Annotated in this window: 55 protein-coding genes and 1 pseudogene (1 of these 56 only partly in view); 30 read left to right on the plus strand and 26 right to left on the minus strand. The window is 65.0% G+C overall.

Features of this window, described 5'->3' with window-relative positions; genetic code table 11:
• Together DJ73_RS11745 and DJ73_RS11750 are read right to left on the minus strand one after the other, a co-directional pair.
• The coding region (locus DJ73_RS11745; protein WP_254921641.1) for a cupin domain-containing protein at window positions 1–318 on the minus strand (318 nt) is incomplete at its 3' end.
• A gap of 47 nt (window positions 319–365) precedes the next feature.
• Window positions 366–755, minus strand: a complete 390-nt coding sequence (locus DJ73_RS11750; protein ID WP_094522110.1) for a VOC family protein — start codon at window positions 753–755, stop codon at window positions 366–368.
• A 125-nt stretch (window positions 756–880) separates the two neighbouring features.
• On the opposite strand from DJ73_RS11750, the gene DJ73_RS11755 reads away from it, so the two are divergent.
• The gene (locus DJ73_RS11755; RefSeq protein WP_094558044.1) at window positions 881–1,864 is read left to right on the plus strand and encodes an NADPH:quinone reductase; all 984 of its coding nucleotides are present in this window, start codon (window positions 881–883) and stop codon (window positions 1,862–1,864) included.
• Between the two features lie 15 nt (window positions 1,865–1,879).
• Here DJ73_RS11755 and DJ73_RS11760 read toward each other — a convergent pair whose 3' ends face one another.
• The 3 genes from DJ73_RS11760 to DJ73_RS11770 all read right to left on the minus strand — a co-directional run bounded on the left by DJ73_RS11760 (window position 1,880) and on the right by DJ73_RS11770 (window position 5,214).
• On the minus strand, window positions 1,880–3,136 hold the full coding sequence (locus tag DJ73_RS11760) for a CaiB/BaiF CoA-transferase family protein (RefSeq protein WP_094522112.1): 1,257 nt from the start codon (window positions 3,134–3,136) through the stop codon (window positions 1,880–1,882).
• Window positions 3,137–3,198: 62 nt separating this feature from the next.
• Entirely contained in the window at window positions 3,199–4,401 is a 1,203-nt protein-coding gene (locus tag DJ73_RS11765) for an MFS transporter (protein ID WP_094522113.1), read from the minus strand.
• Window positions 4,402–4,452: 51 nt separating this feature from the next.
• The gene (locus DJ73_RS11770; RefSeq protein WP_094522114.1) at window positions 4,453–5,214 is read right to left on the minus strand and encodes an IclR family transcriptional regulator; all 762 of its coding nucleotides are present in this window, start codon (window positions 5,212–5,214) and stop codon (window positions 4,453–4,455) included.
• 467 nt (window positions 5,215–5,681) lie between these two features.
• On the opposite strand from DJ73_RS11770, the gene DJ73_RS11775 reads away from it, so the two are divergent.
• From DJ73_RS11775 to rdfA, 3 genes are all read left to right on the plus strand, one after another.
• Window positions 5,682–7,031, plus strand: coding sequence for a DUF362 domain-containing protein (locus tag DJ73_RS11775; protein WP_094558045.1), 1,350 nt, complete (start codon window positions 5,682–5,684; stop codon window positions 7,029–7,031).
• 42 nt (window positions 7,032–7,073) lie between these two features.
• On the plus strand, window positions 7,074–9,041 hold the full coding sequence (locus DJ73_RS11780) for an archaea-specific SMC-related protein (RefSeq protein WP_094558046.1): 1,968 nt from the start codon (window positions 7,074–7,076) through the stop codon (window positions 9,039–9,041).
• A 99-nt stretch (window positions 9,042–9,140) separates the two neighbouring features.
• The gene (gene rdfA, locus DJ73_RS11785; RefSeq protein ID WP_094522117.1) at window positions 9,141–9,764 is read left to right on the plus strand and encodes a rod-determining factor RdfA; all 624 of its coding nucleotides are present in this window, start codon (window positions 9,141–9,143) and stop codon (window positions 9,762–9,764) included.
• Window positions 9,765–9,779: 15 nt separating this feature from the next.
• On the opposite strand, the gene DJ73_RS11790 is transcribed toward rdfA, so the two are convergent.
• Window positions 9,780–10,421, minus strand: coding sequence for a bifunctional 4-hydroxy-2-oxoglutarate aldolase/2-dehydro-3-deoxy-phosphogluconate aldolase (locus tag DJ73_RS11790; protein WP_094522118.1), 642 nt, complete (start codon window positions 10,419–10,421; stop codon window positions 9,780–9,782).
• Window positions 10,422–10,542: 121 nt separating this feature from the next.
• Here DJ73_RS11790 and dgoD point away from each other — a divergent pair, with 121 nt between their 5' ends.
• The 6 genes from dgoD (at window position 10,543) to DJ73_RS11820 (ending at window position 16,913) form a co-directional block, all read left to right on the plus strand.
• The gene (gene dgoD, locus DJ73_RS11795; RefSeq protein ID WP_094558047.1) at window positions 10,543–11,697 is read left to right on the plus strand and encodes a galactonate dehydratase; all 1,155 of its coding nucleotides are present in this window, start codon (window positions 10,543–10,545) and stop codon (window positions 11,695–11,697) included.
• Between the two features lie 69 nt (window positions 11,698–11,766).
• On the plus strand, window positions 11,767–12,588 hold the full coding sequence (locus DJ73_RS11800) for an SDR family NAD(P)-dependent oxidoreductase (protein WP_094558048.1): 822 nt from the start codon (window positions 11,767–11,769) through the stop codon (window positions 12,586–12,588).
• Window positions 12,589–13,244: 656 nt separating this feature from the next.
• A complete protein-coding gene (locus DJ73_RS11805; RefSeq protein WP_094558049.1) occupies window positions 13,245–14,408 on the plus strand; it encodes a hypothetical protein in 1,164 nt (387 codons plus the stop codon).
• 153 nt (window positions 14,409–14,561) lie between these two features.
• A complete protein-coding gene (locus DJ73_RS11810) occupies window positions 14,562–15,608 on the plus strand; it encodes a thiamine pyrophosphate-dependent dehydrogenase E1 component subunit alpha (protein WP_176451126.1) in 1,047 nt (348 codons plus the stop codon).
• Window positions 15,601–16,629 (plus strand): alpha-ketoacid dehydrogenase subunit beta, encoded by a 1,029-nt coding sequence (locus DJ73_RS11815; protein WP_094522122.1) that lies wholly within the window; start codon window positions 15,601–15,603, stop codon window positions 16,627–16,629. The genes DJ73_RS11810 and DJ73_RS11815 overlap by 8 nt, the downstream gene beginning before the upstream one ends.
• Complete coding sequence (locus DJ73_RS11820; RefSeq protein WP_094522123.1) at window positions 16,626–16,913, plus strand: lipoyl domain-containing protein; 288 nt, start codon at window positions 16,626–16,628, stop codon at window positions 16,911–16,913. The genes DJ73_RS11815 and DJ73_RS11820 overlap by 4 nt, the downstream gene beginning before the upstream one ends.
• A gap of 46 nt (window positions 16,914–16,959) precedes the next feature.
• Here the strand turns inward: DJ73_RS11820 and DJ73_RS11825 are convergent, their stop codons facing one another.
• Window positions 16,960–17,394: a hypothetical protein gene (locus DJ73_RS11825; protein ID WP_094558050.1), complete on the minus strand. Its 435-nt coding sequence runs from the start codon at window positions 17,392–17,394 to the stop codon at window positions 16,960–16,962.
• Between the two features lie 58 nt (window positions 17,395–17,452).
• The gene (locus DJ73_RS11830; protein ID WP_094558051.1) at window positions 17,453–18,661 is read right to left on the minus strand and encodes a pyridoxal-phosphate dependent enzyme; all 1,209 of its coding nucleotides are present in this window, start codon (window positions 18,659–18,661) and stop codon (window positions 17,453–17,455) included.
• Between the two features lie 246 nt (window positions 18,662–18,907).
• Here DJ73_RS11830 and DJ73_RS11835 point away from each other — a divergent pair, with 246 nt between their 5' ends.
• Window positions 18,908–19,192: a hypothetical protein gene (locus DJ73_RS11835; protein ID WP_094522126.1), complete on the plus strand. Its 285-nt coding sequence runs from the start codon at window positions 18,908–18,910 to the stop codon at window positions 19,190–19,192.
• A gap of 569 nt (window positions 19,193–19,761) precedes the next feature.
• Here DJ73_RS11835 and DJ73_RS11840 read toward each other — a convergent pair.
• On the minus strand, window positions 19,762–20,208 hold the full coding sequence (locus DJ73_RS11840; protein ID WP_249269046.1) for a peptidylprolyl isomerase: 447 nt from the start codon (window positions 20,206–20,208) through the stop codon (window positions 19,762–19,764).
• Window positions 20,209–20,401: 193 nt separating this feature from the next.
• Here DJ73_RS11840 and DJ73_RS11845 point away from each other — a divergent pair, with 193 nt between their 5' ends.
• Window positions 20,402–21,019, plus strand: coding sequence for a GNAT family N-acetyltransferase (locus DJ73_RS11845; RefSeq protein ID WP_094558052.1), 618 nt, complete (start codon window positions 20,402–20,404; stop codon window positions 21,017–21,019).
• 34 nt (window positions 21,020–21,053) lie between these two features.
• Here the strand turns inward: DJ73_RS11845 and trpB are convergent, their stop codons facing one another.
• Window positions 21,054–22,217, minus strand: coding sequence for a tryptophan synthase subunit beta (trpB, locus tag DJ73_RS11850; protein WP_094522129.1), 1,164 nt, complete (start codon window positions 22,215–22,217; stop codon window positions 21,054–21,056).
• Window positions 22,218–22,266: 49 nt separating this feature from the next.
• Here trpB and DJ73_RS20365 point away from each other — a divergent pair, with 49 nt between their 5' ends.
• The 3 genes from DJ73_RS20365 to arsM all read left to right on the plus strand — a co-directional run bounded on the left by DJ73_RS20365 (window position 22,267) and on the right by arsM (window position 23,801).
• Entirely contained in the window at window positions 22,267–22,410 is a 144-nt protein-coding gene (locus DJ73_RS20365) for a hypothetical protein (RefSeq protein WP_176451402.1), read from the plus strand.
• A gap of 169 nt (window positions 22,411–22,579) precedes the next feature.
• Window positions 22,580–22,939 (plus strand): helix-turn-helix transcriptional regulator, encoded by a 360-nt coding sequence (locus tag DJ73_RS11855; protein ID WP_094558053.1) that lies wholly within the window; start codon window positions 22,580–22,582, stop codon window positions 22,937–22,939.
• Window positions 22,932–23,801 (plus strand): arsenite methyltransferase, encoded by an 870-nt coding sequence (gene arsM / locus DJ73_RS11860; protein ID WP_094558054.1) that lies wholly within the window; start codon window positions 22,932–22,934, stop codon window positions 23,799–23,801. The genes DJ73_RS11855 and arsM overlap by 8 nt, the downstream gene beginning before the upstream one ends.
• 103 nt (window positions 23,802–23,904) lie before the next feature.
• Here the strand turns inward: arsM and DJ73_RS11865 are convergent, their stop codons facing one another.
• The gene (locus DJ73_RS11865; protein ID WP_094526355.1) at window positions 23,905–24,315 is read right to left on the minus strand and encodes a CBS domain-containing protein; all 411 of its coding nucleotides are present in this window, start codon (window positions 24,313–24,315) and stop codon (window positions 23,905–23,907) included.
• 253 nt (window positions 24,316–24,568) lie between these two features.
• Here DJ73_RS11865 and DJ73_RS11870 point away from each other — a divergent pair, with 253 nt between their 5' ends.
• On the plus strand, window positions 24,569–26,074 hold the full coding sequence (locus DJ73_RS11870) for an amidase (RefSeq protein WP_094558055.1): 1,506 nt from the start codon (window positions 24,569–24,571) through the stop codon (window positions 26,072–26,074).
• A gap of 36 nt (window positions 26,075–26,110) precedes the next feature.
• Here DJ73_RS11870 and DJ73_RS11875 read toward each other — a convergent pair whose 3' ends face one another.
• Window positions 26,111–26,983 carry a hypothetical protein gene (locus tag DJ73_RS11875; protein WP_094558056.1) on the minus strand — a complete coding sequence of 291 codons (873 nt, stop codon included), beginning with the start codon at window positions 26,981–26,983 and terminating at the stop codon, window positions 26,111–26,113.
• 190 nt (window positions 26,984–27,173) lie between these two features.
• Window positions 27,174–28,436: a right-handed parallel beta-helix repeat-containing protein gene (locus tag DJ73_RS20370; protein WP_094558057.1), complete on the minus strand. Its 1,263-nt coding sequence runs from the start codon at window positions 28,434–28,436 to the stop codon at window positions 27,174–27,176.
• Window positions 28,437–28,812: 376 nt separating this feature from the next.
• On the opposite strand from DJ73_RS20370, the gene DJ73_RS11885 reads away from it, so the two are divergent.
• The gene (locus DJ73_RS11885; protein WP_094558058.1) at window positions 28,813–29,460 is read left to right on the plus strand and encodes a ribonuclease HI family protein; all 648 of its coding nucleotides are present in this window, start codon (window positions 28,813–28,815) and stop codon (window positions 29,458–29,460) included.
• Window positions 29,461–29,477: 17 nt separating this feature from the next.
• Here DJ73_RS11885 and DJ73_RS11890 read toward each other — a convergent pair whose 3' ends face one another.
• A complete protein-coding gene (locus tag DJ73_RS11890) occupies window positions 29,478–29,819 on the minus strand; it encodes a hypothetical protein (protein ID WP_094558059.1) in 342 nt (113 codons plus the stop codon).
• A 396-nt stretch (window positions 29,820–30,215) separates the two neighbouring features.
• Between DJ73_RS11890 and DJ73_RS11895 the strand changes: the two genes are divergently transcribed.
• Window positions 30,216–31,610: a YdiU family protein gene (locus DJ73_RS11895; RefSeq protein WP_094558060.1), complete on the plus strand. Its 1,395-nt coding sequence runs from the start codon at window positions 30,216–30,218 to the stop codon at window positions 31,608–31,610.
• A 458-nt stretch (window positions 31,611–32,068) separates the two neighbouring features.
• On the opposite strand, the gene DJ73_RS11900 is transcribed toward DJ73_RS11895, so the two are convergent.
• The 3 genes from DJ73_RS11900 to DJ73_RS11910 all read right to left on the minus strand — a co-directional run bounded on the left by DJ73_RS11900 (window position 32,069) and on the right by DJ73_RS11910 (window position 33,784).
• On the minus strand, window positions 32,069–32,947 hold the full coding sequence (locus tag DJ73_RS11900) for a CPBP family intramembrane glutamic endopeptidase (protein WP_094558061.1): 879 nt from the start codon (window positions 32,945–32,947) through the stop codon (window positions 32,069–32,071).
• A 148-nt stretch (window positions 32,948–33,095) separates the two neighbouring features.
• Window positions 33,096–33,434: a hypothetical protein gene (locus tag DJ73_RS11905; protein WP_249269042.1), complete on the minus strand. Its 339-nt coding sequence runs from the start codon at window positions 33,432–33,434 to the stop codon at window positions 33,096–33,098.
• A 2-nt stretch (window positions 33,435–33,436) separates the two neighbouring features.
• Window positions 33,437–33,784 carry a helix-turn-helix domain-containing protein gene (locus tag DJ73_RS11910; RefSeq protein WP_094522140.1) on the minus strand — a complete coding sequence of 116 codons (348 nt, stop codon included), beginning with the start codon at window positions 33,782–33,784 and terminating at the stop codon, window positions 33,437–33,439.
• A gap of 106 nt (window positions 33,785–33,890) precedes the next feature.
• On the opposite strand from DJ73_RS11910, the gene DJ73_RS11915 reads away from it, so the two are divergent.
• The 5 genes from DJ73_RS11915 (at window position 33,891) to DJ73_RS11935 (ending at window position 38,025) form a co-directional block, all read left to right on the plus strand.
• Window positions 33,891–34,298 carry a hypothetical protein gene (locus tag DJ73_RS11915; protein WP_094522141.1) on the plus strand — a complete coding sequence of 136 codons (408 nt, stop codon included), beginning with the start codon at window positions 33,891–33,893 and terminating at the stop codon, window positions 34,296–34,298.
• Between the two features lie 89 nt (window positions 34,299–34,387).
• On the plus strand, window positions 34,388–35,188 hold the full coding sequence (locus DJ73_RS11920) for a CPBP family intramembrane glutamic endopeptidase (protein ID WP_170938206.1): 801 nt from the start codon (window positions 34,388–34,390) through the stop codon (window positions 35,186–35,188).
• Between the two features lie 871 nt (window positions 35,189–36,059).
• A complete protein-coding gene (locus DJ73_RS11925; protein WP_141212954.1) occupies window positions 36,060–36,806 on the plus strand; it encodes a hypothetical protein in 747 nt (248 codons plus the stop codon).
• A gap of 345 nt (window positions 36,807–37,151) precedes the next feature.
• The gene (locus DJ73_RS11930) at window positions 37,152–37,529 is read left to right on the plus strand and encodes a YccF domain-containing protein (RefSeq protein ID WP_094522920.1); all 378 of its coding nucleotides are present in this window, start codon (window positions 37,152–37,154) and stop codon (window positions 37,527–37,529) included.
• Window positions 37,530–37,809: 280 nt separating this feature from the next.
• Window positions 37,810–38,025, plus strand: a complete 216-nt coding sequence (locus DJ73_RS11935; protein WP_094522922.1) for a hypothetical protein — start codon at window positions 37,810–37,812, stop codon at window positions 38,023–38,025.
• 168 nt (window positions 38,026–38,193) lie between these two features.
• Here DJ73_RS11935 and DJ73_RS11940 read toward each other — a convergent pair whose 3' ends face one another.
• The 5 genes from DJ73_RS11940 to DJ73_RS11960 form a co-directional block, all read right to left on the minus strand.
• The gene (locus DJ73_RS11940; protein ID WP_094522924.1) at window positions 38,194–39,336 is read right to left on the minus strand and encodes an FAD-dependent monooxygenase; all 1,143 of its coding nucleotides are present in this window, start codon (window positions 39,334–39,336) and stop codon (window positions 38,194–38,196) included.
• A gap of 185 nt (window positions 39,337–39,521) precedes the next feature.
• The gene (locus DJ73_RS11945) at window positions 39,522–40,145 is read right to left on the minus strand and encodes a peptide-methionine (S)-S-oxide reductase (RefSeq protein ID WP_094522960.1); all 624 of its coding nucleotides are present in this window, start codon (window positions 40,143–40,145) and stop codon (window positions 39,522–39,524) included.
• A gap of 261 nt (window positions 40,146–40,406) precedes the next feature.
• On the minus strand, window positions 40,407–40,979 hold the full coding sequence (locus DJ73_RS11950) for a PH domain-containing protein (RefSeq protein WP_094522926.1): 573 nt from the start codon (window positions 40,977–40,979) through the stop codon (window positions 40,407–40,409).
• Window positions 40,980–40,985: 6 nt separating this feature from the next.
• The gene (locus tag DJ73_RS11955) at window positions 40,986–41,681 is read right to left on the minus strand and encodes a PH domain-containing protein (RefSeq protein WP_094522928.1); all 696 of its coding nucleotides are present in this window, start codon (window positions 41,679–41,681) and stop codon (window positions 40,986–40,988) included.
• 176 nt (window positions 41,682–41,857) lie between these two features.
• Complete coding sequence (locus DJ73_RS11960) at window positions 41,858–43,075, minus strand: FAD-binding oxidoreductase (RefSeq protein WP_254921642.1); 1,218 nt, start codon at window positions 43,073–43,075, stop codon at window positions 41,858–41,860.
• Between DJ73_RS11960 and DJ73_RS11965 the strand changes: the two genes are divergently transcribed.
• A complete protein-coding gene (locus DJ73_RS11965) occupies window positions 43,034–44,446 on the plus strand; it encodes an amidohydrolase (protein WP_254921644.1) in 1,413 nt (470 codons plus the stop codon). The two genes, DJ73_RS11960 and DJ73_RS11965, sit on opposite strands and share 42 nt — an antisense overlap.
• A gap of 174 nt (window positions 44,447–44,620) precedes the next feature.
• Here DJ73_RS11965 and DJ73_RS11970 read toward each other — a convergent pair whose 3' ends face one another.
• Window positions 44,621–45,187, minus strand: coding sequence for a sugar O-acetyltransferase (locus tag DJ73_RS11970; RefSeq protein WP_094558064.1), 567 nt, complete (start codon window positions 45,185–45,187; stop codon window positions 44,621–44,623).
• A gap of 559 nt (window positions 45,188–45,746) precedes the next feature.
• The gene (locus DJ73_RS21360; RefSeq protein ID WP_094558065.1) at window positions 45,747–46,361 is read right to left on the minus strand and encodes a deoxyribodipyrimidine photo-lyase; all 615 of its coding nucleotides are present in this window, start codon (window positions 46,359–46,361) and stop codon (window positions 45,747–45,749) included.
• 333 nt (window positions 46,362–46,694) lie between these two features.
• Here DJ73_RS21360 and DJ73_RS11980 point away from each other — a divergent pair, with 333 nt between their 5' ends.
• From DJ73_RS11980 to DJ73_RS11990, 3 genes and pseudogenes are all read left to right on the plus strand, one after another.
• Window positions 46,695–47,327: a TlpA family protein disulfide reductase gene (locus DJ73_RS11980; RefSeq protein ID WP_141212955.1), complete on the plus strand. Its 633-nt coding sequence runs from the start codon at window positions 46,695–46,697 to the stop codon at window positions 47,325–47,327.
• A gap of 1 nt (window position 47,328) precedes the next feature.
• Window positions 47,329–48,003: a hypothetical protein gene (locus tag DJ73_RS11985; protein WP_094522938.1), complete on the plus strand. Its 675-nt coding sequence runs from the start codon at window positions 47,329–47,331 to the stop codon at window positions 48,001–48,003.
• Between the two features lie 557 nt (window positions 48,004–48,560).
• Window positions 48,561–50,177: pseudogene (locus tag DJ73_RS11990) on the plus strand (alkaline phosphatase D family protein).
• 1,310 nt (window positions 50,178–51,487) lie between these two features.
• On the opposite strand, the gene DJ73_RS11995 reads toward DJ73_RS11990, so the two are convergent.
• Together DJ73_RS11995 and DJ73_RS12000 are read right to left on the minus strand one after the other, a co-directional pair.
• Entirely contained in the window at window positions 51,488–52,261 is a 774-nt protein-coding gene (locus DJ73_RS11995) for an IclR family transcriptional regulator (protein ID WP_094558066.1), read from the minus strand.
• 458 nt (window positions 52,262–52,719) lie between these two features.
• Entirely contained in the window at window positions 52,720–53,841 is a 1,122-nt protein-coding gene (locus DJ73_RS12000; RefSeq protein ID WP_094558067.1) for a 2-methylaconitate cis-trans isomerase PrpF family protein, read from the minus strand.
• Between the two features lie 298 nt (window positions 53,842–54,139).
• Here DJ73_RS12000 and tcuA point away from each other — a divergent pair, with 298 nt between their 5' ends.
• The 3 genes from tcuA to DJ73_RS12015 all read left to right on the plus strand — a co-directional run.
• A complete protein-coding gene (gene tcuA, locus DJ73_RS12005) occupies window positions 54,140–55,582 on the plus strand; it encodes an FAD-dependent tricarballylate dehydrogenase TcuA (protein ID WP_094558068.1) in 1,443 nt (480 codons plus the stop codon).
• Between the two features lie 64 nt (window positions 55,583–55,646).
• Entirely contained in the window at window positions 55,647–56,624 is a 978-nt protein-coding gene (locus DJ73_RS12010) for an aminopeptidase (RefSeq protein ID WP_094558069.1), read from the plus strand.
• 48 nt (window positions 56,625–56,672) lie between these two features.
• Window positions 56,673–56,679, plus strand: partial view of a D-isomer specific 2-hydroxyacid dehydrogenase family protein gene (locus DJ73_RS12015; protein WP_094558070.1) — the beginning only. The gene runs 956 nt beyond the window's last position; only the first 7 of its 963 coding nucleotides appear in the window; it begins with the start codon at window positions 56,673–56,675; its stop codon lies off the right edge, out of view.

Below are 56,679 nucleotides of genomic sequence, written 5' to 3' on the forward strand. Positions count from 1 at the left end.
AACCCGTTCGACGAGCCGGACCGGCTCGTCGAACGGGTTGTGGATCAGGTGCGCGCCGTCGCGGCCCGCGTCGAACCGGACGACGTCGTCCGCCGTCGCGTCGAAGCCGCCCTCGTCGACCTCGACCCGGCACGTCCCGTCGGCGACGTACACCACCTCCTGTTGGTCGTCATGGTAGTGGAAGTGATTCTCCGAGAGCCGCTCGCCGGGCTCTAAGACGGCGACGTTGAGATTGAATGCGTCGATCTCCAGTTCCGGGGAAAGCTCCCAGCGCCGTCCGGGCTTGTCCTCGCGTCGACCGATTTCCTCGGGCGTCACGTGTGTCCAACCATCGGTCATGTACCAGTTACTTTGCTCGGAGCGCATTAAGCATTCGCGTCGTACCGGGCCAACTCGACCAGGTTGCCGTCGGGGTCGCGGACGTACATCGACTCCATCGGGCCGCGAGCGCCCACTTTCTTGACGGGGCCGTGGACGACTTCGACGCCGCGGTCGCCGAGGTCACGGCGGAGCGCTTCGAGGGAGTCGTCGACGACGAGACAGAGGTCCCCGCTCCCCGGCGTCGGCCGATCCGCGTGGGGCGAGTACACGGCGTCCGCCGGGTGGAAGTTGATCTTCTGGTCGCCGAACGAGACGGCCCGCCGACCGCCGTCGAACGTCTCGGCCGTGCCGCCGAGTGTCCCCGCGTAGAAGTCGACGGCGCGGTCGACGTCGGCGACGGTCAACACCGCGTGATCGAGCCCGGTGACGTGCATGCGTTCTGTGGGAACGGCGAGCACATAAGCGCTCGGCGGGGCGGAGCGCTCGCCGCGTCGGAGCGCTCCCCGCGGGGCCCGACCGCGGGCACAACACTATACGTCGGTTCGTCGTACGGAGCCGTATGCGTGCCGTCAGATTCCACGACCACGGAGACGAGAGCGTACTGACCGTAGAGACCGTCGACCGGCCCGATCCCGGCCCGGGGGAGGCGCTCGTGCGGATCGAGGCGGCGAGCGTGAACCCGATCGACGAGTACGTGCGCGAGGGGAACGTGAGCCCACCGTCCGGCCTCCCGCACGTCGGCGGGTCCGACCTCGCCGGGGTCGTCGAGGCGGTCGGCGACGGCGTGACCGCGTTCGAGCCGGGCGATCGCGTGTTCGCGACCGGCCTCGGCCTGTTCTCGCCCGGGACGTACGCGGAGTACACCGCGGCGCCGGTCGACCAGCTCGCGCCGCTGCCCGAGTCGGTCCCGTTCCGGGAGGGGGCGGCGGCCGCGATGGCGTTCGCGACCGCCTGGCGCGCGCTCGTGACCCGCGGCGACCTCCGACTGGGCGACGTCGCGCTGGTCCACGGCGCGTCCGGCGGCGTGGGCCACGCGGCGGTGCAGGTCGCCGCGGCGGCGGGCGCGACCGTCGTCGGCACCGCCCGCGACGGCGAGCCAGCCGCGTTCGCGCGGGAACTCGGCGCCGACGCGGTCGTCGACTACCGGAGCGAGCGCCTCGCCGACGACGTCGCGGCGGCGGCCGAGGGGCGCGAGGTCGACGTGGTGTTCGAGCCGCGGGCGGACGCGCACCTCGCGGCGAACCTGGCGTGCCTGACGCGCGGCGGCCGGATCGTCGTCATCGGGGAGGACGGGCCGATCGCCGTCGACGGCGGGACGTCGATGGCGGCGAAGCAGGCGGACGCGGACCTCCGGTTCATGTCGATCGTGGCCTCCGCGGGCGATCAGGCGGCGATCCTCGAACGGGTCGGCGAGCGCCTCGCCGACGGGACGTTCACCGCGGCGGTCGACTCCGTGTTCGGGCTCGATTCGGTGCCCGAGGCGCTGGCCGAGCTGCGCTCCTCCGGGACGCTCGGAAAGGTCGTCCTCGACACGTCTCGCTGATCGCCGGCGCGCCGGTCAGGGCTCCGGGATCGCGCCCGCCTCGATCAGCTCGTCGATGCGGGCGTCGTCGTAGCCGGCCGCTTTCAGCACGCGCACCGTGTCCTCGCCGAGCAGCGGCGGCGCCTTCTCGAACCCCGAGTCGGCCCGGTCGTAGTTGAGCGGGTGTTCGATGACGGGGATCTCCCCCGCCGCGGGGTGGTCGATCGAGCCGACGGCGCCGCGGGCGCGCACCTGCTCGTTATCCAGCGCCTCGTCGACGTCGAACACCGGCCCCACGGGGAGCCCGCGCTCGTCGGCCAGCAGGTCGACCCACTCGTCGGTCGTCTTGGTTCGGAGGACCTCCGAGAGCTCCGCTTCGAGCGCGTCCATGTTGTTCACCCGCGCCGAGTTCGTGGCGAAGCGCTCGTCCGTCGAGAGGTCCTCGCGGCCGATCGCCGCGCAGAACTCCTCCCAGAGCTTCTGGTTCCCGCAGGCGACGTTGAGGTGACCGTCGGCCGTCGGGTACATCTGGTACGGCGCGAGCACCGGGTCCTTCGTCCCCATCCGCGAGGTCTCCTCGCCGACGAAGCTCTTGCCGGCCTGCTTCGTGAGCCACGGGAGCGCCGCGTCGAGCATCCCGAGCTCGACGCGCTCGCCCTCCCCGGTCCGCTCGCGGTTGTACAGCGAGGTGACGATCCCGAACGCGGACCACATCGCCGTGATGAGGTCCGTCTGCGGGAGCCCGACCTTCGCCGGCGGGGCGTCGGGGTAGCCCGTGACGCTCATCATGCCGCTCATCCCCTGCACGAGCAGGTCGTACCCCGGTCGGTCGCTCCACGGGCCCGTCTCGCCGAACGCCGAGATCGAGCAGTAGATCAGCTCGTCGTTCCGCTCCCGGAGCGTCCCGTAGTCGACGCCGAGCCGCTCGGCGGTGCCCGGTCGGAAGTTCTCGACGACGACGTCGGCCTCGGCCACGACGTCGTACAGCGCCGTCAGCCCCTCCTCGGTCTTCAGGTTCAGTTCGATGCTCTGCTTGCCGTAGTTCACCGTCCAGAAGTACGGCGACTCGCCCTCCTCGGACGCCGGCTTCCCGGGGCCCTCGTACCCCTCGACGTCGACGAACGGCGGCCCGGAGTACCGGCTGTCGTCGCCGACGCCCGGCCGCTCGACCTTGATCACTTCGGCTCCCTGGTTCGCTAACATCAATGTGGCGAAGCCGCCGGTGACGAACGTCGTCAGGTCGATCACGACGATCTCCTCTAAGAGTCGCTGTCGCTTCTCGTCTGCGCTCATACCTACCACTCCGACGACGAGGTCATAAAGGTTGGGAGATTTCGGGGGTGCCCGGCGGACGGCTACAGCCGCATCAATAACAGTACCGCGGCGCCGCCGAGCCCGGCGATCCCCGCGAGGAGCAAGAACAGCACGGAGCTCGTCGCGTGCGTGAGCACGAACCCCGCGAGCGACGCGCCGAGGGCCCCGACGCCGAACATCGCGAGATACGTGAACCCGTACGAGAGCCCCTGCACGGCTTCGCCGGCGTTCTCGGCGACGACGACCTGATAGATCGGCGCCGTGCCGTACACGAAGAAACCGATCAGGAGGCAGACCCCGACGAGCGCGACGGTCCCGAGTCCCCGGACGAACGGGAAGGCCGCGGCGAGGCCGGCGAGGACCGCGAAGAAGCCGAAGAACGCGGTGGTGCTGGAGACGCGGTCGGTCAGCCGCCCGCCCACGTACTGGCCGCCGATGCCGACGGTCAGGAGGCCGGTGTACACGTACTGGGCCGGCTGGACGGTCTGGTCGAACAGCTCGAAGGGGCGCAGCGCCGGGGACTCGGCGAGGACGTCCGGGAGGAACGTCAGCAGGCCGCGGTAGTACGTGCCGTACAGCAGCACCGCGACGAGCGCGACCGTGAAGGCGGTCGCGAACAGGGTGCGGGAGTCCCGAGCGGTCTTCCGGAGCTCCTGGGCGATCGAGCCCGTCTCGCCGGCGTCCTCGCCCCCGCCGAGTTCGAACTCGATCCGCGTGCCGGCCAGCCCGACGAGCAGGGCGACGGCCGACAGCGCGCCGGCCGCGAGCCGCCAGTCGGCGAACATGAGGAGCAGCGCCGTGAGGAGCGGGCCGAACGCCGTCCCGACGTTGCCGCCCACGCCGTGATACGCGAACACCGTGCCGCGGGCGTCCGCGGTGCGGCTGATGAGCGAGAGCCCGGCGGGGTGGTAGACGCTCGCGAAACAGCCCCACAGGAGGACGGCGACGGCGAGCGAGACCACGCCGCGCGCGAGGGCCACGATCCCGAACCCGATCCCCATCCCGACGATGGAGGCCAAGATCAGCCGCCGCGAGCTGAACCGGTCGGAGAGGACGCCGCTCACCGGCGCGCCGAGCCCGATGAACGCGTATCCGGCGCCGATGACGGTGCCGATGACGGCCGCCGAGACGTCGAATTCGGCCATCCAGAGCCCGACGAAGAGCGGTATGGAGAGTTCGTACGTGTGAAACATCCCGTGGGCGAGAGAGGTAAATCGCACGAGAGCCCGGTCGTTCGCGTTCATTGGGTTGACGAGCGCCGAGAGACGTAATAAACTCTCGGGGCCCGGCGATCCTCACACGGAGTGTTCGATGTGGAGCTCCAGCTCGTTGACCGCGCCGAGGATCCGCTCGGGGAGCGCCTCCGTGAAGCGATCGCCGGTGATCCGGTTGGCGGGTCCGGAGACGCTCAGCGCGCCGACCACCTCGCCGCCGGCGATCACCGGCGCGCCGATCGCGTGGACGCCCGCCGTCGTCTCCTGTCGGTTGAACGCGTAGCCGCGGTCGCTGATCGCGTCGAGCTCCGCGAACAGCTCCTCGCGGGTCGTGATGGCGTCGTGTCCGGCGTCCAGTCCGCGGTCGTCGAGGATCGCCTCGACGCGGTCCCGGTCGTAGGCCGCGAGGATCGCCTTCCCACCCGCGCTCGTGTGGATCGCGCCGCGCTTGCCCACGTGGGCGCCGGTCTGGACGGCGCTCTGTCCGACTTCGGTGTAGAGGTACACTCGCTCGCCGTTCTCCTCGACGATGAACTGCGCGCGTTCGCCCGTCTCGTCGGCGAGGGCGTCGACCTTCTCCTTGATCATGGGGTACGCCGTCACCCGTCGCTGGATCTGCCCGCCGATCGTGAGGAACTGGAGGCCGAGGGCGTACACGTCGCCGTCGCGGACGACGTACCCGTGTTTCTTCAGGGTGGCGAGGTGGCGGTGGACCGTGCTCGGAGCCAATCCGAGATGCTCGGATAAATCAACGATAGTCATCCCGTCGGTATCTCGCAGTACGTCGATCAGTCGTAACGACGTTTCAGTCGTTTTCGCGACCGATTTGAGCTCTTTTGCCATACACAGTACTCCGCCCCAAGCCACTTAACTTCCCGTGTACTCGGATAATAAAGAATATTTGACCGCGTGAGCCGGCCTATATCCCGGGCAGACGCGGCCGAATCGGACCGAAATCTGATTTCGCGGGACGACTCGTCCCGGATTCTGACGCTTAATATCGGCGAGTAAGGCGAAAAAGAGAGACGTGCCGACTACAGACGTTGATCCGGTATGTTCGGATCCAGATCGGATCTCGACGAAGTTCATTACATCCGTACGTTTGTAACGGCAGTCGGACCGGCGACGCGGGATCGACGCCTCGCAGGTACCGATCGCGGGGGACGGGCGCCGGGACCGGTCGCGGGAGGGACGGTCGCAGGTGCCGATCGTGGGGGGACGGTCGCGAAGGGACGGTCGCGGGGGGTCGGTTTCGGGACGAATCGCGCCGCGGCCCCCACGTTTATGTCGGTCGAGCGGGAGTCGTTCGCATGGACTCACTCGACGACCTCGTCGTGCCCGAGGCGACCGTGCTCGACGCGTGCGGCGACCGACCGCTCCCGGATCTGGGGCTCGTCGAGCGCGACTGGGACACCGATCCGATCCCGAGCGATCGCGTCGAGGCCGCGGCCGCCGAGGCGGTGGCGTCGCTGGAGTTCGCCGGTGTTCCCGAGGGCGGCGAGGTCGCCGTCGGCGCCGGCAGCCGCGGGATAGCGAACCTCCCGTCGATCGTGAGCGGCGTCGTCGGCGTGATCGAGGACGCCGGCTACGACCCCTTCGTGTTCCCGGCGATGGGGAGCCACGGCGGGGCGACCGCGGAGGGACAGCGGGAGATGCTCGAATCCCTCGGCGTTACCCCTGCGGCGATCGGCTGCGAGATCCGGTCGAGCATGGAGGTCGTCCGCGTCGGCGAGACGCCGGACCGGGGCGTTCCCGTGTACGCGGACGCGCACGCCGCCGGCGCCGACGCGATCGTCCCGGTCAACCGGGTGAAGCCCCACACCGACTACGACGGCCCCGTCGAGAGCGGCCTCTCGAAGATGCTCGTCATCGGCATGGGGAAACAGCGAGGGGCGAAGACCGCACACGAGTGGGCGATCGACTGGAGCTTCCGGAACATGATCCCGGAGATCGCGGAGAAGCTGCTGGCCGAGCTCCCGGTCGCGGGCGGCGTCGCGATCGTCGAGGACCAGTTCGACGACACCGCCGTGATCGAGGGCGTCCCCCCGTCCGGCTTCCTCGACCGCGAGGCGGAGCTGCTGGAGCTCGCGTACGACCGCCTGCCGACGATCCCGTTCGACGACGTCGACGTGTTAGTCCTCGACCGACAGGGCAAAGACGTCAGCGGACAGGGGATGGACACGAACGTGATCGGTCGCCGCCCGTTCGCGATCAACGAGCCGGAGCCGGAGCTGCCGGACGTCAAGCGGATCTTCGTGCGAGGGCTGACGGAGACGACACACGGCAACGCCATGGGGATGGGCTCCGCGGACTTCGTCGGCCGCGACCTGGCCGCCGAACTCGACAGCTCGACCACCCTCATCAACGCGATCACCGCGAGTACGACGCGGGGGGTTCGACTCCCGCCGGTCGTCGAGACGGACCGCGCCGGCCTCGTCGCCTCGCTGTCGACCGTCGGCGTCGTCGGGGCCGACGACGCCCGCGTGCTTCGGGCGACGGACACGATGCGGCTCGGCCGGCTGTACGCCTCTCCGGCGCTCGTCGAGGAGGCGCGCGAACGCGACGACCTGCGGGTCCTCGCGGAGCCGAGCCCGATCGAGTTCGACGACGGCCGGTTCGTCGCGCCGACGCCGCACGAAACCGGAGACGGCGGCGATTGAAAGATAGATTTAAGTCCGTGAGAGGATTGAGTAAGATAACCGATGGTTCAGACCTCTCAATCGGTCGTGCGCGTCGACGTTCGAAACGTTGGCGGCATCGACGAGGCGTCCGTGACCCTCCCCGAGGGGGTCTCGGTGTTGGCCGGGCGAAACGCGACGAACCGGACGTCCTTCCTGCAGGCGCTGATGGCCGGGCTCGGGAGTCGTCGGAGCTCGTTGAAGGGCGACGCAGACGAGGGCGCTGTGACCCTCGAAGTCGGGGACGAGACGTACACCCGGACGCTGACGAGACGCGGCGACTCGGTCGCGTTCGGCGGCGACCCGTACCTCGACGACCCGGAGCTCGCGGACCTGTTCGCGTTCCTGTTAGAGAACAACGAGGCGCGTCGGGCCGTCGCGCGCGGCGACGACCTCCAGGAGATCATCATGCGCCCGATCGACACCGACTCGATCGACGCCGAGATCCGGGAGTGCAAACAGGAGCGGTCCGAGATCGAATCCGAGATCGACCGACTCGACGGGCTCGAACAGGACCTCCCCGAGCTCGAGGCCGAGCTCCGGGAGAAGCGGTCGGCCCTCGACGACGCCGAGGCGGAGCTCGAAGCGGTCAGGGAGGAGCTGAACGACCTCGACGCCGGCGTCGAGGAGAGCCGCACCCGGAAGCGGGAGCTCGAGGAGGCGTTCCAGCGCGTTCGCGACGCTCGCTCGGAGCTCGACGACCTCGAGTTCGACCTCGAGACCGAGCGGTCGACGCTGACGGAGCTGAAGGCGGAGCGGGACGAGCTCCGGCAGACGATCGAGTCGGCACAGGAGCCGGAGGAGAGCCCCGATCAGCTCGCCGGACGCGTCGACGAGCTGCGCCGCCGCCAGCGGGCGCTCGACGACGCGATCAACGAGCTCGGCAGCGTCATCAACTTCAACGAGGACATGCTCGACGGGTCGGCGCCCGCCATCGACGTCGGTCGGAGCGGCGACGGCGCGGCCGACGCCGACGGGGCGTCCCGGGCCGGCGACAGTCCGACCGACGCGCTGACCGGCGACGACCGGACGACGTGTTGGACTTGCGGCTCCGAGGTCGAGACCGAACAGATCGAGACGACGCTCGACCGCCTCCGGGACCTGCGGTCGGAGCGGCTCGACGAGCGCAGCGAGCTGCGCTCGGAGATCCAGGAGCTCACCGACCGACAGTCCGCGCTGCGCGAGGCGGAACGCGAGGTCGAGCGCGCCGAGGAGCGGCTCGATACGGTCCACTCGGAGATAGAGGCGACGGAGTCTCGAATCGCCGACCTCGAATCGCGGATCGAGTCGAAGGAGTCGGATATCGAGGAGCTGGAGGCGGAGGCCGAGTCGATCGACGTGGACGGTCACAACGAGGCGCTGGAGCGCCACCGCGAGGCCAACGAGATCGAACTCCGGATCGGGCGGCTAGAGGACGAGATCGAGGAGATCGAAGCGCAGATCGACGAGCGGGAGGAGGCGATCGAGCGCCGCGAGGATCTCGAAGCCGAGCGGGAGGCGGTCGCGGACCGGCTGACGGAGCTGCGAACGCGGGTCGACCGGCTGGAGGAGAGCGCCGTCGAAGAGTTCAACGAACACATGGCGACCGTCCTCGACATCCTCGAGTACGAGAACCTCGACCGGATCTGGATCGAGCGCCGCGAGACCGACGTGCGCGAGGGGCGGCAGAAGGTCACGCAGACGCGGTTCGACCTCCACATCGTCCGCTCGTCTCCCGACGGCGCGGCGTACGAGGACACCGTCGACCACCTCTCCGAGAGCGAGCGCGAGGTGACCGGACTGGTGTTCGCCCTGGCGGGATACCTGGTTCACGACGTCCACGAGACGGTGCCGTTCATCATCCTCGACTCGCTGGAGGCGATCGACTCGGACCGCATCGCCCGCGTGGTCGACTACTTCCGCGACCACGCCGACTACCTCGTGGCCGCGCTGCTCCCCGAGGACGCCGCCGCGCTCCCCGACGAGTACGCGTACGTCGAGCAGATCGAGTGACTCCGGACCGCCACTGATCGCTTCGGAACCGGCGCCGTCCGGTGCCGGAACGCGGCGTGACACCGATACCCTTGTAACGCTACCCCTCGATCGATCGGTATGACCGGCGAGGACGGACCGAACACGAAGGTCGGCCGAGTGATCGAGGCGTACGACCTCGACGAGATGGGGCCGACGCTCGAGGCCGAGTGGACGGGCGAGACGGGCGAGCGCACGAGCCTGCGGGATCTCGCCGACGAGTTCAACGAGGCGGTGTTGACGGCGGCGGTCCGCGAGACCGCCAACCCGTCGCTCGACGTCGAGATATCGAGCACGTACGAGGCGCTGCAGGACGGGACCGGCTCGGAAGTGACTCGGGCGCGACGGCGGCTCGAACGCAAGGGCGTGGACGTCGACGAGCTGACGGGAGACTTCGTCACGCACCAGGCGATCCACACGTACCTCACCGAGGACCGCGGAGCGAGCCTCCCGACCGACGATGAGGGCCGCGTCGAACGGAAGATCCAGACGATCGAGAAGCTGCAGGGGCGGCTCTCGGCGGTCAGCGAGTCGGCGATCTCGTCGCTCGCGAACGCCGACGAGCTCGACCGAGACGACTACGATGTCCTCGTCGACGTGCGGGCCGTCTGTCCCCACTGCGGGGCTGACGCGCCTGTCAGCGAGCTCATCCGGCGCGGCGGCTGCGGCTGCGAGACCGGAGACGCCGCGGCGGACGGCGACTGACTCGCGACCGGCCGACTACCGCTCTCTGGCCGCCGCGACCGCGTCGACCGTCCGGCGCGCGTTCTCCGCGATGCGCTCGAACTCCCCGTTCGCGACGGCGTCGTCGTCGACGATCGCGCTGCCGACCCCGACGGCGACGGCGCCGGCCTCGACGTAGTCGCCGGCGTTCGCGGGACCGACCCCGCCGGTGGGCACCAGGGGGATCTGCGGGAGCGGGCCGCCCAGGGCCGCGACGTGTTCGGGTCCGCCGGTCGCGGCCGGGAACACCTTCACGAAGTCGGCGCCGGCCTCGGACGCGCGGAGGGCCTCCGTCGGCGTGAACGCGCCGGTCGCGACCGGCGTCCCGTAGCGGTTCGCGGTCTCGATCACGCCGGCGTCGACCGTCGGCGTGACGAGGAACTGGGCGCCCGCGAGCTGGACCGCCCGGGCGGTCTCCGCGTCGAGGACCGTCCCGGCGCCGACGAGGACGTCGTCGAACCGGTCGGCGAGCGCGCCGATCGTCTCCGTGACGGCCGGCGTGTCCGCGGTCACTTCGAGCGCCGTGACGCCGCCGTCGACGACCGCGTCCGCCACGTCGATCGCCGCGTCCGGGTCCACGCCGCGGAGGATCGCGACGACCCCGCCCTCGCGGATCCGGTCGGCTCGTCGTGAGTGCATACCCGCATCCGCGACGGCGACCCTAATAAATGGGACGGCTCGCGGGCAACGCTCGCTCCCGGCGACCGCCGATCCACCCGAAACGACTAACAGCGCCGGTGGGGTACTCCCAGGCGATCAGATGAGCGAAATCGTCGACTACGAGCTGTTCGAGGTGCCGCCGCGGTGGCTCTTCCTGCGCGTCGAGACCGCCGACGGAACGGTCGGGTGGGGAGAGCCGGTCGTCGAGGGGCGGTCGAAGACGGTGCGGACCGCCGTCGAGGAGCTGTTCGAGAGCTACCTGCTCGGGGAGGAGGCCGGTCGGATCGAGGACCACTGGCAGGCGATGTACCGCGGCGGCTTCTACCGCGGCGGGCCGGTGCTGATGAGCGCCATCGCCGGCGTCGACCAGGCGCTGTGGGACATCAAGGGGAAGCAACTCGGCGTCCCCGTCCACGACCTGCTCGGCGGCGCGGCGCGCGACCGCATTCGGGTGTACCAGTGGATCGGCGGCGATCGGCCCTCCGACGTGGCCGAGCAGGCCCGCGCACAGGTCGAGGCCGGGTTCACGGCGCTGAAGATGAACGCGACCGAGGAGATGGAGCGGGTCGACGACCCCGCGACCGTCGACGCCGCCGCGCGGCGACTGCGCGAGGTCCGGGAGGCCGTCGGCGACGAGGTCGGGATCGGCGTCGACTTCCACGGGCGGGTGTCCAAGCCGACGGCGAAGCGCCTCGTGGCGGCGCTGGAGCCGTACGACCCCATGTTCGTCGAGGAGCCCGTCCTGTCGGGGCACAACGACGCCCTCCCGCAGATCGCCGCGCACACGACGACGCCGATCGCGACCGGCGAGCGCATGTACTCGCGGTGGGACTTCAAGGAGGTGTTCGAGAGCGGCGCCGTCGACGTGATCCAGCCGGACCTCTCGCACGCGGGCGGGATCACCGAGGTGCGGAAGATCGCCGCGATGGCCGAGGCGTACGACGTGGCGATGGCCCCCCACTGCCCGCTCGGCCCGATCGCGCTCGCCGCCTGCCTGCAGGTGGACGCCTGCTCGCCGAACGCCTTCATCCAGGAGCAGAGCCTCGACATCCACTACAACGAGACGAGCGACGTGCTCGACTACCTCGCGGACCCGTCCGTCTTCGACTACGAGGACGGGTACGTGCGGATCCCCGACGGCCCCGGGCTCGGGATCGAGATCGACGAGGCCCACGTCCGCGAGCAGGCCGAGAGGGACGTGGACTGGCACAACCCCGTGTGGCGGCACGCCGACGGGAGCGTCGCCGAGTGGTGAGGCGAGAGCGGGGGTCGTCCAGGGGAGCGGGGACCCGCGGGCGATGATTATTTGACCGGCGGCGCCGGCATGACACGTATGTCACCGAGCGATCCGACCGAGAACGCCGTCGCGGACAGACACGCGGACACCGTCGCCCTCGTCACCGGCTCCACCCGAGGGATCGGCGCGGGCGTCGCCCGTCGCTTCGCCGCCGAGGGCGCCGCGGTCGTGGTGACCGGGCGCTCCGCCGACCGCGGCGAGGCCGTCGTCGACGAGATCGAGTCGGCGGGCGGCGACGCGACGTTCGTCCGGGCCGACATGCGCGAGCCGGCGGAGATCGAGGCGCTCGTCGACCACGCCGCCGCGGAGCACGGGCGGATCGACGTGCTGGTGAACAACGCGGGCGTCCAGACGGAGACGACCGCCAGCGAGGCGACGATCGACGACTGGGAGTTCGTCGTCGAGACCGACTTCCGGTCGTTCTGGCTGTGCGCGAAGCACGCGGCCGAGCGGATGCCCGCGGGCGGGACGATCCTCAACACCTCCTCGAACCACGCGTTCCTCACGATGCCGGGGCTGTTCCCGTACAACGCGGTCAAGGCCGGGATCAACGGGATGACCCGCGCGCTGGCGCTGGAGCTCGGCCCGGACGGGATCACGGTGAACACGATCAACCCCGGCTGGATCGAGATCGAACGGACCCGGGAGGAGCTGGGCGACGACTACGAGCACACGGCGGACATCCACCCGGTCGGCCGCCTCGGAAAACCGGCCGACGTGGCCGGGCTCGCCGCCTTCCTCGCGAGCGACGACGCGGGCTTCATCACCGGCGAGAGCGTCCTCGTCGACGGCGGGCGGTCGCAGGTGATGCAAGACGACAGCTACCTTGACTACCGCCGGAATCGGTGACGACGCGGCGACGGCGGCGACAGCTGCGACGGCTGCGACGGCGGTGCGGTGGCAGTGCGGTCCGTCGACGGCGGCGGTCGAACCGAGATCGGGCGGATAGTCATATATGTAGTCTCATAGTTCTAGATAAATACCACATATATGTTATGCCGGCCGCGAGAGTCAGTCGGTCGGGACCGGTCGATACGTCGGCGTTCGTTCCGTTTGCGGTCTCGGGTTATCAGACGCCGGAAACCGCCTCTGACGCCGACTCGTCGGCGAACGGTCACCGTCGATCGGCGCGTCTACGGCTCGTTCGACCGTCACCGCTCAGCCCTCGGTCGTCGGTCCCCTCGGTCGAGCGGCCCGTCGTTGGATTCGAATCCCGTTCGACCTGCGGATATGGGCTTTATCGGCGGATATCGAGACCCGATGTCGCGAGAGGTCAGCGTCTCTGTCGACGCAGAACGCCGCTGGGATCGCCGATACGGAACGAATCGGGACTACACACGTAACCGGAATATATAAGATATATATGATACCTATGCACCTGGTAATTCGTCGATACACGGCCGTGTCACCACCGGGTCGTCGGGGTCGAGGACCGCATCGATCGAGCGGGAATACGTCGACCGAGCGGGAGAACCGTTTATTGCCCGCGGGGCGCACGGCCCCGTATGGACGAGGCGGCGGTGTTCGACCGCGTCGTGACCGCGCTCGACGAGCGGAACTACGAGCCGCTGGTGCACGTCCCGGACGCTCACAGCGAGACGTACGCCGACGTGCTCGACCGCTGTCGCCGCCACGAGATCACGATCCGGGGGCGGTACCCGGACGTGCTCGGCTTCACCGACGCGGACCGCGTGTTCGCGATCGAGGTGAAGGGGTCGACGAACCTCCTCCGCGGCATCGGGCAGGCGATGACGTACCAGCAGGGCGCGCACGTCTCGTACCTCGCGGGCGACGGCGAGGCCGTCGCGCCGCACGCGAACCTGCTCCGGTCGAAGGGGGTCGGCGTCATCGGCGTCGACGCCGACGGGGCGACCTCGTGGAGCGACCCGCCGAGCGCGGAATCGGCCGAGGAGGTCGCCGACATCGAGGGACAGCTGTCAGTCAGGCTTCGGAGCGACGCGTTCGGCGGCGACGTCACGACCCTGAGCCTCGCGCAGCCGCTGAACTACCTCGCGCCGGTCGTCGCCCTCGATCGGTACGGGCCGCTCGCGCGCGACGAACTCGTCGACGTCATCGCCGACGAGTACGGGTTCGGCGCCGGCGACGAGACCGTCGCGAGCGCTCGGACCCTCGGTCTCCTCGCGCTCGGGTCGCCGAACGAGCTGACCTCGCAGGGCGAGCTGGCCGCGACGGTGCTCCGCGGGTACGGGATCGAGGACCTCGACGACCTCCGAGTGACGAAGGCGGACGTCGGCCGGGACACGGTCGCCGAGGTCCACCCGCCGCTCGCGGTGCTCCTCCGGAACTCGTTCTCCAGACACCCCGAGTTCGGCCTGCTGCTCGACGCGCTCCGCAAGGAGGGGCCGCGCGTGCAGTTCCTCGACCTCGTGGAGCGGCTGGTCCGTGAGTACCCGAACGTCTTCCTGAGCGCCTTCTGCACGACGCGGGGGGCCACGCGAGCGCGGGAGCTGATCGAGCGGGGGAAGACCGCTCGGCTCTATCGAGACCCGTCGGTCTGGCGGGACGTGATCCGCACCAACGTCCTGTTCAACTTCGTCCAGCAGCTGAAACACGTCGGCGTGCTCGCGCCCGAAACGCGCAGTCACAGCGGGGCGATCGCCGAGTACGACCCCGACGAGAAGCCGTGGATCGTCGCCGACCCGGGCTAGGCGTCCGGAGCCGCGGCCGAAGGCGGACCGACGCGACCGAAGGCGGACCGACGCGACCGGAAAGCGACCCGCCGGCGGCGGATACGGGTCGGACATGTCGTTCGAACATCACCCGAAGTATCTAGTATTATTAACCGTGTACATTACCGTGGCATGGTATCAGTAGGCAAGATGCGCGAGCTGTACGCCGACATGGTAACGGCGCGGTACTACGAGGAACGCCTCCAGGAGGAGTACCTGGAGGGGAAACAGCCGGCGTTCGACATCTCCGCGGGACCGATCCCCGGCGAACTCCACCTCGCGGCGGGCCAGGAAGCGGCCGCTGTGGGCGTCTGTCACCATCTCCGGTCGGACGACACCGTGACGGCGCCACACCGACCGCACCACGTCGCCATCGCGAAGGGCGTCGATCTGAAGCGAATGACCGCCGAGATATTCGGCCGGAAGACCGGTCTCGGCAAGGGGAAGGGCGGTCACATGCACCTGTTCGACCCCGACGTGAACTTCGCGTGTAGCGGGATCATCGCCGAGGGATGTCCGCCGGCGGCCGGGGCGGCGTTGGCGGCGAAAAAGCGGAACGAGGACGCCGTCGCGGTCGCGTTCCTCGGCGAGGGGGCGATCGACCAGGGGGCGTTCCTCGAGTCGCTGAACTTCGCGAGCGTCCGCGACCTGCCGGTCGTCTTCGTCGTCGAGGACAACGACTGGGCGATCAGCATGCCGAAAGAGCGCGTCACCGACGTAGAGGACGGCTCGAAGCGGGCGGCCGGGTTCGACATGCCCGGCGTCCGCGTCGACCGGGACGACGCCCTCGCCGTCTACGAGGCGGCGGGCGAGGCGGTCGGGCGCGCTCGGGACCGAAACGGACCCACGCTCCTGGAGGTGCAGGTCCACCGCCGGATGGGCCACTTCATGGGCGACCCGCAGACGTACCGGTCCGAGGACGACGAGGAGGCGGCGCTCGCTCGCGACTCGATCGACAGGATGGAGTCGGCGCTGCGGGACCACGGCGTCGACGACGACGGACTCGCGGCGGTCCGCGACGACGCGGAAGCGCGGGTCGAAGCGGCGATCGCGTGGGCGAAAGAACAGCCGCAGCCGGAGCCCGAGGACGCCTACGAGGACGTGTTCGTGAACCCGCCCTCGGGCGTGACGACGGACGAACCGGAGTTCGAGCTCACGGAGGTGAACGGCGATGAGTGAGACGGAGGGCGTCGTCGACCGCGAGCTGACGATGAGCCGCGCGATGGTCGAGTCGATCGCCCACGAGATGCGCGAGAACGAGGAGGTGTTCTACATGGGCGAGGACGTCGCCGACTACGGCGGCATCTTCGACAGCACGCAGGGGCTGCTCGACGAGTTCGGCCGCGACCGGATCATGGACGTACCGATCAGCGAGACCGCGTACCTCGGGGCGGCGGTCGGCGCCGCGCAGGAGGGGATGCGGCCCGTCGCGGAGCTGATGTTCGCGGACTTCTTCGGCGTCGCGATGGACCAGATCTACAACCAGCTCGCGAAGAACACCTACATGAGCGGCGGCAACGTGAACGTGCCGCTCGTGCTCACGGCCGCCGTCGGCGGGACGTACAACGACGCGGCCCAGCACTCGCAGACCCTGTACGGGACGTTCGCGCACGTCCCCGGGCTGAAGGTCGTCGTGCCGTCGACCGCCTACGACGCGAAGGGGTTGATGCACAACGCGATCCGCGACGACGACCCGGTGATGTACCTGTTCCACAAGCGGCTGATGGGGATCGGCTGGATGCCGGCGCCCGACGGCCCGAAGACGCCGGTCCCGGAGACGGACTACACCATTCCCTTCGGGTCGGCGGACGTCAAGCGCGAGGGCGCCGACGTCACCGTGGTCACGCTCGGGCTCCACGTCCACCGCGCGCTCGACGCGGCGGAGTCGCTCGCGGCGGCGGGCGTCGACGTGGAGGTCGTCGACCTCCGGACGCTGGTTCCGCTCGACATCGACACCGTCCTCGAGTCGGTCCGGAAGACCGGGCGGCTCGTCGTCGTCGACGAGGACTACCGGTCGTTCGGCGTCACCGGAGAGGTCGTCGCGAGCGTCGCCGACCGCGACCTCGGCGCGCTCGACGCCGTGGAGCGAGTGGCCGTCCCGGACGTCCCGATCCCGTACGCCCGTCCGATGGAGGACGAGGTGATCCCGGACGCGGGCGATATCGAGGAGCGCGTTCGAGCGGTCCTGTCCGCGGAATGAGCGAGCGACGACTGGCGGCCGACGGCGGCACCGGGATGCGGGTCGCGGTCCGCGCGACCGGCGACTGGGAAGCGGACGTCGACGAGACCGAGGGCATCCTCGTCGACTGGTTCGCCCGCGAGGGCCGGTCGGTCGAGGCGGGCGACACGCTCTGTGAGATACAGGTCGAGAAGGTGAGCGTCGACGTCCCCGCGCCCGTGGCCGGGACGCTCGACGAGGTCGTCGTGGCCGAGGACGACGCGTTCGAGATCGGCGACACGCTCGGATGGCTCCGGACCGAGTGACCGCTCGCCGCTTCCGACATCCCTCGATTGTCGGGGACACGAGGCGTCAGCGAGCCAAATACCGTCCGAACAGCAGTGGAGAGACGAGCAGCGCGATCGGGACGGCGATCCAGACCTGCCCCGCGAGCACGTCGTACTGCCCGAGCGTGACCGAGACGGGCGTGCCCTCCGCGTACCCGACGACGAACTCGAAGCCGACGGTGAGCGCCGTCCAGAGGACGCCGATACCGATCAGCTCGATCCGTCCGTACTCGATCGGCGTCCGCGAGAAGTAGGCGAACGAGACGAGGAGTATCGCGGCGACGAGGAGCGCGGTGCTCGCCACGTGTCCGAGGTAGTCGCCGATGCGGGGGATGAGGAAGACTTCTCGGAAGACGCCGTTGGCGACGGCGATGACAGCCATCACCGCCCAGACGCCCAGCGGATACAGGAGCGCGTGCGGTCGAACCGACCCCGTTTTCGATCCGGGCGTGAGTCTCATCAGTCGGCGTTCGTACCGCGACGAGAAAAGCGGACGCGGAGATTCTCCGCCGTCGGGATCAGCGGGCGCCGAGCAGCGAGGCGAGCCGTTCCGGGAGGGCCGACCGGTTCGTCCGCTCGGTCGCCACCGACGCGTCGCCGGTCCCGAGCTCTTTGAACCCCGTCCCGGTCGGAACGAGGACGACGGCGTCGTCGGCGGCGATCTCGCCGCGCTCCGACAGCCGGGTCGCGCCCGCGAGCGACGCCGCCGACGCCGGCTCGACGCAGAATCCGCCGTCGACCGCGAACCGCCGCTGCGCGGCTCGTATCTCGTCGTCGTCGACGGAGACGACGGCGCCGGCGGTGTCGCGGACCGCGGCGAGCGCGCGACCGCCGCTCGGCGGGTCCGGGTTCCCGATCGAGTGAGCGATCGTCTCGCCGGTCTCGTCGGGTGCGATGGGCGTCGGGTCGGTCGCACCGGACTCGAACGCCCGCGTTATCGGGTCTGATGCGGCGGTCTGGACGAGGCACAGCCGCGGGGGATCGTCGAGGAGTCCGGCGGCCTCGAGGTCGCGGATCCCGCGCCAGAGCCCCGAGGCGAACCCGCCGGAACTCGTCGGCAGGACGACCGCGTCGGGCGCGTCGGGGGCGAACGCCTCGCAGATCTCGAACATCGCGGTCGCGTATCCGCTTATCCGAGCCGGGGCGTCGCTGACGAGGAACCGGACCGGGAGTTCGTCGGAGAGGTCGAGCGCGTCGCCGTAGAGGGCCCCGTAGTCGCCGTCGACGCGCACGATCGTCGGCTCGTACTGGCCGATGAGCTCGAGTCGGACCGGGGAGATGTCGTCGGGAACGAGGACGACGCACTCCCTGTCGAGGCTCGCGGCGTGGGCGGCGGTGCTCATCGCCATGTTGCCGTACGAGACGGTTCCGACGGCGCCGTCCGCCGCGGCGACCGCGTGCGGGACGGCCGCGGCGCTGCCCCGGTCCTTGTACGCGCCGGTCGGGTGTTCGCCCTCGTCTTTGACGTACACGCGACAGCCCGCGGCGTCGTCGAGGCCCTCGCTCCTGACCAGCGGGGTGCCGCCCGCGGCGCGAGCGACGCCCTCGGGACGGTCGATCGGCAAGAGCGGCTCGTACCGCCACGCGCCGTCGTACGCCCGGCAGTCCTCCCAGCCGAACGCCGCCGCGTCGGGCTCGAACCAGAGCGGCTCTCCGCAGTCGCAACGGACGCGGAGCGGGTCCCGGTAGCGATCTCCACATCGGTAACACCGCAGTGCGGGAGACATGGAGCGTTCTGCGGCGCGCGGCAACGTATACTCTCCGACCCGCGGAGGCCCTCACCCATCTCGCCGCTCCCGTCAGACCGCCGCCCGGTACGCGTTCCGCGACCACCGAACGGCATCCGTTCCGCGACCATCGAACGGCATCCGTTCCGCGACCACCGAACGGCACACGGTACACGACCACCGACCGCGATCGCCGGCGAGCGCCGCCGGCACCAGCCTTTTCAGTATTCATCACGAAAAATAAACATGGACGTAGAAGCGGCGATGACCGACGTCTGCGACTGCCAGTACCCCGTCACGTACGACACCGTCGTCGAGGAGTGCGACGACGGCGTCGTCGAGTTCGCGAACGGCGAGACGATGCCGCTTCCGGAGATCCTCGACGTGGTCGACGACGAGCCGGACGCCTTCCGGTCCGAGGCCGAACTGGAGGAGTTCGTCACCTCGCTGCTCCCGGAGGACGCCGTCGGTCGAAAGGGGTACGACGACCGCGGGCGCGCCGCCGTCGAGTCGGACGAGACCTCGTTCTGACCCCCGGGCCGCCGCTCGTCTCGGCGGGGCGGCGCAGCCGGACCGGTCGCCTCCGCGCCGAGACGAGCGGCGCGTCCGACGACACCGAGACTCCTGAGGGCTACCGATGGGCGCCGACGCCGACTATCGCGCCGCAGCCGGCGCACTCGGAGACGACCAGCGGATCGGACGGGGAATGTCTCACGACCACGTCGGTGACGTCGGTCGGACCGCCGCACCGCCTGCAGAGGACCGGACGGGTGTCTATCATTTGGGTATCAGTACTCCGGAGAGAGCTACGTCGCTGTCGGGGATAACCGCATTCTATGCTTCGTTGTCAGGTCGGAAGGCCGTCCCGAGCGACCCGCGTCCGTCAAAACCGGGCGCGACGCCGCCCGAAGCGAGACCTCGCGAGAGCCGCGCGTCTCTTCTCGGGCGGCCGGCCCTCCGAGTACGAAACGGATTAAACGGCTGATTACGCGGCGCCCGCGTCTCGGGCCGGTTCCGCCGAAGCCCGAGAAGTCCGACCGGGCCATCGTCCCCCGCTCGCCGCCGCTCCCGTCGACCGCCGGAGACGCCTCCGTTCGGGATCAGTTGACGTCGACGATTTCGACGTCGAACGTCAGCGTTTCCCCGGCGAGGCGCGGGTTGAAGTCCACTCGGACGACCTCATCGTCGACGTGGACGACCTCGCCCTGACGGCCGTTCTGAGCCTCGAGATACGAGCCCTCCTCGGGCGTCTGGCCTCCGAGCATCTCGCGGAGCTCGTCGGTGTCGAACGTCTGAATATTCTCGTCGGTTGGCTCGCCGTAGGCCTTCTCCGGCGGGATGGTCAGGGTGTCCGTCTCCCCGGCCTCGAGGCCGATGAGTCCCTCCTCCATCCCCTCGATGACCTGTTCGTCGCCGATTTCGACCGTGAGCGGCGCGTACTCTCGATCGGGCTGGGCCTCGGCGAGGCCCGTCTCCTCGGCGACGGACTGCCGAGAGGTGTCGAACACAGTCTCGTCGTCGAGCCGCCCAGTGTACTCGAGCGTCACAGAATCGCCGGTCTCTATCGTCATACGAACACGAGAGGTGCCAGACGGAAAGTCTGTTGCATCGAGCGCCTGCGGTCGGGACCCGTCCGCGAGCCCCCTGCACCGGTCGGGATTGGCTCGGTGTCAGTCGTCGGTCGGGGAGTTCGACGGAGACCCGTATGTTCAAGCCGACGCGCGAGTACCGTCGCACGTAGTGACGGCTGGATTGCGGCTCCGGACGTACGATCCGCGGGACGAAGCGGCCGTGTGGGCCCTCCACGAGTGGGCGCTCAGGGACGCCGGCGTCGACCCGACCGACGTTCCCGGCACGGACGACCTGAGCGCGGTCGAGGCGTCGTACCTCGAAGCCGGGGGCGAGTTCGTCGTCGGCGTCGTCGACGCGACCGATCCCTCGGACGGCCCGGCCGCCCCCACGAACGGCCTGACGGGTCCCGCGGACAGCTCAACCGACGCCGCGGCCGACGCCGCCGAGGCGTCCGAGACCGGTCTCGCCACCCGCGACGGCACGCTCGCGGCGATGGGCGGTTACCTCCCGAACCGCGCCGGCCACGGCGAGGAGCGAGACCGACCCGGCGCGGCCGAGCTCCATCGGATGCGCGTCGCTCCGCCGTACCAGCGACGCGGGTACGGTCGGGCGCTCCTCGACGAGCTCGAACGCCGCGCGGCCGCCGCGGATTTCGGGACCCTGCTCGCCACGACGTCGACTCGGCAGGCGGCGGCCCTCGAGTTCTACCGCGCGCACGGCTACGAAGAGGCGGCCCGCTCCGTCGCCGGCGCGTACGAGCTCGTTCACTTCGAAAAAGAGCTGTGAGCGCCGACGCGCGCTCCCGTCGCGTCGCCCCGACTCAGTCCGCGAGGTCGAAGTGCTCGGCGGCCGTCTGCATGTCTTTGTCGCCGCGGCCGCAGAGGTTGACCAGCAGCGTGTCGTGGCGGTCGTCCTCGGCGAGCTTGGCGGCCAGCGCGAGGGCGTGCGCCGGCTCCAGGGCCGGGATGATCCCCTCGGCCTCGCTCAGCTCGCGGAACGCGGCCAGCGCCTCGTCGTCGGAGACGGCGTGGTACTCGGCGCGGCCCATCTCCTGTAGCGCGGCGTGTTCCGGCCCGATGGCCGGGTAGTCGAGACCGGCCGACACGGAGTGGTTCTGGGTGTCGTCGCCGATCGTCTTCGTCTTCATCCCCTGGAAGATCCGCGGCTCGTCCTGTTCCGTCTTCGAGAGGGGCGCCGAGTGGTTCTCGTCGTCGATCCCGCCCGGCTCGGCGCCGTAGAACTTGACGTCGTCGTCCTTGAACGCGTGCCAGAGCCCGATCGAGTTCGACCCGCCGCCGACGCACGCCACGCACGCGTCGGGGAGCGACCCGTGCAGCTCTCGGATCTGTTCGCGCGCCTCGGTGCCGATGACGGACTGGAACTCGCGCACCATCCGCGGGAACGGGTCGGGACCGACGACGCTCCCGACGAGGTAGTGGGTCGAGTCGACGTTGGCGGCGAAGTCCTCTAAGGCGGCGTCGACGGCCTCCGCGAGCCCCTCGTTGCCGCGCTCGACCGGCTCCACGTCGGCGCCCATCAGCCGCATCCGGAAGACGTTCATCTCCTGTCGCCGCATGTCGTGGCGGCCCATGTACACCGTCGTGTCCAGGTCGAGGAGGGCGCCGACCATCGCGGTCGCGGTGCCGTGTTGGCCGGCCCCCGTCTCGGCGATCAGCCGCTCTTTCCCGGCGCGCTTCGCCAACAGGGCCTGTCCGAGCGTGTTGTTGAGCTTGTGGGCCCCGCCGTGGAGGAGGTCCTCGTGTTTGAGGTAGATGTCGGCGCCGTATCGCTCGCTCAGCGTTTCCGCGTGAAACACCGGCGTCGGACGACCGGCGAAGTGTTCGAGGAGATGCCGGAGCTCGGCCATGAACTCCTCGTCACCGATCGCGTCCTCGTACGCGGCCGCTAACTCGGCCAGCGGTTCTTCGAGCGGTTCGGGAACGTGACGACCACCGAACTCACCAAACTCGCCAGGTGTGGCCATGACTAATGTGAGGCGTCGGATTTCAAAAAACTACGTGCGGCGGCGGGCGGTGTGTGCGATCGCCGGGTGTGGCGGCGTTTCGAGAGCGCGACGCGCCTCCCTGATCACCGTCGTTCACTCGATGGGGACCGTCGCCGGCATCCTCAACCCCCCGGAGACGTTTCGGGTGACGACGACGGTCGGCGGCGAGTGACGCGCGGGCCCCGTCGCTCACCCGCTTTCCGCGGGATCGGTCGGCGTGATCCGGAGAACCGGTTCCCGAATCGCGTCGCGGCGGTCGCGACGGGCGTCCCCGTCTCTCCCGGTCGCGAACCGCGGTTTGGGAAACGTATTAGTGTGTGGTTGTATAATGTATTGCTAATATGGTAAACGGCGTGACCGCCGACGAGACGGGAGACGAGACCGACGGCTGCTGCGCGTCGCTCGACGGAGCCGACCCGGCGGCGACGGCGACGGACCTCCGGGCCCTGACCGCGATGGGGAACGACACGCGATACGAGCTGCTCCGCCTGATCGCGAGCGCCGACGGTGGCGTCTGCGTCTGCGACCTCGAAGCCGGGGTCGGCGTCGGCCAGAGCGCCGTCAGCCAAGCGCTCTCGCGGCTCCGCGACGCGGGGCTGGTGACGCGACGAAAGGAAGGGTCGTGGCGGTACTACGACCTGACCGAGACGGCCGCGGCGCTCCTCGAAACGCTCGACGACGTGCGGGGGACCGATGAGTAACGACGCCGAGGCGCCGGCCGACCGGGACCCCGAGGCGATCCGCGAGATGGTGCGCGAGCGCTACGGCCGGATCGCGTCGGGCGGTCGGGACGGTTCCGACGAGGCCGGCGTCGACGCCGCCGACGACGAGTGCTGCGACGGTGATGGGGTCGCTGACGGCTGCTGTGACGGCGACGCTGCCGCGACCGGGAGCGAGCGCCTCGGCTACGACGCGGACGACGTCGCCGCCGTCGCCGACGGCGCCGACCTCGGTCTCGGCTGCGGGAACCCGAAGGCCTTCGCCGAGATGACGCCCGGCGAGACCGTGCTCGACCTCGGCTCCGGCGCGGGGTTCGACTGCTTCCTCGCCGCCCGGGAGGTCGGGCCGGAGGGGCGCGTCATCGGCGTCGACATGACGCCGGAGATGGTCTCGAAGGCCAGGGCGAACGCCGAGCGGAACGACGCCGGCAACGTCGAGTTCCGCCTCGGCGAGATCAGCCACCTCCCCGTCGCCGACGCGACCGTCGACGTCGTCATCTCGAACTGCGTCGTCAACCTCGCTCCGGAGAAGCGGTCCGTGTTCGACGACGCCTACCGCGTCCTCGAGCCCGGCGGTCGCGTGGCCGTCTCCGACGTCGTCCAGACCGCGCCCTTCCCGGACGACGTCGAGCGGGACCCGGACTCGCTGACCGGCTGCGTCGCCGGTGCGGCCACCGTCGAGGCGCTCGAATCGATGCTCGACGGCGCCGGCTTCGAGGCGATCGAGATAACGCCCAAGGACGACAGCACCGAGTTCATCAGCGAGTGGGACGCCGACCGCGACCTCGGCGACTACCTCGTCTCCGCCGCCATCGAGGCCCGGAAGCCGACGGACGGCGCCTGACCGACCGGCGCCCGCGTCTCGTCGTCCGACTCGGTCACCGGGACGGCGACCCGGTCCGGGACGCCCCCCGGCTCGGGTCCGAGCCGAACCCGGACTCGGGAGGTCAGTCGGTGCCGCTGCTGGTCATGTACGTCAGCTGCGCCGTGAGGTCCGTCGCCGAGAGCATCCCGACGACCTCGTCGTCCCCGTCGGTGACGGGAAGGTGCTGAATGTCTCCCCGGATCATCTTCACCGCGGCGTCGTAGACCGCGTCCGTCGACGCGACCGTCGTCACGTCGTCCGTCATGTAGTCGGCGACGGTCGCCGAACCGGGAACCCGGCCCGACGAGACGATCTCCGCGAGGTCGGTGGTCGTGAGTACGCCCGCGAGTCCCCCCGACTCGTCGAGGACGACCAAGGACCCGACGCCCTCGGTCAGCAACGTCTCCGCGGCGTGCTCGACGGCGGTGTCGAGCGTCGTCGTCAGCAGGCCGGTGCTCATGAGCTCCGAAACGGGGGTCGACTCCGTCTCCATGTGCAGTGTCAACGCACTGCAACTGTAAACGCATTGCGCTCAGAATCGGGACATACTCAGAGAAAACGTGCTGAACTTCCACTTCCGGACACCGAAACCGTTCAACGGTGACTGTTCGGTGTGTTACGCTCCCGGTCGAGTGGCGGGGCGTGACGCGGGGCGTCCGGTTCGAGGCGTCTCTCGGCGACCGTTCGGTGACCACGTCAAGCGGTAGATTGAGAACGCTGTGTGCGAATTGGTCACGAAAGCCACTATGTCGCCGCCGGACACCGACGACTTCGACCCGATCGAAGCGACCGTCTCGGACGTCCACGCCGCCTACGAGGCGGGAGAGACGACCGCGGAGGCGGTCACCGACGCGTACCTGTCGCGGATCGCGGCGCACGACGACGACCTCAACGCTATCCTCGCGGTGAATCCCGACGCGCTCGACCGCGCGCGGGAACTCGACGCCGCGCTCGACCGCGACGGTCTCGTCGGCCCGTTACACGGGGTCCCCGTCGTTCTCAAGGACAACCAGGACACGCACGACATGCCGACGACGGCCGGTTCCACGGCGCTCGCCGAGTCACGGCCGAGCCGCGACGCGACCGTGGTGGCGCGGCTCCGGGAGGCCGGCGCCGTCGTCCTCGCGAAGGCCAACCTCCAGGAGCTCTCCTTCGGCGTCGACACGGTGAGCTCCCTCGGCGGGGCGACGCGGAACGCGTACGACCGCGACCGGCGCCCGTCCGGGTCGAGCGGGGGCACGGCGGCGGCGATCGCGGCGAACTTCGCCGTCGTCGGGACAGGGAGCGACACGTGCTCGTCGGTCCGGTCGCCGCCCGCGTTCAACGACGTCGTCGGCGTCCGGCCCACGATGGGACTGGTCAGCCGGACGGGGATCGTCCCGCTGAGCGAGACGCAGGACACGGCCGGCCCGATCGCGCGGACGGTCGAGGACGCGGCGCGGACCCTCGACGCGATGGCCGGGTACGACCCGGCGGACCCGATCACGGCGCGCGGCGACCGGCGGGTCCCGGACGAAGGGTACGCGGCGCACCTCGACGAGGACGGGCTCGACGGGGCGCGCATCGGGGTCGCTCGGCAGTTCTTCGGCCTCCGGGACGACGAGAGCGCCCCCGAGAGCGCCGCCGAGCGGGTGACGGCGGTCGTCGAGGACGCGATCGCCGAGTTCGAGGCGGCGGGCGCGACGGTCGTCGACCCCGTCGACGTGGTGGACCAGACGCGCCTCGAAAGCGCCCGCGTCCTCGAGTACGAGTTCGCCCGGGACTTCGACGCCTACCTCTCGGAGACGGCCGACGCGGCGTCGCCGGACTCGCTGGCCGAACTCGTCGCGACCGGCGAGCTCCACCCGGCGGTGCGAGCCAGGTTCGAGGGCACCGCGATCCTCGACACCGACGCCGACGCGCTCGACGAGAACACCGGCTACCTGCGGAGCCTCCGGCGGCGGGAGGCGGTCAGGGACGCGACGCTCGCGCGGCTGGCGGACGACGACCTCGACGCGCTGCTGTACCCGCCGTCGCGGATACCGCCGGTCGAGATCCCCGACAACCAGCCGTTCGCGGAAATGAACTGCGAGCTCGCCGCCCACACGGGGCTCCCCGCGATCGTCGTCCCGGCCGGGTTCACTCCGGACGGGCTCCCGGTCGGCGTCGAGCTCCTCGGGCGGGAGTTCGCCGAGCAGCGGCTGTTCGAGCTCGCGTACGCCTTCGAACGGGCCACCGATCACCGGCGGCCGCCGGCTCGGTTCGACGGGTAGCGACCGTCCGGGTCGGGAGACGCGGCCCGGCTCCGCTCACCGCTCCACGAACTCCGCGACCGACCGCGCGAGGTCGCTTCGCGGCGTTTCGAGCCGGTAACAGGCCGCGCCGCTCACCGCCGATCGGAGGATCGGTCGACGGTCGACGCCGCGGTCGTCGATCGCCTCGCGCGTCCGCGACTCCGTGATCCACCCGGCCAGCGACTTGTCAACGAGATCGATCAGCGTCGCGGCGGCGTCTTCGGGCGGTATCGGCTCCGGGCTCCCCGCGGGCGGCTCGTGGGAAGCGACCACCAGCACCTCGTCGAGTTCGATCCGCTCGGGCACGCTCTCGGTGACCGATCGCCGCGGCACGTCCGCCGCGTCGGGCCAGAGCCTGACGCGTTCGGTCGAGGCCTCCTCCGACCGGAGCCACCGCTCGATTGCGGCGACGTCGCGCGGGAGGTTCAGGTACCGCGGGAACGGGTACACCCGGCCGTCGTGGAAGACGAGGAGGTCGTCCGCGAGCAGTCGGTAGCCCCGCTCCCGAGCGAGCCGGAACGAGGCCGCGGACTTCCCGCAGCCGCTCGGTCCGAACAGGCCGACGCCGCTCCCGTCCGGCGCCCGGAACGCGCTGCCGAAGGCCAGCGTCGCCTCCCGCCGCAGGAGCATCGCCTGGACGGCCGACAGCAGTATCTTAGTGAACCGCACCGGTTCGGTCGCGGCGTCCTTCTCCACGGTCATCGACGGCGGCACCGTCACGACGACGCGGCGACCGGTCCACTCGACGGTAGGCGCGCCCTCCCCGCCCCGCCGGACGACGATGTCTCCGCCCTCATCCGACCGCCGCGGCGGGACGTCGACGAGGCACAGTTCGAACTCGGAGTCGACGGTCACGAACCCGCTCAGATCGTAGGTGTACGTCGCCATCTCAGTCCGTTTCGGTCCCTCGAAACCGCGCCGGAGCGCTCGGGCGCACGCCGCCGCTCCCGAACCCGGAGCGCGGCGACGCCCGGTCCCGGCGCTCTCGTGCCCTTATTTGCCGCCTCTGCCGTTGCCGCGGCCCTGGCTCCCGTTACCGCCACCGCCGCCCCGGCCGTTGCCGCCGCCCTTCGGGCCCTTATTTGCCGCCTCTGCCGTTGCCGCGGCCCTGGCTCCCGTTACCGCCACCGCCGCCCCGGCCGTTGCCGCCGCCCTTCGGGCCCGGCGGGTTGCGGAGGAACGGCTCGAACGCGACGTTCCCGACGACGTCGCTGCGATCGTCGTCGTCCGCGTCCTGATTGAAATCAGCCTCCTCGGGCCCGTCCTCGCTGCCCCACCAGTTGTTCTTCGCGTCGACCTCGGGATCGTCCGACGGGTCTCTGCTCCCGCCATCGGTCCCGTTCCGGTTGTTGAGGCCGACGGCGACGAGGAACCGATTGGCCCGGAACGTCAGGCCGCTCCCGTCCCCGTCGATCTTCACGGCCTCCGGCAGGATCGTCTCCGCGCTGGTGACGTCCTCGATCACGTTGTGGTTGATTACGGTGTCAGCCGTGGCCGGCGAGGCGATATTGATCCCCTGTGCGAAGGTGAACCCGAAGTCGACGCCGTCGCTCGGGTCCGAGTCGGTGTCGTCCGCGGCGACGAGGTCTCTGATCTCGTTGTTGTTGATCGCGACGCCGTCCGTCTCGTGCTGGACGACGATGCCGAGCGGCGCGATGTCGCTCTCGATATCCTCGATCACGTTGTTGTTAACCGTCGTCTCCGTGAGCGTCCCCGGGTCGCTGTCGGCGGCGTCGAACAGGATGCCGTTGACGGTCGGGAATCCCGAATCGTCCGTCGTCTCCTGATCGAGGTCTCGGATCGCGTTGTTGACGATCGAGATATCGTCGTGGTCGCCCTGTCCGACGATGATCCCCGTCACGCCGAGACTCCCGGTCGGTCCGACGTCCTCGACCGTGTTGTTCTCGATCGTCGCGCCGTCGTAGTCCTTTTGGACCTTGATTCCAAGGAGTCCGTCGGGGTTCGTGACGGTAAATCCCGTGATCGTCACGTCGTCGGCTTCGATGCTGACCGCGGCGCCAGTACCGCCGTCGCCCTGGATCGTCGGGTCCCCGTCCGCTTCGAGCGTTACACTGTGATCGACCGTCACCGGATTGTACGTCGCTTCGTCCGTCACGACGATCGTGTCGCCGGCGTCGGCGGCGTCGATGGCGGCTTGGAGCGCGTTTCCGCCCCCACTGACCGACGCCGTGTCGGCGGCGGCCGAGCCGACGCCGCCGAGCCCGAGCGCGGCGACGCCCGCGCCGACGCCGAGTCCGCGGAGGACGCGTCGCCGGTCCAGCGTCCGCGTTTCCCGTTTCGATACCCCTGTCGCCTCCGTGTCGGGCTTGTTCCGTGTCATGGTTTCCTCGCCGCGCCGTAGACCTCAGATATTAGTTACGGATAAAAGACATAAGTCCTCGGGTGCCTCCCCCGACGTGGCCGGCGAACGCTTGCGTGCGGGACGGATCGAGGAGGAACGCCCGCCTCTGACTCTCGCAAGACAGACTGCAATAGTGTACGGTACGCTACAACTCCAGAGCGATCGCGACTGTTCTCGAACGGGTGAGTGCGCGACCGTCCGGACGGCTCGGTCGCCGCGACGGCGACGCTCGCGCCCCGGGCGACGACGCCGGACCGTCCCGACCCGCGCTCTTTTGCCCGCTCCGCCCGACGTACGCGTAGGAATGGGTACGGCGACGAACCGGCGGCGACGGCGAGCGCGGGGCGACCCGTAGATGGACCGCTTACCGACCGCGACGCTGTCGCCGCTCGCCGACCGGGTCGACGCGGTGCTCGCGCTGTACGACTACGAGATCGGGCCGGCGATCGACGCGGTCGACGCGGCCGTCGACGGATTCGGAGGGCTGTTCGACCCCGGAACGACCGACGACGAGGTCCGGACGGCCGTCGACGAGGTGCTCGCCGGCGACCCGCCGCCCGCGAGGGAGGGGTGCGAGCGCGCCGACGACGCCGGCGTCGTGCTCTACGTCGACGGGAGTTCGCGCGGGAACCCCGGACCGGCCGGCGCGGGCGCCGTGCTCCGAGCCGGCGGCGAGCCGTTCGCCGCGCTCGGGCGGCCGGTCGGGTCGCGGGCGGAGAACAACACCGCGGAGTACGCGGCGCTCCACCTCGGGCTCGAAGCGCTCGTCTCCCGGTGCGACCCGGTCGCGGTCGAGGTGCGCATCGACTCGATGACGGTGATCGACGACGTCTGGCGGGACGGCGACGGGGTCGCCGCCGCGGCGCCGTACCGTCCGGCGATCGTGGATCACCTGTCCGCGCTGTCGGCGTGCGAGTGGACCCACCTCGCCGACCACGAGCCGAACCCGGCCGACGCCCGGGCCGCGGTCGGAGCGGACATCGCCGCGCTCGGCCCGGGCTGACGGCTCACCGGTCGGACTCACTCCGTCTCCGGGGAGACGACCTCGTCCGTCCCGTCCGGTCCGTCGAGTCGCACGACGTGGCGCGTGTGGCGCGCGTGGGTGGTCGCCCAGCGCCGCGCGGGGCGTTCCGACAGGAACTGGTCGCCGTCCGGACAGCGCTGGCACCGAACGACCCACGGGGTCACGTCGTCCGGGAAGTGGCCGGTGTGTCGTTCGTGATCGAGCGCGAACTGCTCGACCGCGCGGTTGCCGGCGTGTAGGTCGTCGAGTTCGTGGTCGAGCTTCCACTCGCGGTCACAGCGGGTACACGAGACGGTCGGGAGGCCGACATCGTCGGGATCGAACGCGTCGTCAGTCACGGCTGGGTGTTACGCTCTACGCACTTGAACGCCGGACACGTCCCGGACCCGATGCGTCCGGACCGGTCGCGCGGGAAGGGAGCGGTCTCAGAACGGAGCGCGGGCTAAACAGGACGGGACCGCGGCGGCGCTCTCACCGCCGACGGAAGCATCAACAACCGTCTTCGGCTCTGTTGAAATCCGTAGGAAGTGATAGATGCTGTTCCGCTGCGGTCGGTATCGCGAACTTACGGACCGAAGCCGGACTACTCCTCTCCCGCTTCTGTGAGGAACGCCATGCGAGATACAGAGCGTGTATGCGACACACGCCAATTTGAACCTCTCTGATCGATCGGTTCTTAACATTTCTAAGGACAAGATTATTAAAGCAAGCAAGATAACACGATATGAAACTAAATGTCCTTTTCATTTGACACCACTTACAAAGATTTAGACTCAAACCTCTATTCGAGGGTAACGCCAAAAAGTATCGCTGATCCCAACGTGTTGCTTCTCAATGACGAGCTATGTGCTGATCTCGGATTGGATACGGCGAAGCTCAATGCTAAGATTCTAGCGGGCCAAGACTGCTTGGAAGAACCTATCGCCCAAGCGTATGCGGGCCACCAGTATGGGAGTTTTACCATCTTGGGCGATGGGAGAGCGATGATACTCGGCGAGCATGTACACGATGGTAATAGATACGATATTCAACTGAAGGGGGCCGGTCGAACGCCGTACTCCGGAAGAGGCGATGGCAACGCAACGATCAGCTCGATGCTCAGAGAGTATCTGTATTCGTATGCGATGCGGAATTTAAATATCAAAACATCGAGAAGCCTGGCAGTCGTCGAAACTGACGAAGCAGTCGAACGACGACGGACAGAGCCCGGAGCCGTCCTTGTCCGAGTGATGAACAGCCACATTCGGTACGGGACCTTCCAGTACGTCGCAGGTCAAGGATCCGACGAACTACGGCGATTCACTGACTACGTTATTGACAGGCACTACCCGCGGCTAAATGAAGCGGATCGCACATACCTCGAGTTCTTCGATGCAGTCATGCAGTCATCGATCGAGATGGTTGTCGACTGGTTGCGTGTCGGATTCATCCACGGCGTCATGAATACGGACAACATGAGTATCGACGGAGAGACATTTGATTACGGACCCTGTGCCTTCATAAATTACTATGATGAGGAGACGGTCTTCAGCTCGATCGATAAGCACGGGCGATACGCATTCGGAAACCAGCGACCCATCTTGCGGTGGAATCTCGAACGGTTCGCAGAGGCACTCCAACCGCGGTGTACAGAATCAGCGCTCGCGTACGATGAACTCGAAGTCAAGCTAGACGAATTTGAGGATCGATTCGATGCGCAATACGACGCGATGATGCGGAAGAAACTGGGGATCAACTCAGATGGCGAGGAGGAACTGGTCGATGAATTCTTGGAGTGGCTTCGCAAATCGAACGCGGACTACACCAATACGTTCCTCGAGTTAGAGACGCCCGGTACGTTTGATGACCCAGTGTTTGCAACTGCAGAATTCGAGCGGCTCAGGAATAAGTTGGCTGCTGTCGGCCTAGATGAGAAGTTGATGCAGGAAGCCAATCCGCGGTATGTCCCCCGCAACTACCTGGTTGAAGAGGCGCTGGATGAGTATCTCGAAACCGGGGATCTATCCAAATTCAAGGGGTTATTGACCGTGTTGGAAAACCCCTATACCTCGAAGGACGTGGATTCGCAGTTCCAGCAACCACCGCCACGAGAGTTCGATGCAGAGTATACGACCTACTGTAATACTTGAGGGGATATTATCAAAAGGATACCATCGCAAACCGTCAGTAAGGCTGGCCGATCCGTAGCTCCGCGGGGAGTATGAGTTTCCTCGCGGGTTGGGGGGCGCGTATCTTGCAGCGAGGTGAGCGGTAGAGACCGGAGGAGTACCGACCACCTCCCCCTCTTCTCACCGCGACAGCGCCGAGCGCTCTTCGTGGAGCCGAGGTGCGCTCCCGAAACAGTACCAGAACCGGCGGACGCGAACGTGACACTCGTCACCGAACCACCGGAGACGGTCGCTGTTGATCGGGTCTCCTGGTATGCTCCCGAGTGGCGGGTCAGGCGGCGGAACGCCAGGCTTCTCTCCCCGCTCGAAGACGAAGGGATCGAACCACTCCCCGAATCCGCTCTGCTCCGGGTTGACATCCTCCTCCGCGTAAACACGGAGGAATCCCGAGCGGTGGGAGTTTCAGGTTCGCAGTCTAATTACGACACTTCGGTAGTCTCGGTCTGGGCGTCCCCGATAGCGTTTGTCATACTGGAGCCAGCCGAGAGCGTGTTTCGCCCGTATCGAAACAGCAGCAGGAGGGCGACGACCCAGACAGCGGGGACCAGAACCAGGTACGGTGAGACGTCAATCAGTGAGAGATCCCCAACGAATGCCGTACCAATACCTGGGGCCGCGTTGACCCCGCCGTGGAAGAGCATCGCCAACAGGACACTCCCGTCTGTGCTGTTGTACAGCCAGGTGAGGATGATCGAAATCCCGACGACGAGCAGTGTGTACAGTGCGAACGAAGAGGTGTAGCCCGGGATCTCGAACGCGAACGCGGGCAGGTGCCATACCGCCCAGACAAGGCCGACGATAACGCTCGTGGTTAGCGCGTCGAAGCGATCCTGAAGCGCCGGGACCGCAAATCCACGCCACCCGAACTCCTCCTGACCACCGCCGAGCAACGATGTAATTAGCACCGTGACCGGATACATCGCTGCTACTTGCGGCAGGCGATCTGTGGTAAATTGCCCCGTACTGATCGCGAGCCCGACTCCGAGTACGAGCGCGAGTACGAGCGCGAGTCCAAGGGTAATATCGTACCAGCGTTTTTCGATGTGCCAGTCCAGGCCGTCGGTCAGCCACTCCCGAACTGACTTCCCCTGGACCCACAGTACGACCACCGCCGCGATGGCGGGGCCGAACGCCCCCGGCATCATGACGACACTCGTCGCGGAGGGGATCACCAGAAACAGCGGAATCCAGGCCCCCCACGAGATGGCGACTGCCAGGAGGAAAAACGCCCCAGTCGGGTGTGAGTCGATTAGCGATGCGACACGCCGGCGACGGTGTGTCGTTGAACTCTGCGTCATCACCCGGAGGGTGGAACGGGGTATAAAAAACACGTCCAGCAGGACTTCACTCGTTGAAGCGGGACGATTTCACTACGGCTGTAGCTATCGGGTCTCTCGCCCGAGGACCTACTGTAGCGACGGTCGCGGATTCGCTGGAGAATCACTGCTATGAACGGAGGCCATAGACGATGCACGAGAGACCAACAACTTCGAACGTCTGGTTGACGACCGACACGACCACCCGACCACCTGTGACGGGGAGTGCCAGATACACCAGTGTGATCGCGAGGGGAACACCAAGCGCGAGGGCGAAGCCAAGCGAAACGAACAGCATGGGCCGACTTCGGTTGCGGCGATACCCTCGATAGGCGAGATAGGCGATGAACACTCCGAGCGCTGCCCCCAACAGTTCGTACGCCAACAGCCCCGTCTGAATGGTTCCCGATAGTTCGCTACCGACTTGTAGGACGAGTTTTGCCAGGCCCCTGGGCATTGCTTCGAACACTGTTACATCTCCTCTACGAGCCGCGTGAACCGGTCGGCCATCCGTTCTCGCCGAGTGATCTGCATCGAGAGCGACCCCTCTTCGAGACCGATCGTGATGCGGTCCAAGTTCGGTTCATACACCTGTCGGTGGTGGCCACCGTCTGGATCCGGACGGGTCTGTTCAACGACGAAATCGGCTTCCTGAAGCCCTTCGAGGCGGCGGTAAATCGTCGGTCCCGACGCCTCACAGCGCTCTTTCAGTGCGGTTGCAGACATGGGTTCCCGGCTCGTTTCGGTGAGGATCTCTCGAACCGTCTGATCTTCGAGGAGACCGGCAACAGTCTCGATTTCGGGGTCATCCTCACTCATTGACACCATTTGCGACCACGGGGAGTAAAGAGGTGGCGAACGCTTCAGGGAGTGAAGGACTGCTCGCACGCCTTTTTGACTTCCCCTTGAAGCATGGGGTGTGACAATGGAAGTACCACCGAACATCGACGACGCACGGATGGTATCGTTCGTGACCCGCTTCGCCGGCAAGGACGCTCCGAGTCGCGTGCTGTCCGCTGGTAGTCTCGCGATGGTCCTGTTGAGTGCGGTCGGAAGCGTCATCGCCTACGGGATGCTCGCGGAGCAGCTGCGGATTCACTGGACGCTCGGGATGGGACCGTACTACGGGCCGGAGTTTGCCTCCACTCCACTCATCCTGACCTTGTTCCCAGTGCTCGTGGCCGCGACGGCAGTTCTCGCGTGCGCGCTTGACGCGCTGTTGCACGACACCGCCGAGTTCGGTGCCATCCGCCCATACTACGTCGTCGCCGTGCTGGGCACACTCGGCGTCCTGCTCGGCTCCCAGATATTGCTCGTTGTCGCCAACCTGTGAGTATGACGAGTAATCAGTCGAATACGTCAAGCTCAGTGGCCCAGTGGTCGCCCACCTTTCAATGCGGTATCTGGCCCGCAGTCGGACTGGTGCTTGCGTTCACTATCTGGGTGATGATTTCGACGACCACGTTCACCTGGCTGTTCGGAGATGACGCCTCGGTCCTCGTTGAATCGCTCTGGACTATCCCGTCCGGTCTCGTCCAGTTCGGCATCGTCGCAGCGGTGTACCGCTATGATGGCGTTACGCTCAACGAGATCGGGCTGTCACGACGACTCCTTCGGCCTGCGGCGATCGCGGTCGTCGGTGTCATCGTTGTCATTAACGCAGTCGTTGTCGGGATGGGCCTTCTTGCGGGCAACGAGATATCGTTCGGGGTGTACGCGTTCTATCAGTCGGACCCGTTCAACTTCTCGACGACCGTTATCGCTGCTGGGGCGTTCACCACCTACGCGTTCACCGGACCGGTCGAGGAGCTGGCGTTCCGTGGCTACCTACAGAACAAACTGATTTCGCTCTTCGAGTTCAGCTCTCTCCGGGTTCGCACGGCGATCAGTATCGTGGTGACCGGTGTGATCTTCTCAGCGCTCCATATCCCGGTTGAGCTTCTGGTCAACGGAACGCCCGTTTCGCAGCTCGCTGGGACGCTGGTGCTGCTCGCTCTGTCGGGGACGATCTTTGGCACGATCTACGCGCTCACGCAGAACCTCTATCTCGTTGTCTTCCTCCACGGGGTCGGTAATTTCTGGCCGCTCATGGTCGATCCAGGGCAAGGGATCTGGCCGAATTATATCGCGTTGCTTCTCGTCTATCTTGCGCTCATCGTCGTTTACCGATGGGTTGCGGTTCGGGCGTCCGTCCCTACGCCGTCGCTGGCGGCGGCAAACTAACTTCCTCTAAGTTCAGCGGGCACAGAGTTGACTTGTTACCGATACGTCGCCGTTCGGTTCGGGGGAACAGCGTTCTTGTGGTGGATGACGATTAACTATCATCGATCGAATGAATGGGCACAGCAGCATCGACAATCGTTGACCACGCGGCACACCCGCGAGGATGTGCTCACGGCCCGAGAGTTTGCGCTTCTCTTGGAAGGGGGTAGTTCACTGCCAGAGCCGCGTGACTTGCAGACGCGGACCGTGTGTCTGGCCGCTGGCCAACTCTGATTGCGTGCTGGACTGTTGGAGGCGGGTGTTGACGTCGGGGCGACATCGGCCGTTTCTTCGGTGTTGCTGCTGGCTCTCACGTTGATGATGACCGCGGTGGCTTCGAGGTCAGGGGGGCGCTCGACTACGATGGGTGCGTGCTTCTTGACCCGGGGTCAATATGTCACCAAATTATAACCCGCCGCCGGAAGTATTTGAAGGGCTGATTAGTATCGCTCATCCACCCCGGTGCTGCGCTGTCTGATCGGCACGAATCCTGAAAAGTAGCTCAATTACGACGGTCAACACTACGATGGGTGCGACAAGTCGGCTACTGCACTCGCCCAGCCTGGATTGAACGCGCTCCCGATGCTGAACTTATCCTCTGTATCCGGCAGTCAGTTCCTGTCAGCATCTGAAGATTTCAACAGAGTCAAAAATGGGAAATTTTGTCCTACTAATCAGTCAGTCATCCTACTGTCGTCGATGAATTTGAACTCCGGCCGGCTCGGAGTTTCCCAATATTAAGATAATGTTTATCATGACCGCTCGTGAGACGTGTCTATGGCGACACCGACTGGCGAACTCGAGTTGAGTATCCGGGGAGCACTCTCGTAATATGGGGACACTCGTCCTCGACATCGAAACCGCGAGCCCCTTCGAGGAACCACCCGAGAACTCGAACGACACGGAATACTACGAGTTGGTTGCCGTCGGTCTCGCGTACGCGGACGGTCTCGAGACGACGCCGGAAACCGCGGTACCGTTCCGTCGTGGGGACTGGGAAGCCACTCACACGACCGACCTCTACCAGCGAATGTTCGAGTGGTGTGACGAACGGGACGTCGACCGCCTCCTCACCTACAACGGTGCTTGGTTCGACGGGAAACACCTCCTCAACTGGGCTCGAGAGATAGACGCCGCGACAGGTCACGGGTTCTTCCACCGGACCGAGGCACTGTTCGAAAACCACGTCGACGTCGCCCTCGCCGCGGCCGACGAATACGCCGACGAACTCTGGGACGATCAGCAGATCCTCCCCGACTGGAAAGCATACGACCTCGGCGGCGTAGACAACGATAGCGTCTGGTACGACGACTACGAGTTCCCGGACACGTACCTCTCAGAGATAGACGGGAGCGGCGTCCAAGGCAAACACGTCGGGCAGGTGCTCGGCGAGCGATACGTCGACAACGTCGCCGCCGGCATCGAGGGGACCAGCGTCCACCGAGAGCTCACCCGACTCCTCGAAGATTACTGCCTGAGTGACGTCGCCGACCTCATCGAACTGTACACGACGCTCGGCGGTCCCTCGCTTGACGAGACGTATCGTCGGACGGCAACGGAAATCGACGACGACGCTTGAACGTATCAGAGTACGGGGTGATGTCCGGGCTCTGTTCGCGTATTGACGGAGTTGCGCACTGAGTCACGACCCATCCGTCGCATCCGGCACCTCTCCTCCCGGCAACCGGCGCGAACGAGCGTGTTTTGCCGCCGCGAAACGCGCCGTCCTCGGAGACAGTCACCCGCTTGGTTTTGTCCCAGTCCGCAGGTTCCGTCGGTAGTCACCCGACGCCTAGTACAGCTCTGCTCGTTCCGCTTCGGTCGTCGTCTCGTGTACGTCCGCGTCGTAGAACGGAAGATCCGCTTTTCAGGGACCGCCGGGATCGACGACACGGATTTACTACGTGGGGGTCTATTCCGAGCAATGGCACAACGATCCCTCCTCGTTCGCGCGCTGTGGTTCGTGTTCGTCGGCTGGTGGGCGACACCGATCGTCGTCAACACCGCGTGGCTGCTCAACGTCACGGTCGTCCTGCTCCCGGTCGGCATCAAGCTGATCAACCTCGTGCCGACGGTGCTCACGCTCGCGGAGCCGCGGTCGCTTTCGGCGCCCGAGTCGGCGCGGGGGCAACGCTCGCTCGCCGTCCGAGCGATCTACTTCATCCTCGTCGGCTGGTGGCTGAGCCTGCTGTGGGCGAACGCGGCGTCGTTCCTCGCGGTCACGGTCGTGGGGCTCCCGGTCGCGATCTGGATGCTCAACCGGCTGCCGTACGTCACGTCGCTGTACCGGTTTCACGGGTGACGCCGGCGGTCGCTGCCCGGTCGCCGAGATGCGGATTCGCCTGCTCTGTGTGTGACGCTGATACAGACCGGGCCACGTGACCGGCATGCGCGCTGTATTCAGCATCGCTTTGCAAGGCGGCCCCCAGCGGAGAACTGCAACAGCGCCGGGGTCCGAGGGCCTGACAGACCCGCGATTCATCGGTTCCATTTCGGCGGATGTGATCGCGTCAGACAGCCGTCTCGACGGAAACCGGAATCGGAATTCAAATAGCCGTCTCGCTGTAACAACAGGTGTTCAAATGACAGAGGATAGCAGTTCCGGGCGCGTTCCCAGCCAACCCGTCGTCGTCCAAGAGAATACCCATCAGAACGAGATACCGGAGAATATCGACTCGGAGCTGTATTCGGCAGACAGTCCCGACAATTCGTTCCACGAATTCAAGATCGAGCGGGGAGACGACCTCGTAGAAGCGCTTCGAGAGAACGGCTACACGGTGGAGTTCAGAGACCGGTAGCGTTCGACTTTGGACGCCGTTGAAACCAGTCGAAGCGGATAGGGTCGGTGGTCGGAATACGGAGGCCCGTCTGGCCCGTGAGTAAGTGCGTCGGCTTCTACCCGTTCCGGTCCGCTCGACGACCGGTGACGCGCGGCGCTCGTTCGGGCGGTCACTCCGAGCCACCGATCAGTCCAGGTTCAGCCGCACGTCACCCATCTGTTTCCCGCGGGCAACGAGTGTGGTGCCGTACTCGGTGCGTGTTCGACCCCATGCTTCGAGCGCGTCGTCGACCGACCCGTGGCTCGCAAGGGCGTCGGCGAGCGCGGTCGCATCGCCAGCCGCCTTCGCCGTCCCGGCGGCCGTGTGCGGCCGGGCAACGAACGCGGCGTCACCGAGCAGACACGCCCGACCCGCGACCATCGCCGGCACCGTCAGGTCGTAGATCGCCTGTACGAAGAGGTCCGGCGTCTCGCCCACGAGCGTCTCGAACACGGGCGGAAGCGTCGCTGCGCGCTCTCGCTGTCGGCGACCCACCGGTTCGCGCAACCGACCCGGTGAGACGGAGAACCGTCGTTCGGTATCGCTCGTATCCGTGAATATCGCACGCCGGTCCCGCCCGTCTAGCGTGTCGTACCACACCCAGTTGAGTCGACGCGATCCTCGTTCTGTCTCGCCGTCCGGGCCCGGGATGAAATACGCGAGGATGAGCTGATCGGTCCCTTGGTAGAACGTGAAGGTCCCGTCGAAGGCCTCGACACACCCGGCCGGAAGGGCCGCTTCGTCGACGACGCCACGCCACGCGACGTAGGATGCGAACTCCGGTTCCACGTTGGGATGCAGGTGAGCGCGCGTCGTCGACTGGCCGCCCTCCGCGGAGACGACTACGTCGGCAGTCCGTTCCGTCCCGTCATCGATCGTTACGGTCGCCGTCTCGGGCGTCACGGCTGTGACCGCTGTCCCGGTCCGGTATCGCTCGTCGGGGAAGGCGTCGCGGAGCTGTCGATAGAGCGCGTCCCACGACGTGAACACCATCGTCTCGGACACGGCGCGTTCGACGTCACCGCTCTCATCGAGAAACCGGCGCTCGTGAGACCGCGTCGTGATCGCTTCCGGGTCGACGAGGTCGTGATCGCCGAGAAACCGTCGGATGTTCCGTTGGGCGACGATCCCGCCGCCGCGGCTTTTGAGCGCACCTGCCGACCGCTCGTAGATCGTCGGACGGTGGCCCGACCGTGCGAGCGCAATACCCGTGAAGAGCCCCCCCATCGATCCGCCGGAGATGAGGACGTCGAGACCGGAACCGGACTGATGGGACCGTTCGTTAGACACACTGGTCCGTTACTGCGTGACAGGTGAAAGCCTACGGATCCGCCGATACGGCGTGGCTTCCCGCGCCGCTTGCCGTTTCACGTCGGGCGTGACCGTGTCGGAACCGTCACTGTCGGCGACCCGCGTCCGCTGTTCGACCGACTCTCCGTCGACGGCGCTGGCCGTCGGTAACAAATTCGCGAGGTCTAGGCCGTCCCGCGGTCGGATATCGGTAGTTCCTCGGCAATGGCAACATCGTGTCCGGCGGCGTACCCGTTCAGCGTGGCAGCGAGCGGCGATTCACGCAACTCGTCGTCGCCGTATCCCGCCGCCTCGAACGCGTCCGTGAACGAGGAGACGGACCGGAGCTTGTACTTCTGATGGTAGTCCTCAGCGGGATAGAAGCGCGAGAGCTGTTCGATGCGTGTGCCGATTCCGTCGGCGGTGAGCCCTCGCGTAGCGAGGAACTCATCGAGGACCGCTCGTTGGTCTTCCGTCTCGGCTAACACGATACTCTGATACTGTGTTTTCTTCGTCTGGTGCTGCGGGTTGTGCGACGTGAACACCCGATTCAGAAGGTCTCGATACGCTACCGCGTCGGGATCGAACTCGACTTGCACCACTTCCGTGTGGTCGCCTAACGAGCGATACGTCGGATCGAGTTTTGTTCCGCCGGCGTAGCCGACGCGAGTGCGAACGACGCCGTCCATCGCACCGAACTGGGCGTCGGGCCCCCAGAAACAGCCGATCCCGAACGTCGCCGTGGCAGTCTCCGCACTATCCATCGCGCGGCGGTCGTACTCGCGTATCTGTGTTTGTGTGAGCGTCATCGGGGTCACCAGTCTGGAGAGTCGCCGAAGCGCGGGTCGCGGATCCCACCGCATCTACCACCATTCAGGCTCGCAGACGTATATGCTGAGTGTCGGTCTCGCTGCGCAGTTACCGCGGAAAGACGCTCTCGGTGTCGTGAGTTGCCGGAAGGGGTCATTCGACCGTCCGTCCTCGCTCGTCTCCTCGCCACGCTCACTCGGCGCCCGTCGAGTCGGGCACGTCACAGGGATACCGTCTACTCTCTGGCCTTTCCCGAACGACTACTCTTCGAGAGAGCTGCGAAGCGCTCGTATCTCGTCACGAATTTGCCGCCACTGCGTCAGATCTCCGGGGATGCCGGATTCCCGTCGACCGTCTCCACCGAGACCGTCGTCGTTCGCTGCCGTTCGATCGACGAGTGCCCGGATGGCACGAGGGTCTTCGATCGCCCGGAACGAGAGGTCGTCCCCACCGGCGATTTCGAACGTCACTGAGCCGTATCCGAAAATCGACCCCGTGATGTCCTGCTCGAAGGAGCTGTTCTGGACGGTTTCGAGGTTCGCCTGTGTCACAGACCGGGTCAACACGCCGCGTTTCACGTAGAGTGCTTCCTCCGTTATCACGTACTGCACGCCTTGGAGAGCGAAATAGTTCCAAAGCGGGATCGCCGCTCCGAGTGGAACGACCGCGAGGAAGAGCGGGGTCCCTCTGGCAACGCTGACCACGATTCCGGAGACGATGAGGAGAACGCCGACCACGACTGCTGGAAGGACGGTAGTGACCCGCGGGCGGCCGGACCATTCGACCGATTCGGTGGTGTCGAGCGGGATCGCCGGATCTATCGAATCCGTCATGGCTGGCTACCGTTCATCAGCCGACTCTTCGTCGGCGGTAGCGTTCTCGGCTCTCGGGTTGCTACTCGCGAACTCACTGTGGCCGGTGCTCCCTTCACCAGTCGGTCGTTCGTCCGCCGCATTACCGGTGTTGGACGTCGTGGCCGATGTGTTTCCCGTCGTCTCCCGTTGTGCTTCGACGGTAGAGCGGATCGCTCTGAGTTCGACGAGGATCTCGTCAAGTACGTCGCGCGTGGTTTCACCTGATTCCGTCGTCGGTTCACCACGGCTGCCCTTCACGCGTTTGTTGATGCGCTCTTGAACCTCGCGCGGTTCGGGGACCGACCGGAACTGCATCTCGATACCGGAGCCGCCAGCGGTCGAGATATCGACGTTCCCGTAGCCGAACTGCGAGCCGAAGAATCCCTGGCTGTAGGACGTGTTTTGGACCTTTCCGAAATCGATGCGCTGGACGTCACGTGAGAGGATCCCCGTCTTCTTGTACAGTCCATCGGTCGTCACGACGTACTGCGTATTCTCGCGCTGGAGATAGGTCCCGGCGATGACGAATAACCCGATGAGGACGAGAGCGAGAGGGATTCCGACGACAAGCGCCGGGATCAAGCTGCTCTCGTGTGGTTTTCCGGACCAAACGATCTCTTCGTCTTCGTCGAGGGTTAACCAGTCGGCAGTTTCAGGGTCGATAGTAGATGGCTCGGACATGCGAGGCACTTTGTCAGATGACTGTATTAAAACCCGACGAGGCGATAGCGATCGCCGTCCCTCAGTACGTCGCTTGAGACGAACACGCGCCGTATGCGTCCTGGAGGAGCATCCCCCCGAAGTCCGAACAACGCCCCTTCGTACGACGACGGCGAAAACTGCTGATCGGTGGTTCGTCAGTCCCCACCGGCACTGATACTCAGGAACTCGAAGTCTGGGCTTCGAGAATCGAACCGAGACAGTGAGAACGGCCTGGTCGGGACTGGCGGATCCTCGCCGGTCATGAGACACCGGACGAGCCGCCCGGCGACGGGTGCGGACATCACACCGCGTCCGTGGAATCCGGCGGCGATGACGAGGCCGTCGGGAGCGTCCGCCGGCGAGTCGATTATCGGACGCGTGTCGGGCGTTGCCCCGTCGATTCCCGCCCAGCCGTCGACCACACGGAGGCGACCATCTGCCCGGAGGAACCGCGGAACGAGGCCGGCGACGTGGTCCTGGAACGCTTCGTCGGCACGTTCGCTCGCTGCCGTGGGATCGTCCTCGGCGAACGACCAGCCGCCGACGAGGAGATCCCCGTTCCCCTCGCGACGGAAGTAGACGTGCTCGCCGGGAATCCACCCCATCGGGAAGGCGTCGGACAACGACGAGTCCGGACGCAAGACCAGACACTGCGTCCGGTACGGTCGAATCGGAACTTCCAGAATGGGAGTCAGTAACTCGTTGACGCGCCAGCCGGTGGCCACGAGGACGTTGTCGCTGCGTATCGCCCCGTCTTCGGTGTCGACGCCAGTGACTCGTTCGCCGTCTTCGAGGATCTCCGTTACGGTCACCCCGGTCTCGAAGCGAGCACCGTGCGCCTCGGCGTCGGACTGTAGCGTCGTCGTGAGTGTGTACGGATCGAGGTGACCTGTGTCTGTGAACCGAACCGCACCGGCGAACGATGATGGGTCGATCTGCGGCCACCGATCCTCGACCTCCGACGGCTCCAAAAACGCAACCTCAACTCCGTCCTTTCGAAGACGGTCCACGCGCGCACGTGCCTCGTCCTCACGGTCAGGGGTAACGAGTTCCGCGCTCGGCGTCTGGGTGTACTCGAACGAGCCCGTTCCGTCGTACCTTCTGAAGAAGTCGGTCGCGTAATCGGCGATCTCCGGGTAGTCCGTGTAGGAGGGCTCCATCGTCACCTCACCCGCTGCCCGTGCCGTCGCTCCGCTCGCGATCTGGTCGCGTTCGAGCAGGAGTACGCGATGGTCCGGCGCGAGCTCGCTGGCGGCCGCACAGCCGATCACGCCGCCGCCGGTGACACTGAACCCGTTGAGGCGGCCGCGACAGATCCGCAGACCGTCGATCTGGACGGTCGGGTCGTTCTTCCGGGGTTCAACGACGCCCACACGCACCTCCTGTCTGTCGGGATCGATCAGTTGGAGACCGATCTTGCCGACACAGACGACCGCGCCGAAGCGCTCTCAATGCTCGGAGAGAACGCGGCTACAACCGAGCCAGGAGATTGGGTGCTCGGCTACAACTTCGACGAAACGACGTGGCCAGACGAGGACGGACACCTCACCCGAACCGATCTCGACGCGGTGAGCGAAGATCACCCCGTCGCGGCGATGCGCGTCGACGGCCACGCCGCGGCTGTCAACAGTCTCGCGCTCGACCGAGTCGACCTCGATGGTGTGGAGCGTGACGTGAACCGTAACGACGACGGCACCCCGACCGGGGTGCTCGTGGAAGACGCCGCCGGCCGCGTGAAACAAGCGACGTACCCGCGCGGCGACAAGGCCCGCCGCGCACTGGCGGCGGCGACCGAGCGGGCACACGAACTCGACGTCACGTCGGTTCAGAACATGTCGGGGCTCACCGCGCCACAGGAGTTCGGCAGCCCGATCCACGCAGCGTTCTTCGGCGCGTGGCGAGACGACGAGCTGGGACTCCGCGTGACCTTTTATGTGCACTCCGGGAAGGCGGAGTCGCTGTCGAACCTCGAGATCGCCTCCGGGTTCGGCGATGACTGGCTCCGGATCGGCGGGCTCAAGACGTTCTCCGATGGGTCACTCGGCGCACGAACCGACAAGATCTCCGGCACCTACGTCGACGACCCCGACAACGATGGGACGATGGTGACGACCGAGTCCGAGCTCCGCGAGCTGTTCCGGACCGCCGCCCGAGCCGATCAGCAGATCGCCACCCACGCGCTGGGGGACGTGGCGGTCGACACTGTGCTCGATTGCTACGAGGCGGTGCTCGACGACTACCGCGTACCGGACCCGAGACTCCGGATCGAACACCTGGAACTGGCGACCGACGCCGCGATAGCTCGGATGGCTGACCTCGGGATCGTCGCGAGTATGCAACCGAACTTCCTCCAGTGGGCCGGCGAAGACGGGATCTACGGGACCGTCCTCGGGAGCGAGGCCCGTGGCGGGAACAACCGTTTCCGGAGCGTCCGCGACGCGGATGTGCCGCTCGCGTTCGGCAGCGACACGATGCCGATCGGTCCGCTCCACGGCATCCACCACTCGGTCAACGCACCACACGACACGCAACGTCTCTCCGTCGACGAGGCGATCGCCGCATACACGCGGGACGCGGCGTACGCCGAGTTCACCGAAGACGAGAAAGGAACACTCGAATCAGGGAAACTCGGCGACGCGGTCGTGCTTGATGCGAACCCATTCGCGGAGCCGGAGTCGATCGCGGATATCGACATCCATATCACGGTCGTCGACGGCAAAATCGCGTACGAAAGCTCGACGTAATCGAGCCGTCCGCTCTCCGGATATCACCTATTCAGACGATCTCAGCGGAGGGAGTGCTCCAATACCGTCTCGTTGGGTCTCGCGTTATACAGCGCGTGTCGGTGGTGTGGGTACATCCTGAACTAGCGGCACGCCGACCCGATTCTGTTCGGTACGGGTTACGGACGGCGAAAATTAATCGTCTGCCTCAAGATCTTTCACTACCGTTGCAGGATTACCCTGTACGACCACATTCTCGGGTACGTCTTCTGTTACGATTGCGCCAGAGGCAACGACTGCGTTGTCTCCAACCGTTACGCCGGGGTTGAGAACTGCCTGGCCACCGATCCAGACGTTCTCACCGACCGTGACGGGATTGGCATATTCCTGACCGCTGATCCGTTCGTCCGCGTCGAGCGGGTGGGTTGCGGTGTAGATATGCACACTCGGGCCAAGCATACAATTCCGCCCGACCTCCACCCGGCATTCGTCTAACATCACGCAGTCGAAATTCGCGTAGAAGTTCTCACCAACGTGGATGTTGTATCCGTAGTCACAGCGAAACGGCGGCTCGACGTAGCATTCGTCACCAAGTGAGCCGAACAGTTCCTCTAACAGGTTCCGTTGCGTCTCAGCGTCGTCCGATGTCGTCCGATTATAGCGTCTTGCGAGTTTGCGAGCACGTTCCCGCTCGGCCAACAGTTCGGGAACGTCTGCGTCGTACAGCTCCCCGTTCAGCATTTTTTCTTTTTCACTGCCCATGACCTCGAATGATCACCGACTCAGATACGCGTTCCGAACCCTGTTCCCACAACAGTCAGCGTACCACCTGAACGCACGTAGAGAAGGAGTCTACCTCACCGAGCTCTCAGTTACCCATCGAGCACGATACGAGTCGGCCTCGCCGAACCGGCAGCGCTTATCATCCCGAACGATTGGCTCCGTGCTGATTGGCGACTGTTTGGCTTCACCCGGAAAATAGACTTCTACAGACACATTCACGAGTCATCCACTCATCGGCCGGCTCGTTCGGACTATTACACCCAGAGACCGAGGCGCACTGTGTATACAGCAACGCCCGAATCAACGACTCGAAGTCTGCCAATAACACCGGACCGATACAGAGCGTGAAGTCAGCACGAATATGTGTTACCGTATTTAAATGAGCGAACGGAGAAGCACCGTCTCCGGATATTGGTCGGGAAGTGGCTTGACGATGTTGAATATCAGTGCGGCTGATAGAACCCGCTCATCGGTCATTACACGACCGGTGCGAACTCATTCGGACCCGGTCGAGTGTCGTATCATGCTGAGTGACGTACTATCCGGTGTCGTCACACCGACGATACGTCGTTCCGTTCGACAGCGCTCGTAATCGCTTTCGAGCAGATTCGGTACCGGCAGTGAGTGGCGCTGAGTCGTATTCGTCTTCACCAAGGTCTGAGAGCTGTGGCACCGCTCCGGTCTCAATACCCAGATCGTGCGGGTTAGCCAGATACGCCTCTGGGTTCGAGGGCAGCGTCGTAGATGATTTCACTTCGGTCGGCGGTTCGTTCGGAACGGACGTGTAGGCGACTCCGGTGCGAGTGAGAGCGCGCTGAACCGCACGGTCACGCCCACGAGCCAGTTGCGAGTGGTCTTCGTTCCACACGACTCGTTCGACTCCGATACTCCTCGCGATACGCCCCACGACGTCGGTCGGGTCTCCGTGCTGTATCACGAGATCACCGCCATGGCCTCGGTACCAGTCTCGAAGCTCGCGGAGCGAACCGAGCATGAACGCGACTCCCAACCCGTCGGCCCGTGACAAGATCGCATCGTCCAGCACGAACACCGACACCAAACAGCTATCCTCCTGTTTAGCAGCGGTGAAGGCGGTCGAAAGCGCCGGATTCGGACTTGGCTGAAGCGTACGACGGTGCCAATGCAACTGCACACATACTCATAGGGGCTTTCGGTAAGAAGGGTTGCGACGTCCGGCTAACGAAACGATTCAACCTGTGGTGGACCTCCCACCTCCCCACTGAGCACACAACCGTGCAAGACACGCGTCCCCTATTCGGCAGGGCTGCTGAAGCTTATCATCATAGTGTAGATACGACCGGACGCGGTAGTGTTGAGAGTATTTTTTCTGTTCACGTGACGGCCCGGAATATCGATCCGCGCGCCGATCGCGCGATCCGCGTCTCCTCACGGATCCGTCCGAATCCGAACGAAACCGAACGAATGTTGAACAACCTATAACTGCCGACGGGCCTCCTCATCGAGCATGGACACGCGTCATCCCACTCGCAGTCGATCCGATCGCTTCCCCAGACGGCGGGTCATCGCGGCCGCGGCCGCCACCGGTGTGGGAGCACTCGCCGGCTGTCTGGGAAGTGATGGCGAATCGGGGACCGACGACGGCGGCGACACCGGCAGCGACGGCGCCGACGACGGCGACGCAGCAGGCGAGGGTTCCGATGGGTCCACGGGAGAGGCATCGGCGACCGCCTGGCGGACGACAGAGTTGACCGACGTTCTGACGGATGAGGCGTTTCGTATCGACGAACTCGAGGGACCGGTCGCCGTCCAGTCGTTCGCCGTGTGGTGCCCGAACTGCGAGCGCCAGTCGGAGTCGCTGTCCCGCGTGGACGAGTCGGTCACCGTCGTCAGTCTCAACACCGATCCCAACGAGGACGCCGAGAAGGTGCGGAACCACGCGGAAGAGAACGACTTCGATTGGCGGTTCGCCGTCGCGCCGGCGGAGATGACCCAGTCGCTGATCGACGCGTTCGGAGCGGCGGTGACCAACGCCCCGAGCACCCCGATCATCGTCGCCTGTGATGACGGCGTCGCGGAGTTCTTCTCCGGAAGCCAGCAGTCCGCCACGGAGATCGAGGCGGCCGCCGACGAGTGTTGAGATGGGGCTCGCTACCGAGATCGTAACGTCGTTCACTCTCGGCGTCGCGACGCCGCTGTCGGCCGTCTGTGTGATCCCGTTGTATCCGGGATTCCTGGCCTTCCTCTCGAACCAGGACGACGACGCGCCACCGATCGCCGTCCTCGGCGTGTTGGTGTCGATGGGCGTGATCGCCTTCATGGGTGTCGTCGGCATCCTGTTCACGACGCTCCTCGAAACGTCGCTGACGGCCGTCGTGGAGCGCGTCTCGCCGCCGGCGTTCGCCGTCCTCGCGGTGCTGGGGGTCGTGTTAGTCGCGGATCTACACCCGCAGGCCGCCCTCCCCACGGTCGAACCGCCTCAGACGCGGTTCCCGTCGCTGTCGGCGTTCGCCTACGGCGCCTTCTTCGGGGCGATCGTGTTGCCGTGTAACCCGGGGTTCATCTCGGTGTTCTTCGCTCGGGCGTTCCTCTTCTCCGATCCGCTCTCCAGTATCGCGAACTTCGGCGCGTTCGGCGTCGGGATGGCGAGCCCGCTGCTGGCGTTCGCCGTGGTCTCCGAACCCTGGCGCGACCGCGTACTCGGCACGCTGACCGGCAACCGCCGGCTTATCAACGTCGGTACTGGCCTCGTTCTGGTCGGGATCTCGCTGTACTACCTGTTCTTCGTCTTCGAGGTCGCCGGACCGATCGGCTGACCGTTCGAGCGCTGGGGCGATCAGCTGACCGTTCGATGATGTACGTTGAAGTTTGAACGAGATAGCACCCGATTTCCCTCCGACAGACCCATCCAACACCGCGTCGTACACGCGTTGCATTTCATCTTCATCCTCGGAAGGCCTCTCGAACGAGAGTGGCCCGTCGCGGTGCGCATCGCCCGTCATGTACCGTAGAACGGACTGAAATCTCGTGTTTCTTGCTCCAACGAGCTCAATGTGGCTGATCTCAGTCGCGTGTACGGTTCTATTCGACTTTGGACTGAGAGGAAGCGGTTGCTGAAGACAGAGGCAGTAGTCAGTATACCATGATTTTGGAGCAAATTTTTCTCAGCGCAGATGTGAGACACTGCCATGACAGATAGCAGTGAAGAGTCATTTAACGAATACATCCGTGGCAGAGGCCGGAGCCGATGACTGAACGAAGCGCACGCGATGAACCCGCAAGAGGGTCGAGCGACCACGCTGAACTGCTGTCAGAACTGGAGTCACACGAGCTTGTGCTCGCAGCGGACACTGTTGACGCGACTGACTCGTCGATGTTCGAGGTCCAGCAGACGGACGCCGACGGTACTTTTCCACAGTCGGTCGCGAGCGGTGGGCCGACGCCAACGGGCGTTATTTTGTGGACGCGAATCGCGCCGAACGCCTTTGATTCCGAGCTACCGCTCGGTGTGCAGGTGGCGACCGACGCGAGCTTCGACGATATCGTCTATGACGGTGCTGTGACCGACGCAGAGACGATCCGGGCTCACGATTACACCGTTAAGATCGATCTCAACGGCCGTCTCGACCCCGACTCAGAGTACGCCTACCGGTTTGTCTACGACGGTGTCGCGACGCGAACGGGTTGGTGTCAGACGCTCCCGCGACCGGACGATTCCCCGGAATCAGTGCGCTTGGCCGTGCTCACTTGCCAGGACTATCTCAATGGCTACTATCCGGCGTATCACTACGTCGCCGAGGAGGACGTCGACTTCATCGTTCATCTGGGGGATTTCATCTACGAATCAGACTCGGGCGCGTTCAAGGGATTGGGCTCCTACGAGTATCCCGACCGCGAGAAATCCCTGCCCAGCGGCCACGATCACGCTCACTCACTGCAGGACTACCGGTACCTCTACCGGACGTACCGGGCCGACGAGTTCCTGCAGGAGGCGTTAGAGTCGCACACGCTGATCGCCGGCTGGGACGACCACGAGATGGTTGACGACATCTACTGGGACAGCGAAACCAACGCCCCGACAGGGAACCACCCTCGCGGAGACGACCCCGAGTTCATGACGCGACTCGTCGCCGACGCGATTCACGGGTGGTGGGAGTACATGCCAGCCCGCGTAGAGTATGACCCGTCCGGTGAATCATTACAGGAGCGGTTCAAACTGTGGCGGGAGATTCAGTTCGGCGACCTGGTCGACCTGGTGATGACCGACGAGCGCCTCTTCCGCGATCCCCCCCGCGAAGCGATACCGACTGTGGACAACGTCGGCCCACACCGTGAGCCTCCATGACGGACGATGCTCGGCGACGAGCAACGCGAGTGGCTGTTGGATACCGTCACCGACTCCGACGCGACGTGGACCGTCTGGGCCGACGAGGTGTTGACGATCCCGTTCCGTCTCGGGTCAGGGCCGCTCTCTGTCTATCCCGTCCAAGGTGGCTGGGACGGATACACACGGGAACGTCAGCGGATCGCCGAGAGGATCGCTGCGTCCAGCGTCGACAACTTCGTCACTGTCACCGGTGACATGCACAGCTACATCGCGGGCTATCAGCAAACATCGTACCCCGGCCGGGTGACCGGCGGCGAGGGCGTCGCCCAAGGGGAGCGGTTCGGCGTCGAGTTCATGACTCCGGCGATCACGTCGATCAACATCGCCGAGGCACTCCACCTCACTCGCGGTTTACGCAGGAACCTGACCGAACCGCTCGTCTCGAATCTCGTGCCCGCGATGAATCCTCACATCGAATTCTTCGACGGCCACAACTGGGGGTACTCCGTACTGGAGTTCGGGCACGAGGAGTGTCGGTATATCGGCTACGCCGTCGACAAGACCGACGACTCCCCTGACGCCGACCGAGACGTGCTGGTCGCCTACAGAGTTCCGGAGGGAGTCATCGATCTGACCGACGTGACTGACCAGCACCGAGCGTGAGTGTCAGCCGGGATTGAGAGACTCGTTTTGCTATCGAACATGGCTGCCAGCGCGACGGGTCGACAGTTTTGAGACGCCGATCCGACGTTCGGGACAGCAATCGGGTCATCAGCTCCAGAACATCACCGGCAGCAGGCTGCTCAAAGAGTGATCCAGTTAGAGTACGGGTGGACGAACTCTCATACCGCGATGATGCCCCCACCTCAACGCTACCGTGCAGTATCAGGGCAGTTATGTGCAAAGTGATATCGGTCGTGCGTGAACTACCGCTGGCATGCAGATTGGTCGAATACCGGCGTCCATCATAATGATTGCGCTGGGTCCAGTTGATACGAATCACTGACAGTCGGTCGTTAGAACGTCAGTCCGAGACTCAACGCTCGAGGCTCGCACGATTGTCAGATTGGTGGGTCGATGTGGCTAAAACTATTTGAAAACTAGTATATTATATATCATACCGATCTCAATATGTGTTTGACACTGTTGTGAAAGCTGTGGATCTCGACGCGGTAGCTGAGGTTTTCTCGTCGGAGTTCTCCCCTTGAGATCATCGGCGTCATCGACGAGAAACATGGCGTCGGCAACGTCGTGTTTCTCGAGAAGTTCAGTGAGAAGTTTTCGTACGATTGAACAATATACGTCGAAAGCCGCCGAGAATAGATATTTCGTTAGTTCTAAGATCGAAAACGGCGTACAATCAATATTCGTTATTATTGACTCGGATCGATTTTTGATCGACAGCGACGCGATCCGAGATTTCTTCCTGTCGGCTGTAAATCGGATTTGTGGACCCACTTTTGGATCGCAGTTTGACTTCGCTTGACATCTAAATATAAACAAAAGTAACTGTAGTTGAAAGTGGTAGTTCTGCAAGATAGCAACAAATACCAGTACCAATAATCTGTGGGGTGTCTGCTCTCGCTCCACAGCCCCAAATTGATCAACTCAGTAGAGTCGGTGAGGCGATCTCTTTCGAGCAGAGGAGTTCGGAAAATCGACCGCTTTACTCTTTACTTAACACCGCCGCCGTACTGGCAGAATATATGTGTGCACATTTAAGATCTACTATGTTAAGCGTATGTATAGAAGTTGGGGCTTGCTTTTTCACATTTGGCATTACAGTAGTACGTTTGTAATGGTGTGCTTATTTGATCTTCTTATTGGTGATGTCATGCGGCCCCAGCTCTAATTCGGTAACCACCGGATTCTGGGGCCTGAAACCTGTAACCACAGTGGTCTTCCCGTATATCGGGAATGAACGCAAGAGCTCTGATTAACACTAACAGCAATGCCAAACGTGTCTCAGTCACTTAATCGACCTCGTAAGCCAACTTCAGTTCCAGTTCATTTGCTGCAGCCAAGACAAGATTCGGGAGCTCCTCACGATAGAGATCTCCCGTAAATCGATGTGCAGGCCCAGAGATACTCAATCCGCCAACTGGCTCGTTGTCAGGACCACAGACGGCTGCACCGACAGCACGTAGTCCGGGCGTCGCTTCCTCGTTGTTGAACGCGACACCGGACTCACGAATTGTGTCAAGTTCAGCAAACAACTCTTCACGGTCGGTGATTGTCTGATCCGTCGATGCAGATAATCCACGCTTATCAATGATTTCCTCAACCCTTTCTTTAGGGAGCTCTGCAAGGATAGCTTTGCTGGACGCACTCTCATGGAGGGGACCGGTCTTTCCGATGCTTGCGTCTGTCTGGACTGCGTTTTCGCCGGACTGAGTGTATAGGTAGTACCTCAGCCCATTTTCTTCGACAACAAACTGGACTCGTTCACCAGTTTCTGTCGCGAGTTGGTCCACTTTCTGTTTCGCGAGCTCAAACACCTGTTTATCCGTCTGAACGCCTCCGCCGAGAGTTAGAAATCGCATTCCAAGTCTGTACTCCGTCCCATCACGCACGACGTAGCCATGCTTTCGGAGAGTATTGAGATGTCGATGTACTGTGCTCGTGGAGATGTCTAGTTCTGTCGCAATTTCTGATAGAGTGATTTCGCTATTGGACTCAACAGTGTGAACGATCGATATGGCCGTATCGACCGTGGAAACAGTGTCATTTTCGCTAATATCAGTCATGGCTCTACAATGGATGCCATACTATTTATTTTTCCCGAATAGCGGGAACTACCCGAATAGCGTATTTCCTCGGGTATGGACATCTAATTATCATCTGGGTGATTTATTTGATTGTCATTTTTTGTATGATAGTATACTGTGATCCGTTAGCAAGAATCATAATAACGTATTGGGGACTACCTCGTTTCGTAACTAGATAAAATCTTTAAATCTGATTATAGATATTCGTTTAATTATATAGTTATTGAAATTTTAGCGTCTTGTTTTCATATGGCGGGAAAACCTTCGAAACTGGATCCGGACTAGAGTGAATCTGAGCCCCCAATGGTGGCTGATGAAGTTATATCATGAAACTAGGGATGTTGATTTGTCAGCAGCGGAGTTGCTCAGCCGAACTAGGCCTCCGAGAATAATGAAATTCGATGCTCCTTAATTCTCAACCGTTCGAATGATCCCCATCAATAGTAGCCTGTTCCGTCCATAAGTCGTCGCTGTGTACGGTAGACTGTGACACTGTCGACGCTGTGCGGATCGGTCTCGACCAATGCGGTCGCGGACATGGCACCGCGGGGATGCCCTAATGTAACCGTCTCCTCGGTGTTCTTCGTAACATTTTCGACGATAGTCCCCGGGAGCCGTGCTGCAGCAGCGGTACAGGCAACGCCAGTGACAGCATACACCGGATGAAGTTTCCCCATCGACATATATCGAGCAAGAAGGTCCACCTCATCACCCGACACATCATTCCCGTCAGAAGTTTCGTAATCGGACGGGGGCGACACGAACACGAGCTTCGGGTAACCGGGCGACTCTGTTGACGCGTCCTCGGGCTCATCGACAAACCCGAGCTCTGCGCAGATCGAACCTCGAATACGTTCCAGATCCGCGAGGAGATCTGGGTCGTTGTCGATCTCTTCAGGCGTCTCTGTGGCTGTCAGCCCGATGTCAGCTGCCCTAATGAACGCAATCGGAGTCGTAACGTCAACGACAGACAATTCGAGTGTTCGTCCGTCGATTGTTCGTTCGATAGTCGGTCCGCCGAGTGGGTAGAGCGCGTCGGTCAACGAGCCCGCCGGGTCAAGGAACGTCGTGTCGATCCGCGCGCCAGTCCCGGGAACCCCGTGTATTGTGAAGTCACCTTCCGTCGCAGCGTTACCGTCCACCAGCGGGATCCGCTGTTCGATTCGGGCTTCAGTATTCGTATTGTGCAGCTGTAGGTTGACCGCGTCAGCGTCGGGGTCGACATCGACGAATCCCTCATCAACTGCAAAGGCGCCAATCGCGCAGGTTAGGTTCCCGCAGTTGCCGCTCCAGTCGATAACTGGTTTGTCTACAGCCACTTGGGCGAAAGTATACGAGACATCCGCATCTGGGACCTCGGCATCGCCGACGACCATGAGCTTCGACGTCGTTGAGGTCGCACCGCCTAGTCCGTCGATTTGTCTGGGATCGGGACTCCCAAAAAGCGAAAGTATGGCCTCGTCGCGGTCCGTCTCAGGGAGTTCCTCCCGACGAAGGAAGATTCCCTTGCTCGTCCCGCCTCGAACGATAGCACAACCGAGTGAGCGCTGATCGCTCATAGAACAGGAGCCCCTGCCTGAAATTTCTCTACGGGCGAGGTCAGTAGACTCGGTTCAACGGTCCAATCGATTCCGGGCGGATGGAGTAGTCCGCAGGGGGTTACGGTGATCTCGGAACAGGCTAGCTGTTTCATCTACAGAAGTGATCTCCTGTGCGCGCTTATCTATTTTACCCCCGAAAAGGGGGCTATCGCCACACCAAGCCGACCAACTGGAGCAGTTTGATTTAACCTAGTAGTTCTGACATACTCTGGCGAGCAAAAGGGTTTAATAAACACTCGTCATATCGACAGGCGAGATGCACGTTATCGACGGTCACGATCTCGTCGTGGTGGGGTGTGGTATGGCTGGCCTCGCCGCTGGGCTCCGGGCTGCAGAGCTCGACTTGAACCCGGTGTTGCTTGAGAAGACGCCTCGTGAGGAACGGGGCGGTCAGACGCGGTACGTCCAGTCGTTTCGCATTCCTTCCGCAGATTCCGGACTCCCAGAACGGGGCTACGAGTTCGACATTTCGGACTACAGCGCAGACGACTACTACGATGACATCATGCACCAGACCAGTGGGAAGGCCGACCCGGACATAGCGCGAACACTCGTAGATCTCGCCTCTCCTACCGCTGAGTGGCTCACAGACCACGGAGTCGACTGGGACATGGAACCACCTCACGTCGGCTACACGGTAGCACGGACGTTCATCGACGGCGAGGATTTGGTTCCCACGCTCATCGAGCGTATTGAGGAACTCGACGGTGAGATCGTCTACAATGCGGAGGCGCGCGACCTCAAGGAGAGCGACGATGCCGAACGACGAGTGACGGGCGTTGAGGCGCTCGTCGACGGAGAGCGGGTCATCTACGAGGCCGACGCCGTAGTGATTGCCAGCGGCGGGTACGAGTCCGACGAACGGAAACGGACGGTGTATTACGGCGATGGCTACGATGAGATGACCGTCCGCGGGAGCCCGTACAACACGGGCGGTCCCATCGACATGGCGCTTGATATCGGAGCGAGGGCGACGGGCCAGTGGAGCGGCGCTCACATGAGTCTCATCGACGGCAATTCGCCGCCCGCCCGAGGTGGTGCGAACCGAATCGACGGCTACCAGTACTGCGTTGTTCTCAACCACGACGGAGAGCGATTCGTCGACGAGGGACAGGACGCCCGTGCCCACACGTACGCAAAGTTCGGCCGCCTGTTCTTCGAAGAGGAGGACCACGAGGTGTTCCTGATCGCGGACAGCGAGATGGAAGAGTACCTCTGGCCGCAGGGACCGTCCGACCCGGTGTACGCCGACACAGTCGCCGAGGTGCTCGATGAACTCGGCTGCAAACACCCCGAAAAAGGTCAGGAGACCGTCGAAGCGTACAACGACGCTTGTCCGGATGACCTCGAGTTCGACCCCGAGACGCTTGACGGCAACAACGCCGAGGGAATCGAGCCGCCCAAATCTAACTGGGCCGTGCCGCTCGATAACCCGCCGTACGTCGGCTACCCACTTACCGGAGGGATCACATTCGCGTTCGGTGGCGTCGCTACGACGACCGACGCAGAAGTACTCGATACGCGTGAAGAGACCATCCCCGGTCTGTATGCCGCTGGGAACAGCGTCGGTGGGCTGTTCTACGACAATTACCCCGGCGGTACGGGACTGACCAACGCCGCTGTTTATGGGAAAATTGCAGCCGAGTCGGCAGCCGACGAACTGGAGCATCGAGCCGCGAGAGCGGAGGCTGACGACTGAACGAACCGCCGTCGGTCCCGCCGGGAGACACACTTTTATAAACACCTATGGACTGGTTCGAGGTATGGACTCAGTCCAAGAAATGAAAGGTGCAAGCATCGTTGTCGACACCTGTGCGGGAATCCAGCCGGGCGAGGACGTCCTCGTCGTCTCCGACTGGGAGGTCGCAGATGTCGCCGAACGCGTCGCCGCCGCCGCAAACGAGCGCGACGCGAACGTCACGATGACAATGATGGATCCCCGCGAGTACGACGGTAATGAACCCGAGCCGTCAGTCGCGGCGGCCATGCTCGAAGCGGACGTGATCATCACGCCCGTCCACCGCTCCATCACCCACTCCAGTGCGACAGCCGAAGCGAAAGAAGCCGGTGCACGAGTGATCAGCATGGTGAAGTTCACCGACGAACAGCTGGTCCACGGGGGCCTCTACGCTGACTACGAGGGAATGCGACCGCACTGCGAGGAGATGGCCAAAAAGTTCGGTGAGGCCGACGAAGCCAGGATTACATCCCCGCAAGGGACCGACGTGACAGTCGGCCTCGAGGGACGTGACGGCAACGCCCATCCAGGAATCGCCCACGAGTCCGGCGAATTCACGGCGCTCGTCCATATCGAGGCTAACATCTCCCCCGTAGAAGGAACCACGAACGGGACGGTCGTTTTCGATGGTGCCATCCCCAATCTCGATATCGGCGTCCTAGAGACACCTGTCACGATGGAGATTGAAGATGGCGCGGTCACCTCCGTCGACGGCGGCAAGGAGGCGAATCGCATCGCGAATGTCTGGGCGGAACACGACGACCCCGCTGTATACAACATTGCCCAGTTAGCTGTCGGCATGAATCCCGAGTGTCCCGAGTTCAACGGCTGGTTCTCCAACGATCACGGGCGCTACGGGAACGTCCACTTCGGTATCGGCACGAGCAGCAATCTCGGTGGTACCACCCGCGCACCGGTCCACTTCGACGCGATGATGGCCGAGCCGACGCTCGAGCTCGACGGCGAAGTTGTGCTCGAAGACGGCGAGTTCACGTTTTTCTGAGCGACAGATGAACTGGAATCACGGACGACAGTTAACGGCGGGAGAGACATGAGGC

The organism is Halorubrum sp. Ea1 (assembly GCF_002252965.1).
In the GTDB taxonomy this organism is placed as follows: Archaea; Halobacteriota; Halobacteria; order Halobacteriales; family Haloferacaceae; genus Halorubrum.

Coding starts and splice junctions, on each gene's coding strand:
- DJ73_RS11935 (WP_094522922.1), top strand. CDS start 37,810: ATGACAGAGGATAGCAGTTCCGGGCGCGTTCCCAGCCAACCCGTCGTC.
- DJ73_RS11800 (WP_094558048.1), top strand. CDS start 11,767: ATGACACGTATGTCACCGAGCGATCCGACCGAGAACGCCGTCGCGGAC.
- DJ73_RS11835 (WP_094522126.1), top strand. CDS start 18,908: ATGGACGTAGAAGCGGCGATGACCGACGTCTGCGACTGCCAGTACCCC.
- DJ73_RS11820 (WP_094522123.1), top strand. CDS start 16,626: ATGAGCGAGCGACGACTGGCGGCCGACGGCGGCACCGGGATGCGGGTC.
- DJ73_RS11825 (WP_094558050.1), bottom strand. CDS start 17,394: ATGAGACTCACGCCCGGATCGAAAACGGGGTCGGTTCGACCGCACGCG.
- DJ73_RS11955 (WP_094522928.1), bottom strand. CDS start 41,681: ATGTCCGAGCCATCTACTATCGACCCTGAAACTGCCGACTGGTTAACC.
- DJ73_RS11830 (WP_094558051.1), bottom strand. CDS start 18,661: ATGTCTCCCGCACTGCGGTGTTACCGATGTGGAGATCGCTACCGGGAC.
- DJ73_RS11910 (WP_094522140.1), bottom strand. CDS start 33,784: ATGAGTGAGGATGACCCCGAAATCGAGACTGTTGCCGGTCTCCTCGAA.
- DJ73_RS11980 (WP_141212955.1), top strand. CDS start 46,695: ATGGACACGCGTCATCCCACTCGCAGTCGATCCGATCGCTTCCCCAGA.
- DJ73_RS12010 (WP_094558069.1), top strand. CDS start 55,647: ATGGACTCAGTCCAAGAAATGAAAGGTGCAAGCATCGTTGTCGACACC.
- DJ73_RS11780 (WP_094558046.1), top strand. CDS start 7,074: ATGGTTCAGACCTCTCAATCGGTCGTGCGCGTCGACGTTCGAAACGTT.
- DJ73_RS11790 (WP_094522118.1), bottom strand. CDS start 10,421: ATGCACTCACGACGAGCCGACCGGATCCGCGAGGGCGGGGTCGTCGCG.
- DJ73_RS11930 (WP_094522920.1), top strand. CDS start 37,152: ATGGCACAACGATCCCTCCTCGTTCGCGCGCTGTGGTTCGTGTTCGTC.
- DJ73_RS11750 (WP_094522110.1), bottom strand. CDS start 755: ATGCACGTCACCGGGCTCGATCACGCGGTGTTGACCGTCGCCGACGTC.
- DJ73_RS11810 (WP_176451126.1), top strand. CDS start 14,562: ATGGTATCAGTAGGCAAGATGCGCGAGCTGTACGCCGACATGGTAACG.
- DJ73_RS11985 (WP_094522938.1), top strand. CDS start 47,329: ATGGGGCTCGCTACCGAGATCGTAACGTCGTTCACTCTCGGCGTCGCG.
- DJ73_RS11775 (WP_094558045.1), top strand. CDS start 5,682: ATGGACTCACTCGACGACCTCGTCGTGCCCGAGGCGACCGTGCTCGAC.
- DJ73_RS11895 (WP_094558060.1), top strand. CDS start 30,216: ATGTCCTTTTCATTTGACACCACTTACAAAGATTTAGACTCAAACCTC.
- DJ73_RS11815 (WP_094522122.1), top strand. CDS start 15,601: ATGAGTGAGACGGAGGGCGTCGTCGACCGCGAGCTGACGATGAGCCGC.
- DJ73_RS11885 (WP_094558058.1), top strand. CDS start 28,813: ATGGACCGCTTACCGACCGCGACGCTGTCGCCGCTCGCCGACCGGGTC.
- DJ73_RS11865 (WP_094526355.1), bottom strand. CDS start 24,315: ATGGAGACGGAGTCGACCCCCGTTTCGGAGCTCATGAGCACCGGCCTG.
- DJ73_RS11900 (WP_094558061.1), bottom strand. CDS start 32,947: ATGACGCAGAGTTCAACGACACACCGTCGCCGGCGTGTCGCATCGCTA.
- trpB (WP_094522129.1), bottom strand. CDS start 22,217: ATGGCCACACCTGGCGAGTTTGGTGAGTTCGGTGGTCGTCACGTTCCC.
- DJ73_RS20370 (WP_094558057.1), bottom strand. CDS start 28,436: ATGACACGGAACAAGCCCGACACGGAGGCGACAGGGGTATCGAAACGG.
- DJ73_RS11950 (WP_094522926.1), bottom strand. CDS start 40,979: ATGACGGATTCGATAGATCCGGCGATCCCGCTCGACACCACCGAATCG.
- DJ73_RS11855 (WP_094558053.1), top strand. CDS start 22,580: ATGGTAAACGGCGTGACCGCCGACGAGACGGGAGACGAGACCGACGGC.
- DJ73_RS11970 (WP_094558064.1), bottom strand. CDS start 45,187: ATGGGCAGTGAAAAAGAAAAAATGCTGAACGGGGAGCTGTACGACGCA.
- DJ73_RS11915 (WP_094522141.1), top strand. CDS start 33,891: ATGGAAGTACCACCGAACATCGACGACGCACGGATGGTATCGTTCGTG.
- dgoD (WP_094558047.1), top strand. CDS start 10,543: ATGAGCGAAATCGTCGACTACGAGCTGTTCGAGGTGCCGCCGCGGTGG.
- DJ73_RS11875 (WP_094558056.1), bottom strand. CDS start 26,983: ATGGCGACGTACACCTACGATCTGAGCGGGTTCGTGACCGTCGACTCC.
- rdfA (WP_094522117.1), top strand. CDS start 9,141: ATGACCGGCGAGGACGGACCGAACACGAAGGTCGGCCGAGTGATCGAG.
- DJ73_RS11765 (WP_094522113.1), bottom strand. CDS start 4,401: ATGAACGCGAACGACCGGGCTCTCGTGCGATTTACCTCTCTCGCCCAC.
- DJ73_RS11925 (WP_141212954.1), top strand. CDS start 36,060: ATGGGGACACTCGTCCTCGACATCGAAACCGCGAGCCCCTTCGAGGAA.
- DJ73_RS11770 (WP_094522114.1), bottom strand. CDS start 5,214: ATGGCAAAAGAGCTCAAATCGGTCGCGAAAACGACTGAAACGTCGTTA.
- DJ73_RS12000 (WP_094558067.1), bottom strand. CDS start 53,841: ATGAGCGATCAGCGCTCACTCGGTTGTGCTATCGTTCGAGGCGGGACG.
- DJ73_RS11870 (WP_094558055.1), top strand. CDS start 24,569: ATGTCGCCGCCGGACACCGACGACTTCGACCCGATCGAAGCGACCGTC.
- DJ73_RS11805 (WP_094558049.1), top strand. CDS start 13,245: ATGGACGAGGCGGCGGTGTTCGACCGCGTCGTGACCGCGCTCGACGAG.
- arsM (WP_094558054.1), top strand. CDS start 22,932: ATGAGTAACGACGCCGAGGCGCCGGCCGACCGGGACCCCGAGGCGATC.
- DJ73_RS11995 (WP_094558066.1), bottom strand. CDS start 52,261: ATGACTGATATTAGCGAAAATGACACTGTTTCCACGGTCGATACGGCC.
- DJ73_RS11945 (WP_094522960.1), bottom strand. CDS start 40,145: ATGACGCTCACACAAACACAGATACGCGAGTACGACCGCCGCGCGATG.
- DJ73_RS11760 (WP_094522112.1), bottom strand. CDS start 3,136: ATGAGCGCAGACGAGAAGCGACAGCGACTCTTAGAGGAGATCGTCGTG.
- DJ73_RS11755 (WP_094558044.1), top strand. CDS start 881: ATGCGTGCCGTCAGATTCCACGACCACGGAGACGAGAGCGTACTGACC.
- tcuA (WP_094558068.1), top strand. CDS start 54,140: ATGCACGTTATCGACGGTCACGATCTCGTCGTGGTGGGGTGTGGTATG.